This is a genomic window from Psychrobacter aquimaris (genome assembly GCF_016107525.1).
Classification (GTDB): Bacteria; Pseudomonadota; Gammaproteobacteria; order Pseudomonadales; family Moraxellaceae; genus Psychrobacter; species Psychrobacter aquimaris.
In genome coordinates, this window is record NZ_JABASR010000009.1 from 115,343 (window position 1) to 173,013 (window position 57,671).

Consider the following 57,671-nt stretch of genomic DNA (forward strand, 5'->3'; position numbering starts at 1 on the left):
CAAGACGGAGGATACATTGGGCCAGATGGTACCTGTGCCTGCCATGGCTATAAAGCGACTGGCGGTTGGCGCTTTGGTAACATCATCGATGGCACACAAGCCGAATACGTGTTGGTACCCGATGCTCAGGCCAACCTAGCACCTGTACCCGATGGCTTGAGCGATGAGCAAGTGCTGATGTGCCCAGACATTATGTCAACAGGCTTTAAAGGTGCTGAAAATGCCAATATCAAAATTGGTGATATCGTTGCGATATTCGCGCAAGGTCCAATTGGCTTGTGTGCGACCGCTGGCGCAAAACTCAGAGGTGCATCAACGATTATCGCTATCGATGGTAATAATGAGCGCTTAGCCATGGCTAAAAAACTGGGGGCAGATATTACCCTCAACTTTAACGAAGTCGATGTCATTGATGAGATTATGAAAATCACTGGTGGTCGCGGTGTTGATAGTAGTATTGAGGCGCTAGGCTTACAATCTACGTTTGAGCAATGTCTCAAAGTATTAAAACCAGGTGGCACACTCTCAAGCCTTGGCGTATATTCCGAAGATTTGAAAATCCCGATGGCACACTTTGCGGCTGGTCTTGGTGATCACACGATCCGCACCGCCTTGTGCCCAGGTGGTAAAGAGCGTATGCGTCGTCTATTGAATGTGGTTGAGTCAGGTCGTGTCGATCTATCAGACATGGTCACGCATACTTACGCGCTAGACGACATCGTAGACGCCTATGACTTATTTATGCATCAACGTGATGGTGTCCTAAAAATTGCCATTAAACCCTAGTTTTGCTCATTGTTAATACAAAAAAGCCTGTATCATTTGATACAGGCTTTTTTGTATATTATGTGAGAAGACAAAATCATAAGTCAGATGTAGAGGTTAGGACTGGATTAAATGATTGTCTTGTTCAGGAAGAATAAGCTCTTGCTTTAGCGGCAATTCACGCACCAGCTCTTGCAATGCACGGCGGTATACCCCACGTTTAAAGTGAATCACTTGTCCGAGTGGATACCAGTAACTGACCCATTGCCAATGATCAAATTCTGGTTTGCCCTCATCAAAGCGGATATGTTGAGTGTTCGTCTCATCTAAGCGTAGCAAAAACCATTTCTGTTTTTGTCCGATACACAAAGGGTGCTGTCCATGTCGCACATAGCGTTTTGGCAGACGATAACGCAACCAATCTTGCGTCACTGCCAATAAGTCTACATGACGCGGATGCAGGCCGACCTCTTCCCAGAGCTCGCGATACATCGCATCCATCGGCGTCTCCCCACGGTCGATACCGCCTTGTGGGAACTGCCAAGCGTTGTGACCAATACGTTTTGCCCACAGAACCTGCCCTTGTGTATTTGCCAAGATGATGCCGACATTGGCACGAAAGCCGTCTGCATCTATCATGATTAAACCTTTTTAATCTATTTAAAATAGCTTATTTCAACCTAAAACCATGTCAATAATCATAATTATTATAGGGTGATTGTTGTCGATATCAGGTTAAAATAAGATTCATTACCGTTATTAAACCAAGAAACAAGCAAAATGTGTAACAGTATTTTGCTATAAAATGTTTCACGAGCTTAACTGTTTAAAATCAACCAGTTATAATTAAACTTTTGTAAGATTTTTGGGGGCTTTATTACAAAGATAGGTTTTAATAATAAGAGGATAGGTAGGAATAATAAAAAGTAGGCGGACGTATGAATGTTAATTCACTTCTAAGAAAATTTTAGTAAAAAGGTCTAATTAGAAATAAGGCTGCAAAAGACAAACAGGTGAGCTATTTATAATAATAATTTATAATAATAATGATTTTGGATGACAAGGGCTCGATAAAATGTGCCATTGGCTTATGCTACACTAGCCAAGTAAAACATATTGTCAGAAAATAAAAATTGGGCAACGAGCTAATTAAAATAAGGAATGGTCAAGATGTCAGAGTCAAAAGCAAGTGTAACGTGGCAAGAAAAAAAAGCATTTATGGGCGTGTCACCATCAGGGCATAATGTACAGATCGATGCCGATAAAGAAAAAGGCGCAAGTCCGATGGAGCTGATTCTATTGGGGCTTGGTGGTTGTGCTAGCTACGATGTGGTAGCAATTTTACAAAAATCGCGCCAAGAGGTGACAGACGTGCGTTGCGAGTTGACCGCTCAGCGTGCTGAAACTGTACCAGCTGTCTATACTGATATACATATGCATTTTGTGGTGACAGGTCAAGATGTCAAAGAAAGCCAAGTAGAGAAGGCAATAAAACTGTCCGCAGAAAAATACTGCTCGGCCAGTAGAATGTTGGTACAAGGTGGGGTGAACGTCACCCATGATTTCGAAGTGATTGCAGGGTAGGGGCAAGTATACTAATGAATGCACTTCTGGAATTAGTCTCTGATACCGCAGCGTCCGCAATTTGGGCGATGGTCGCAGCAAGTTTACTACCGCTTGCCATGGCATTGACAGCGAAAGCTATTGGCGGCTTTAATTTGGCTGACAATGCCCATCCACGTGATTTTTTACAAGGTACGACGGGCGCGGCCGCACGTGCTAACGCTGCCCAGCAAAACAGCTATGAGACGTTGCCAATATTTTTGGCAGCAGTACTGACGGCAATGCTGTTCTTCGTACCACAATCGATTATTAATATACTGGCTTGGTTGTACGTGCTGATTCGTATCGGTTTTTGCGTGGCTTATATTACTAATTTGGCGACGTTTCGCTCCATACTTTGGGTGTTGTCGATTGCTTGTTGTTTGATGTTATTCTATTTAGCGATTAGAGTGAGCATTTAATATTAGTCGTTAGACAGATTGGCTTTAAGATAAAAGCAGCTATTATTGGCGCACACTGGCTTGCAGTGCACTAATGATAGCTGCTTTATTTTTTTCTCGTTTCATACTGTCCCACAATATCTTCGCTTCGCCATAGCCTTTGGTGAGCATCGCTAACCACTGCTTGTAACGACCAACCAATATAACTTCAGTTTTAGCCTGACCTTCCAAAAATTTAATTTGATGCGTGACCATCGCTTTCCACGACAACGTTGCCGCACTTAGCATGGCATCATCTGAACCGCAATCCACACGAGCAATCAAATCGGGACGCGTAACCGCGCCGCGACCTAACATCAAATGCTCTGTACCTGCTTGTAGCATACAATTTTGCGCGTGCTCTGCGTTCCATATTTCGCCATTGGCAATGACTGGAATATCGAGCGCATTAAAACGTTGGATTTTGTCCCAATAGGCTGGCGGCTTATAGCCTTGGGTCTTTGTCCGCGCATGAATAGTCAGCCAATCAGCACCACTATCGTCAATCGCACCACGAATATCATCCATACGACTGGTATCGGTGTAACCTAAACGAATTTTGGCTGAGACTGGAATATGAGCGGGAACAGCTTGCCGCACCGTGCTGATAATCTGATACATGGTTTCGGGTTCATCCAATAATACTGAGCCACCACGGTGACTATTGACCGTCTTGGCAGGGCAACCAAAGTTGATATCAATGGCAGGCGCGCCAAGCTCACAGGCGTATGCGGCATTTTCTGCCATGAGTTGCGCTTCACTACCGAGCAACTGGACATGAATAGGCGTGCCACAGGCAGTTTTAGCATCATGACGCAATTCTGGAACGTATTTATAAAATACATGCGCGGGCAAGACATGCTGAGTCACACGAATAAATTCGCTAACCGACCAATCATAAGGGCGACCCAAGTCTGCCGCAATTTGCGTTAGGATTTGCCGCATTAATGGATCGGTCAAACCTTCCATTGGCGCAAGGAGGCAGACAGGATTGGCGAATAACTGACGGATGGTATTTTGACGTGTTTGAAGTTGCTGACTATTATTCATGCTTATTGTTCACTGCTAAAAGGGTGCTATTAAAGGTTGCCATAAAGAAAGGTAGGTTAGAGGTTTAGAGTGGCAAATACAAAGATTGATTAACTGAAGAAAATTATGTATTACCAAAAATCACTTTTTTGCCCGTCTGCAAGCCTGATATCAAGTCTTTAATATTATGGATGTCCAAATTGCTCTGGGCACGCGTGCAAGCGACGTAGAGCAAACGCAACTCTTCAGGGCTGATCTTGACCGCATTGGTCGTCACATCATAATAAAAATCATCGTCCAACTGTACCTTTCCCCATTCAAGCCCTTTGGCTTTATGAGCAGTTGAGATGACATAGTCGGCATTTTCGATACTGGTGAGACTATTGACCGCTTGGCTCAGGACATTGGTGCCATGATCGTCGACCAACTTGACCAGAGTTTTTAGATCACTACCTTCATTGGTTTCAGAATACTCTTGCACATCACCCCAATTATAAAAATACGCCAGTTCGGGTACGCCGTACGCCGACTTACCGTTTTTTAAATTTTCGGCTGCCTGACAGAATTTAAGCATACGATCGGTATCTGCTTGTAGTGCCACACGGTGACCGAGTTTGAGTCCAGTCAATAATTGCGACATAGCTGCCGCATTGGTTCGGCAAAGGATGGCATCTTTTTTACTATGTACCATGCCTTTATCGGTAGAAGATTGCTTATTCGGATTGCCTTTTAACGGGACATCTTCTTGCAATGCTTTGAGTAAGGTATTGGCAATTTCAGCAATCGGTTCGCCAAAACGAAACGACTGGGTCAATAAGGTTTGTGGTAAGGGTAGTTTTTTCATGGCATTGACTGCGCCGCGCCATTCATAAATCTGCTGATGCGCATCGCCCACATAAATCACTTGCCGTGGCTGCTGCGTCAAGATACCCATCATTAATGGATCGGCATCTTGGGCCTCATCAAACAAAATAAAGTCCGCGGGAATACTTGGTTTAGACAATGCCCACAGTTTGAGGTAAATATCATGCCCAATACCCGCAGGATGACGCGCATCGATCGACTGTAGCCAGCGCTGCTCAACGGCAGGGTAGAGCATTTCACGCAACTGCTCGGCATCTGACTCATCGAGCCAACTTGGGAACAATATATGCCTTGGCGCAGGATAGCTGGCATGCGTACTACAGAAATTGCTGACGGCATCACTGACAAAACGCGATAATCGGGCTGGCGTAAGGGTAATATATTTGTTTATACCATCCATTTGCCGACGTACTTGGACGGGCTGCAAACCCAAATCATCACCCAGACGTTTGGGTGAAAAACGCGGCAACGACAGCTTAGCAGTGATATCACGGGCGACATGCCGATAAGCAAGTGAATGAAAGGTGCGACACTCTACATGCGGTGGAAACTTTGAGCGTGCATCATTGGCAATCGCTTTGTTAAAGGCTAAATATAAGCCGCGTCCACGCAAACGCTCACCAATCAGTTTTAAGGTCGTCGTCTTACCAGCACCCGCATAAGCCACCACTTTAAATGATTTGTGATCCATCGCCATGTTGAGCGCGCTCAGCTGCTCATCAGTGGGATCGCTCATATAAGCTGGCATAGATGCGGACATAAAAAATTACCTAAAAGAGTAAGACGGGTCAAAAATGACGGAGGTAAAAAAAGCCACTGCATAGACAATGGCTGACTCGTCATGTGTGCTTGCAAAATACTTGCAAGCACACATGACAATAATAAAAAAACTGATAGAAAATAAAGATGGAAATAAGCAGGTTATATTAACAGATTAGCGCGTTGGCTGTTTTTGGAATAAGTGTCTGACAAGTGATGCTATTCTTTATTTAACCCTGTATCGCTTGCTAAGGTAGGATTGCGCTCTTCTTTAATTAAAATTTTTGCTAAAAATAATCCTAGCTCAAACAACAACCACATCGGAACGGCGAGCATCAACATCGATACCCCATCAGGGGGTGTAACGACCGCAGCAACGGCAAAACAGCCGACAATAATATAACGGCGTTTATCTTCTAAGCTCTGAATGGAGACGACACCAGTCAATATCAATAGCAAGGTGACGACTGGAATCTCAAAAGTTAAACCAAAGACCATAAATAGTTTGAGTGCAAAACTTAAATAACTGTCGATGTCAGTCATTGGCAAGACGTTCTGCGGCGCGAACATAATAAAGAATTTTAGAACCCCTTTAAGGACAATAAAATAAGAGAAAGCCACACCCGCATAAAATAGAAATATAGAAGACATCAAAACGGGAATCGCGATTTTTTTCTCTTTTTTATATAAACCGGGTGCGACAAACGACCAGATTTGATAAAGAATATAGGGCATTGCAAAGAATGCTGCGACAAAAACAGTCAGACGTATCGGTGCCATAAAGTTGGAAGTGATATCCGTCGCGATCATCGTCGAGTTGGCAGGCAACTGGGCAACCAATGGGTCGGATAAAAAATCATAGAGCTCGCGTGAAAATCCGACCAATGCTAAGAATATGACCAGTACGGCAACGCATATCTTAATCAGATGACGACGCAGCTCAATCAAATGCTCGGTAATCGGCATATCGCCCAGTGAGCTTAGGATATCGCCAGAGTCGTCAGTATTGCTGTCGACATTACTATCAATGGAAGCTGTTGAGGTATCGATATCTGAATCCGCGACTTTTTCTTGACGGCTTTTTTTACGTTTAAATAAGCCCACTAATTACTCTCCTGCTCATTAACAGAAGCCTGTTTAGGTAAAGGACTGTCTAGATGGCTGTTTAGTAAGATATCGGCTTTATAATTTGGTAAGTAGGGCGGTTGCGGCAAACGACGCGCTTTATCATAAGCACCAAGACGAAACCACATATTTTCCCACGGTCTAGTTGTGATGGTTTGAATCACTTGATTGGCGTTATCACTAAAGTCAGTTTTTAGACTGTCGTTATCACCTTGTGCCGGTGACTGCTCAGAGCTTTCTGATTTTTCATCCTGCCTATTACTATCGTAGGCGTAGTCAAAGGCTTTTGGCCTCACTGGTCGATTATCATCATTCTCACTACTGGCTTGGCTACTTTGTCTAGGCTTATGGTCATCGATTGGATCACGTGATGATTTTAGATGTTGGTTTTGCGAGGATTCAAACTCTTGCATACTGCCGCGCATCTCCGCCATCTCGCGCCTCATATCTGCTTCAGTCTGGCGAATTTTGGCAAGCTCTTTTTGCATAAGCTGGCGGGTCTCTGCCAAATCAAGCTCAGCTTCGATTTCAGATTGCAGGGTGGATACCGTGCGGCGAATTTTGGCATACCATTGCCCAGCTGTACGCGCTGCCTGTGGCAGTTTTTCTGGGCCCAAGACGATTAGGGCAATAACGCCAAAGAGGAGTAGTTCAGAAAATCCGATATCAAACATAATGTTCCGATGTCACTGTCTAGATGCTATACATTATGCTTGTCATCAACCTTAGTGGTTGTTGGGCGCTCTTCAGTGTGTGCGTTGCCATCATGATCGAGCACCACCTGCTTTTTAGCATGCTCAGTATTTTCGTCTTTGACCGCTTCTTTGAAGCCTTTGACTGCACCGCCCAAATCTTTGCCAGCATTTCTGAGTTTTGAAGTGCCAAACACGACAACGACAACGACCAATAGTATCAGCCAATGTGTAATAGAAAAACTACCCATAAAGGTATCCTTGTGTCTTGGTTTTCAGTCTTTGTACGCCTACTTTGGGTTTATCGAATATCGTTATACCCAATAAAAAGCCTCGACATACAATGCGAAGTGAAACAGAGCTATATTATAACCTGCACTTGTGACAAAAAGGTGAAAGCAACAATAATCAAACAGGGCAATGGCTAGGCTTATAAAAACTATCTAGCAGCTTTTTCATCGATACCTGATAACCCAAAACGTCTTCCTAGCTCATTTAACACCGCATCCGACTCTATATCGAACCACGCCAGTCCAACCAATGTATGAAACCAGACATCGGCCACCTCATAGATGAGCTCATGACGAGCATCATCGTATTGCGCTTTGTTTTTATTTTCGTCGCAATTGGCAAAATCTTTGGCGGCGATGATGCTTTCAGTACTTTCTTCGCCCACTTTCTCTAAGATTTTATTCAAACCCTTTGCGTATAAGCTGGCTACATAAGAGCTGTCGGCATCAGCGAGTTTACGTTCTGCCAATACACCGTCAAGCTGTTGCAAAATAGAGCGATTAGTAGTGTCATTGGTATTGACATCTGAATGGATTACATCGTGAGCCTGCGTCTCATTAGTTTTAGGAGTGGCTTTTTCTGCATCGCTTGAATGATAAATATCAGCAGGGTCTTTTAATACCTTATCGACGGTTTGCCATTCAGGCGTTTGACCAGATAAATCTAAACGCTGATAAAAGCAAGACTCGCGACCAGTATGGCAGGCGATACCGCCAGCCTGAGTGACACTAAGTACAATCACGTCTGCATCGCAGTCCAAGCGAATATCATGTACGGTCTGAGTATGACCTGATGACTCGCCTTTATGCCATAATTTAGCACGTGAGCGCGAAAAATAAACCGCTGTCTGCGTTTGCGCGGTCAATTGTAGTGCTTCGGCGTTCATCCAAGCCATCATCAAAATACGCCCAGACTCATGATCTTGAGCAATTGCAGGAATCAAACCATCATCATTAAATTTTATGGCAGCCAGCCAAGCAGGTAACGTCATAATATATCTGTCTTCTTATTTATATAGAAATCAAAGGGTAATAAAGGAATCGTAACTGATTCTATCTATGGTCTGAGTAAAAAAGCGATTGGCGTTAGGGCTTGTCCTCCATTCAATCGATTATCCTCTAAATGGGCTAAAAATGGCTAAATTTTGCCAAACATCCTCAAATAGCTTATCAATATCTCGATATTATTTGCGCTACTTTCCTTGTTTGACGGCAATTTATCTCATTTTTATCACCATTTTTAAAATGAAGACCCGCCCTAATCATCAATATTAAATCCTGTATAGATGTGGGTATAGAGCTTCTTTCATCGTTTTATCAAGTGCAATCGACTTATTGAGGCGAAAGTCATAGTTGACAAAATGCTGCCGCGCTTTGGCTACGGTTTCACCAGTATACATCCGTGTAACTTTTATCACTATATTGCCGCCATTATCATATATTGGCTCAACGCCTACTTCAAATAATAGCTCTTCGCGCGCCCGTATGCGACTGACAATAATCAGCTGTAACTCATCGATAATTAAACCGTGATAATCTGCATCGATCTCTTTAATGCCTTTAGAGTAAAAAAATCTCTGTCGCGCCTCACATAACAATGCCGTCAATGATTCGAGTGTCAGGTATTGAGCCATATCAAGCTCAATATGACGCACGCGCATCACTGTTTCAAAGACAAATATGTTGTTATCAAAGTCTAATTCTTTTTTTGACACGTTATCTCCTAGATTGATTGCAGTCTATGAGTTCTGCTAATCATGGTGTAGGTTGGTAGCGTCATAATCGTTGTAACCGTATGATATACGCTCGATAAGTGTGATCAATAGCCTTGTCTTATGAGCACGAAGCTTATACTAAGGTTCAGTCTCTACTTAAGCACAGCTTAAGCTGACATTCAATCTATTTGGTGGTAAATCCGTAGTTTTATGAGTGTTTTGACTAAAATATTTATAAATCGGCTCATACTCGTTATCCACTGTCATGCCTATCAGGCTAGGAGTAAAAGTTTCCTTGGCAAAACAGCGCATTATCTGCTAAAATACCGCCTCCCACCTCGAGGCAAATAGAGGTTTAGTGCCTGTTTTTACAGCCACTAATCATTATTGACTATTTGACGACCAGGTTCTAAAACAGAAAAAGAGGCAAATCATCATGAAAAATAAGATGAAAACCAGAAGCGGTGCAGCTAAACGCTTCAAAAAAACAGCGAACGGCTTTAAGCGTAAGCAAGCATTCAAAAGCCATATTTTGACCAAGAAATCACCTAAGCGTATTCGCCAGTTGCGTGGTCTTAAGTTGGTGCACAAGTCTGACGAAGCAGCAGTTCGTCGCATGTGCCCATACATCTAGTAGGCTATCGTCATTTATCTTTAATTAAGCGCTGTTTAATTAATAGCTATTGAATTAAAAATATATGACTTTGCAATTTGATAACGATGTCTATTATCCGATGACATCGTGATTCGTTTAATAATGATTAAAAATATCTTGGAGTAATTTATGGCCCGTGTAAAACGTGGTGTACAGGCGAATCGTCGTCACAAAAAAATCCTAAAACGCGCAAAAGGCTACTACGGTGCCCGTTCACGTGTTTACCGCGTAGCGGTACAGGCAGTGACCAAAGCTGGTCAATATGCTTATCGTGACCGTCGCAACAAAAAACGTACTTTCCGTCGTCTTTGGATTGCACGTATCAATGCTGGTGCACGCTTAAACGGCTTAAGCTATAGCCGCTTTATCAATGGCATGAAAAAAGCTAACATTGCAATCGATCGTCGCGTACTTGCTGACATCGCTATGCATGATGCAGCGACTTTCACAGCATTGGTCGAAAAAGCTAAAGCGGAACTAGCATAAATATTAACCTTCCTAATTAGTTACGCTGCTTTTTAAGTCGTTATTGATAAGTAGTTATCTACATGGATAGGAATAATATTGATTAATAGTACGATATTAATAAAAGCTACCGCTGGTCGGTGGCTTTTTTTATATCACATTATCTTAATACCTAATGTCACAGCATTTTTTTAGCACCAGAGCTAAATATACTTTGTTGCGATAGCTTTTATCATCGTCTAAATATTCAAGCCATTCATATCACTAGCCTGTATTTGAAAATGATTGGGTAAATGGTTTGCAATATTTGGACAAACCCCTACAATTACCAATCACTATTATTAATAGTCCGTTTAAATCAGGAAGAATGCATCTTATGACTACCCCTGCTGCTACCACCGATTTGTCGGCGCTACCGACCTTGTCCACAGAGCTAAGCGAGCTTAGTGAAGCTCAGCTAAATGAGTTGGCCAGTGCCGCTGAAGCCTTGATTTTACAAGTAACCGATTTGCGTGCGTTGCAAGATTTGCGTGTGCAATTGACCGGTAAAAAGAGCCCATTAACTGGCTGGTCAAAGCAGATGGGTAAACTCAGTAGCGACGATAAAAAAACCTACGGCGGCTGGTTACATCAAGTCCGTAGCCGTATTCAAGAGGCATTGACGGCGCAGCAGCAGCAGCTAGAAGTCGCCGAGTTAAATGCCAAGCTTGCAAGTGAGAGTATTGATATCACTTTGCCTGCTCGCGGTGGTCAAAAAGGTCACTTACATCCCGTGACGATGATTACCCAGCGTATGCAGCAGTATTTTATACAAGCTGGTTTCAACGTTGCTACTGGTCCTGAAGTTGAGAGCGATTACTATAACTTTGAAGCGCTCAATATTCCGTCGCATCATCCAGCACGTGCGATGCACGACACATTCTATTTTGATGCGCATTATTTACTGCGTACACATACCAGCCCAGTGCAAATTCGTACTATGGAAAAGAATGAGCCGCCGATTCGTATTATTTGCCCAGGCCGTGTCTATCGCAATGACTCGGATCAAACGCATTCGCCGATGTTTCATCAACTAGAAGGGCTTATGGTCACAGAGTCGAGCACTTTTGCAGAGCTAAAAGGCTTGATTAGTGAGTTCTTAGAAGCGTTTTTCGCCAAAGAATTGACCGTGCGTTTCCGCCCGTCATTTTTCCCGTTTACCGAGCCTTCTGCTGAAGTCGATATCCTTGATGATAATGGCAAATGGCTTGAAGTCATGGGCTGCGGTATGGTGCATCCACAAGTGCTAACCAACTGCGGTATTGATGCAGAAAAATATACTGGCTTTGCTTTTGGTATGGGTATTGAGCGCTTTGCGATGCTGTATTACGGTATTGATGATTTGCGCCTATTTTTCCAAAACGACGTACGCTTCTTAAAACAGTTTGGCTAGCGTTTCCTTTGTTAATATGACAGGTTAATACGTCACCCTTTATACTAAAATCTTTATTATAAAATTCTGATCCGAGATATTTATGAAAATTAGCGAACAGTGGCTACGTCAATGGGTAAATCCCAACAATACCAGTGAGCAATTGGCCGAACAGCTGACCATGGCTGGGCTAGAGATTGACGATCGCTTTGCGGTCGCCCGTGCCTTTAGCGGTGTGGTCGTCGGTGAAGTCATCAGCGTCGAGCAACATCCAGATGCTGATAAGCTACGCGTCACACAGGTAAATATCGGTGGAGCTGAGCCGTTACAAATCGTTTGCGGTGCACCCAATGTGACTGTTGGTATGAAAGTACCTGTTGCCACCGTTGGTGCCGTTTTGCCCAGCGATGACTCAAAAGGCTTTAAAATTAAAAACGGCAACCTACGTGGTGTCGCTTCTAATGGCATGCTTTGCGGTGCGTCAGAAATTGATTTAACCGATAGCATTGATGGTCTGCTTGAGCTGCCAGCTGATGCGCCAATCGGCATGGATATCCGTGAATATTTAGGCTTAGACAACCAGATATTGGATATTTCTATCACGCCAAACCGCGGTGATTGCTTTAGTGTACGTGGTATTGCACGCGAGATATCAGTGATTAATGATTTACCAATGCAGCCACCTGAGATTCCTGCCAATGTAGCAGGCGCTGATAACGGTGCTGATACTCCTACGGCAGCTGTAACAGTCAGTGCAGTTGAAGCGTGTCCACGTTATTTACTACAATCAATCAGTAACATTGATCGTAGTGTCGACACCCCAAAGTGGATGCAAGATGCGCTAGTTCAATCAGGACTACGCTCACACAACTTTTTGGTTGATGTGACCAACTATGTATTGATGGAATTGGGTCAACCGCTGCATGCTTTTGATGCCGATACCATTGTTGGTGATATCGTTGTGCGTTTGGCACAGCCTGAAGAAACGATTACTTTATTGAATGAGCAAACCATTGCTTTAACTGGTGATGAATTGGTTATTGCTGATGATAAAGGCGCACTTGCACTTGCCGGAATCATGGGTGGTCAGCGTAGTAGTGTCACTGATAGCACGACCAATATTATTGTAGAGAGTGCTTTCTTTAGCCAGCTTGCTATTGCCGCTCGCGCACGCCGTTTTGGTTTGCATACCGATGCCTCACAACGCTTTGAGCGTGGGGTAGACTTTGAGTTGCCAGAGCTGGCACTGGCACGTGCTGTTGATTTGATTACTAGCGTTACTGGTGGGCAAGCCGGACAAATAGTGAAAGCGGAAAGCAGTGAGTATTTACCAGCCCGTTCACCGATCACCTTGCCAATCACTAAAGTTCGTGATGTCATCGGTATTGAGATTGATCCGTCAGAGATGGTGCGTATCTTAACCCAATTGGGCTTTGAGGTAGAGCAACAAGCGGATAGCCTGATTTGCACGCCGCCATCTTATCGCTTTGACATGAGTATCAAAGAAGATTTGATTGAAGAAATTGCGCGTATCTATGGCTATGACAATATCCCAAGCGTATTGCCGCATTTGCAAGTCAGCATGGATTATGACGATACGGCGGACTTGACGCATGAGATGAAGCTGGCGCTGGTCGATAATGGCTATATGGAAGCGATTAGCTTTAGCTTTAGTGATGCAAAAATAGAAGCCTTGCTTGATGATAAAGCCTTAGGAGAAGTGTTGGCATTGGCCAATCCTATCTCTAGCGACTTAGCCGTGATGCGTCGTACTTTGCTATCAAGCTTATTGCCTTGCGTACAATACAACCTCAATCGACAGCAGCCACGCGTACGTTTCTTTGAGACTGGTCTAAGCTTTGTTGGTCAGAGTATTAGTGACTTAGTACAAACGCCTAGTATTGCGTTGGTAGCAGTCGGTGATGTTTGGAACGAGCAAGCGTATCAAAATCGTGCGTTAGACTTTTATGATCTTAAGCATGATATTGAGCAGTTATTATCTGCGCAAGTGGATAGCGCTCGTATTCGCTATGAGCGTAGTGGCCTTGCCTTCTTGCATCCGGGTCAAAGTGCCAAGCTCTATATTGATGATGAGTATGTCGGTTGGTTGGGTCAGTTGCATCCTAACACAGCTAAGCAGTTAGATTTGCCAGCTACGTGGGTTGCTCAATTATCACTTGCGCCGCTATTGACACTTGCTCGTGAGCAGCATGCTATCACCACGCCAAGCAAATTCCCGCAAGTACGCCGTGATATTGCCATTTTAGTAGACAGTGAGATCAGCTTACAGACATTAGAGTCGACGATACGCGCGGCAGCTGGCGAGCTATTGGCTGATCTCTGGCTGTTTGATGTGTATCAAGGCGACAACGTACCAGCTGGCCAGCGTTCTTTAGCTTTTGCTCTGATATGGCAAGATAATGCACAAACGCTATCTGATGAAGCGATTAAAACCGCGACTGATAAAGTGGTACAAGCGCTAACGGAGCAGCATGCTGCAAAGTTGCGTGACAGCTAACATATAGCTTTTATCATAGACCATGCTCTGTAGCCTCACTCTTAAAGAGACTATGGGGCATTGCTATTTGTAAGAATTATAATTTTATAAAAGTTTTTTTTCATAAAAATAGTTAAGTGGTTATTAATAAAGGATTTTAAAGCAGTCTTTGTTAAAAAGTGGCCAGAAAACCTTTATAATAATTGACATTAACTCTCATACCGCTAAACCATGATATTCGACATCACGACATAGCATAGGAGTCGTACTGTGAGCACCTTAACCAAATCTGACATGATTGAGCATTTGATGAATCATCTTGACCTAACACGTCAAGAAGGCCGCTGTTTGGTAGAGAATTTCTTCGATGAGTTGTCAGAGAGTTTGATTGATGGCAAAGAGGTCAAGCTTTCAGGCTTTGGCAACTTCGAGCTTAAAGACAAAAATAGCCGTCCAGGCCGTAACCCTAAGACGGGAGAGCCTGTTGCGGTATCTGCACGCCGTGTGGTGACCTTCAAAACAGGGCAAAAATTCCGTCAACAAGTTGATGAGCGTTTATTTGACGAGTAGTATTAATTATTGACCGTACAAGACTGACCATATAAAGGTTTCATGACTTCATGATGGTTTTTTAAGTTTTCTATTTGTTGTCAATCTAGGATTGGTTGTCTATGTTTGATAAGAAGCATTTAATATCATAAATGACCATGAACGATGATAAACGACACGCACAAAAAAAGAGAGCTTAGGCTCTCTTTTTTTTACTACAGTACTTTCATCATATAAACGATAAAATTACTGAGCTGGTTCTTCAACAACTACAACTTCGTCAGCTGCATCAACAGCAGGAGTTTCGCTAGCTACGTCTACGCTAGTAGTAGTACCGTCTACAGGAACTTCAGCGTCGATTTCGTCAGTAGCAGTAGCAACTTGAGCATCAGCGATGTCAGCTTCAGCTTCAACTACAGCAGCGTCAGCATCAGCAGTAACTTCGCCTTCAGCAGCAGCTTGATCTAGCTCTTGTGAAGCGTCTTGCACTTCTTCTTGCGCGTCAGATAAATCTTCAGCAGCGTTTTCTTTGTTGCTGTCACAGGCAGTTAGGCCCATAGTTGCAGTCATGATACCAGCTAGAGCAAGTAATTTAAGTTTCATATGGTTTTCTCCGGGAAAATGAAATGATCAGCAGCAGCAAAAAAGGTTGAAAACTGAGATTTCTCAGAATTCAACTAGTCTTAGTTACAGCTACTCAGCTTTCACGCATTCTATAGGTTTTCTATGTAAATAGAAATAGGCTGTACAATTAAGTAACAATAAAATTGTAAATAGTGTTTTACATCGCTTATTTATTATAATTTTTAATACAACGAGCCAAATTAATAGACGTATAATCAATGACATCAACCTATTTTAGTGGTTTTTCGATGTCTTGATTTCTACTATCCTTTTTAAGGATCTATTGTAACTATTTAGGGGTTTAATCGTGATTAAAGGGATTCATTAGCGCGATATTAAGCGTCTAGTAAAGTAGTGGGTTGTCAAAAATACTTTGGGATTACTTACTTGTTAGCAATCAGATTTGGTCCCAAAAATAAAGAATGAAGATAAAAATTACACTAGGGTCTGTTGAACATTCAAATATGGTACTGGCAGAGGCTATTTTTTAGACAATACGCAGTGAAATTTTTGACGCCTAGTCATTCTAGGTTAGACAATTTCGCCATGTATTGGCAAAAAATAGTCCTGCCCTGAAAGGCTGATGCTAAAACCACTCCAAACGTTGTTGCAAACCTAGCTAAGGTCTCGACATTATCGTCGGTTTACGCCTAGTTTGGTGCGATTTTAGCGATCAGCAGCCCTAATATTTGAATGTTCAACAGACCCTATATAAATAATCATCAATACGAATGGCAGTATATATCGTATGTTTGAGGAATGACACTATGAAATGGCAAGGTAGACGCGGCAGTTCCAATGTACGCACTAGCAGTGGTGGCGGTAAAATGATAGGCGGTGGTATCGGTGGTATTATTATTGCTGGTATTTTATGGCTGGTATTTGGAGTAAACCCAATGACGGCTTTACAGACTGGTCAAGTAGTAGCAGGTGGTGGCAATAGCAGTGCCTCTACCGAACCTGCGACAAGTAATGATCGGGATACGCAGTTTGTAAAAGTAGTATTGGCTGATACTGAAGAAGTTTGGCATCAGATATTTAAAGAAGCAGGCAGTACTTATCAGGAGCCATCATTAATTCTTTTTAATGGACAAGTTACCTCAGCATGCGGCAGTGCTAGCTCCGCAACGGGCCCGTTTTATTGCCCGGGCGATCAGACAGTTTATCTAGACAAATCTTTCTTTGTAGAAATGCGCCAAAATCTTGGTATAACTGGTGATAAGCAGGGCTCTGGCGACCGAGATAATCAAGGTAAAGCGGGTGATTTTGCGCAAGCTTATGTAATCGCGCACGAAGTAGGGCACCACGTGCAGACTTTGTTAGGCATCAGTCAGCAAGTTAATGAAGCCAGCCGTCAAGTCACCCGTGCAGAAGCCAATAAACTGTCTGTACTGCAAGAGTTACAGGCAGATTGTTTTGCTGGAGTTTGGGCACAGCGCAACCAAGAGCGTGTACAGTTTTTGGAACCAGGAGATATCGACGAAGCCATCAATGCCGCTGGTCAAATCGGTGATGATCGTTTAGCGCGAGCTAGCGGTGGGGCAGTCGTACCTGATAATTTCACTCATGGTACCAGTCAGCAGCGTGTTCAGTGGTTCACTCGCGGTTTGGAAAGTGGTAATGTACAGTCTTGTGATACTTTTAGTGGGGCACTATAGTCAATATCGCTATAATAATTTTAGTGCTGTAAATATCGTCTAAAAATGCAATCCAACAAAAAGCCTGCAATATCGATTGCAGGCTTTTTATATTTTAGGGCGTTCTAAACAAATTCAATGGGTTTAAAATACACATATTTGAAATGCTTAAACAGGCTCTAATCAGCAACAAATAATCGTTTAATGACTATCTGCTGTTGTTAAGGATATAAGCACCAGCGCCGCCCACTGCAGCACCACCAAGTGCGCCACGAGCGATGTCTTTGCTATCGCCGCCACTTCTAATAAGGGCACCAGCAGCAGCGCCAGCAGCAGCACCTTTAGCAGTGTTACTTAGACCACTATTGTATCCGTTAGTTGCACAGCCACCCATGATAAGGGCAGAGCTAGTAAGGGCAGTCATTGCGATAGTTTTAGCAAATTTCATAGTATCACCTGTTAGGTTATCAAGTTAGTTTATCAAAATAAAAATACGATATTTTTATTGCCGCTCATATTAATAACAATAAATAAATGGTATCAAAGCATTTGGGCAATTATCTTAGAATAATCTATTGTGCTACCGCAAGACATATTAAGGTCTGCATTAGTAAGGATTACATTAAGTAGGTTAAATATCTCAAAACTCCGACTACTATCAATACGTGATAGCAGAGTATATCTATACTGGCTCCTATACTAACCTATCTAACATTTCTAGGCGTAGTAAAAGCGCTAAGCTTTGCAAATAGCCTGTAAAGGATGTTTCTCTACTGTATCGTTGGTAGGGGTTTTGCTTAGGGTTATTGTATTTATATTGATAGTAGGCTAACTGTTTTTAATAAACGTATTTTTGGTGTTTAATAGTTAGTGCTTATCCTCATTTTTATGAGCATTTTTAAATTGAGGACATGCCTGAGCATATACAAAAACGAATACAAAAATACCGCACGAGTGCGGTATTTTCTATTTAGGTCGAATAGCTATTGAGCATGTTAAAGCGGCACGGAATTAGAACTAGTTCTGTGATTTACGTTTCATTTGCTCAAAGAATTCATCATTGGTTTTCGCTTCTTTTAAGCGATCCAGTAAGAACTCAGTGGCTTGTACGCCATCCATCGGTTGCAGCAACTTACGCAAAATCCAGACTTTACGCAGCTTGTCTTCGTCCAATAAACGCTCTTCACGGCGTGTACCAGATTTTTTGATATTGATCGCAGGGAAGACACGTTTTTCAGCCAAGTCGCGTTCAAGCGTAATTTCTTGGTTACCCGTACCTTTGAACTCTTCAAAGATAACACTGTCCATTTTACTACCCGTATCGATAAGGGCACTGGCGATAATGGTCAAACTGCCGCCTTCTTCGACATTACGTGCCGCACCAAAGAAGCGTTTTGGGCGCTCTAAGGCATTGGCATCTAGACCACCGGTTAACACTTTACCCGACGATGGAATAACCGTGTTATAAGCACGTGCTAAACGAGTAATCGAATCCAGTAAAATTACCACGTCTTGCTTATGCTCGACCAAACGTTTGGCTTTTTCGATGACCATTTCAGCGACTTGTACATGACGCTGTGGCGGCTCATCAAAGGTTGATGCAACTACTTCACCGCGTACCGTACGCACCATCTCGGTGACTTCTTCTGGACGCTCGTCAATCAATAGGACGATTAAGTAGCATTCAGGATTATTACGAGTTATCGACTGAGCGATGGTCTGTAGCAGCATCGTTTTACCCGCTTTTGGCGGTGCGACGATGATAGAACGCTGACCTTTACCAATCGGAGCGATTAGGTCGATGATACGACCAGTCAGATCCTCAGTAGTTCCGTTACCAAGCTCAAGTTTTAAATGCTCAGTTGGGAATAGTGGCGTTAGGTTTTCAAAGATCAGCTTATGACGTGAACGATCTGGGGTGTCAAAGTTGATTTCACCAACTTTTAATAACGCAAAATAACGCTCAGAATCTTTTGGTGGGCGAATCGTACCAGCGATACTATCACCCGTCTTGAGGCTAAAGCGGCGAATTTGGCTAGGGCTGACATAAATGTCATCAGGACCGGCTAAATATGAGCCTTCTGATGAGCGCAAAAAGCCAAAACCATCCGGAAGAACCTCAAGTACGCCGTCACCATAAATGGCTTCACCGTTACGCGCATGGGTTTTTAGGATGGCAAAGATGATGTCTTGTTTACGGCTACGCGCCATATTATCAAGACCCATTTCTTTGGCGATGGCCAATAGCTCAGCGATTGATTTTTTCTTTAATTCAGTAAGATTCATAGATAGGTCATTAGCAATTGATCAGATGAGAGATGCCATTAGCAGCACAAGTCACGACAGTGATTAAAACAACGATAGTGTGGCGATAGAGGGTGCGTGCACAGAGCTGGATTTATGTAGTTTGGATGTTACGTGTCAGCTTATATACGAATTGCATTCGTTTATGCAAGGTAATAAGAAATAAGGATAAAGAAGGCTACATAAGAGTCTGCGTCAAAAACTCAATATCAGTAATTGTGTTCAGTCATTTCGTTCAGCAATGGTGTTTATAACGACGATTGTGTTTTTGTTGATAAACACGAGGAGAATAGCGATAAGACACTTAAGAAAACCGTTAGTTTTCTGTTGTCAGCAGACTATACGGTTTTCATAATAGTATTGTCAATAAATTTTGCCAAAAAAGTTGTCTAATTGAGTTTTTTGCATAAAAAACAAGCAAAAAAGCCATTATCTACGTGAGATAATGGCTTCTTCGACAGTGTTACCGTCTTTTTATAATGCTCATGTAAAGCGAGCAAGTCAGAACTTATAGATGCTTATCTAGTACTTTTGCCAATTCAGCTTTTGGCTGTAGACCCATTACTGAGTCAACTTTTTCGCCATCTTTGAATACAAATAGCGTTGGGATGTTACGGATACCAAAACGACTGGCTGCTTGTGGGTTATTGTCTACATCAACTTTAACAATTTTCACTTTGCCTTGGTACTCAGTGGCTAGATCTTCTAAAATAGGGGCGATTGCTTTACAAGGACCACACCACGTTGCCCAAAAATCTACCAATACTGGTACATCTGATTGCAATACATCTTGGTCAAAGTTTGCATCGGTAGTATTAACAATAAGGTCTGACATAATTTTATCTCTCTTGTTTTATTATTTCTATCGCCATCCATCAACTTATATATTTGTTGCATAATAGAATGATGAGTGACTAAAGAAGCGTTTAGAAGTGGTTAAAATGTGCCATTATATTAACATGTTTGCTCAGGGTTAACAGATGCAGGCTGGTTAAATTGTTTAACAATTACGATTAGCACAATAAATCGACACATAACGACACAGGCATGGTTTTATCCGTCACTTGATACTACTGTCTGTATTTTTTGCTCAAGATGGCAGATGTTCTGAACTGTTGATTCATAATGCATGGTGAGTTTTTACCCAAAATTAAGCGATCTATAACACAATATCTACAATCTAATATCTACAGCTTAATAGAGCTTTCATATAAAAGCTCATTAACCATTCAAGCCCATTCATATAAGTGCCCATTTTTATGCCTTTTACTGCTGAAGAAGTCAACGCCCTCAATGCTCAAGAAAACGCCTATCCGCTTGAGTTTTTTCAAGCATTTGCGCAAAAGATTACCGTCTATGAAGATGATGATATTTGGGTGGTTGATAAGCCTGTAGGTCTGTTGAGTGTCGATGGCAAAACGCTCAAGGTTAGTTTGCTGGCAAGACTTGAGCGTGCCAATCCAGCGGTCAAGCTGATACATCGCCTGGATATGGATACCTCAGGGCTGCTCATTTTTGCCAAGAATGCCGAAGCACAAACCCATATTAGTAAGCAATTTATTGAACGTTTGCCACAAAAAAAATATCAGGCACGTGTCTTTGGACAGTGGGAAAGCGTTGGCGCAACGGGTGAGATATCAGTACCAGTACGCTACGAGCCAGAGACGAAACCGCGCCATATCGTCGACCCTAGCTGGTCAAAGCATGCGCTGACGTTATATGAAGTATTGGCGCATGAAATGTGTAATGGGCAGATGGTTACCCGAGTGATGTTAAAACCAGTCACGGGACGCAGTCATCAGCTGCGCGTCCATATGGTGCATGTTGGTCATGTAATGATTGGCGATCCTATTTATGCAGAAGGCGAGGCCTTAACGATTGCCCCAAGGCTTAATCTGCATGCCCAGCAATTGCGCCTCAAACATCCTACGCTTGGTGCTTGGATGGATTGGGAAAGCCCAAGCCCTTTTTAAATGGATTTATGTCAAAAAATCTTGTAAAACCCATCATGCAAAAACAAGGAACGTATTATGCTTGATATGACGGCGGCCAAACAGGCGGTTAAGAAACGCTTCAAACCTAAGGCAGCACGATCAGACACACCAGTGGATTATGAGGTACTGATTATCGGCGCAGGGATTGCCGGTATCGGCATGGCGTGCCAATTGCAGCAGCAGAAATACAAAGGACTGTTTGGTCATAAAAATCCAAGTAAGCAAAAACGCAAATCAGCAAATCAACAGCAGAAAAGTGCACAGCGATTTTTGCTAATAGAAAAACGAGCAGATTTGGGTGGCACATGGGATTTATTTACCTATCCTGGCATCCGCTCTGACTCTGATGCTTTGACGTTTGGCTACAGCTTCAAGCCATGGCTGAACCACAGGATTTTGGCAAAAGGCAGTGACATTAAAAGCTACATCGCTGATACAGCACTTGAGTTTGGCATCAGCGAACATATTCGCTATCAACACGAGGTAAAGCAGCTATCGTGGTCAAGTAGTAATCAACAATGGACGGCGATGGTAAAAAATAATGCTAGCGGTGAAGTGTTTACGGTAACGGCAAAGTTCGTCGTTGGTGCCACTGGCTACTACGATTATGAGCAAGGCTATCGACCTCATTTTGATAAAGAAGCAGATTTTCAAGGTGAGATCATTCATCCGCAGCATTGGCAGAATATTGATTATGACGATAAAAGAATGGTCATTATCGGTAGCGGTGCCACAGCGATGACGTTGCTGCCAGCTTTGGTGGATGAAAAGGGTGAGCAATGCGCGCGGCACGTCACTATGCTACAGCGCTCTCCCACGTATGTGGCAAGTGTGCCGGGCGATGATTATGCGCTTGATTGGCTAGCAGGCAAATTTTCACCGTTGTCTAAAGAGCAGGCTTATACGCTACTGCGTACCCGCAATGTATTGATTCAACAAGGTACTTACCGAGCGGCTATATTGGCACCCAAGCTTATGAAAGCGTTATTAAAACGCGGCGTCAAAAAAGAGCTGAAAGGTAGCGGTGTCGATGTGGCGCATTTCGTACCGGACTATAATCCTTGGGAGCAACGGATATGTGCGGTGCCAGACGGTGATTTATTCAAAGCGTTGCGTGGCAAGCGCGCCGCAGTAGTGACCGATCAAATCAGCCATTTTACCAAGACGGGTATCATGCTCGAATCGGGTAAACCGCTCGATGCTGATATCATCGTCACCGCGACTGGCCTCAAAATACAAATGCTCGGCGGCGCTAAAGTATATATCGATGGGCAGGCGATAGATGTTGGGACACGCATGACTTACAAGGCGGTCATGATGGAAGGCGTACCCAATTTAGCAGCACTGTTTGGTTATACCAATGCATCGTGGACGCTAAAAATTGATTTGGCGTGTCAGTATGTGATGCGGCTGCTGGGCTATATGCATCAGCATCGCTATCAAGTGGTATTGCCACAAGCACAGACTAAAGATGCCAAAGCTCTGATGCAGACAGATACGGTGATGGGCGCGCTATCATCGGGTTATGTCAAGCGCGCTCAGCACGAGCTACCGAAACAAGGAGATGTCTATCCTTGGCGGGTCACAAACAACTATCTAAGCGACCGCATCATGCTCAAACACCGTAAAATAAAAGACGATTGGTTACGCTTTAGCCGTTAGCATTTTCGCTACTATCAATAAAGTCAGCGACTTGTTTACTTAAGATATGCCACAAGGTTTCTTGCGCACTTTTACTGCCCCACGCATTGTGCGGGCTAAATATAACGCGCGGATGCTTGGCAATGGTCAATAAAGGATCGTCAGCGGTGATGGGTTCTTGCTCAAACACATCGCTAGCATAGCCGATGATTTGCTCATTATTAATGGCATCAGTCAGTGCTTGGCTATCAACAATACCGCCACGAGCGACGTTGACAAGTAGAGGTTTTTTAGTCATTTTGGCCAAGGTGTCTGTATTAATCAGGTGCTGAGTTTTCTCGTTTAACGGGCAATGCAAGCTCAGCACATCAGACTGTGCCAGTACGTCGTCAAACGCTGTGTAGTCGTCATTGCGCGGTGTGCGTCCTTGCTGCTCGGCCCATAGTACCGTCATACCAAAAGCGCGAGCAATGTCGGTCACACGTTTGCCGATAGTACCGACCCCAATAATACCTAAAGTTTTATCTTCCAAGTCTATCAATGGAATATCAAGTAGGCAAAAATTACCATTTGCCTGCCATGTGCCATCAGCGGCTTTTTGATGATAATAAACACCCGCACGCATGGCATTGAGCATGAGCATAAAGGTATGTTCGGGCACACTTTTGACAGCGTAACCTGCGACATTATAAAGCGCAACATTGTGCTCAACACAAGCGTCTTGATCGACGTTATTCATACCAGTGGCAGTCAATTGTATCAGCTTGAGCTTGGGCAATTTGCTTATTACTTCAGCGCTAATCTGCACTTTATTGGTAATAATAATATCGGCGTCTTTGCAGCGCTCTAAAATAACAGCAGCATCTTTTGGGGTCTCATCATAAGTGAGGTAGTCACTGATGCCGTTTGGGGCTGGTAAGTCGATGCCATCAGAAAAAGTGCCTTTATCTAAAAAAACTGCGCGCATGGCTATTCCTTATTAAATAGTTATTTTAAAATGATTTTAATAATTATCGACTTAATGTAGCACGTTGGTGATTTTAGTCAAAAAGCACAAAGTAAAAAACCTCTACTTCAATATTGAAATAGAGGTTTTATGTTATGTAAAGATAATTTTTTGGTATTGATACGCTTAAAAATTAGGCGCTATACAACCACTTATTATAAAGAGAAACGCTTACGCAATTTACCAATAAGGCTACGTACGCGACTGCTTAAATCAATACGAACATCGTTTTCAGGGTCATGCTCGACTTCATAACGTTTCACCAAGTCAGGGCTGGCTTTGAGTTTCGAGTGGTGCTGAAACGCACGGTTGACACTAATCTCCAGCAGACTGGCGCGCATTGGTTTCGGTAAGCAGCGATAGACTTGACCTTTATTAATCAAGTCAATCAGCAAGCCAGCATCTTGAAATTCAGTCTGTACCAAAACCACCAAATGCGGCGCATCTTGCTTTAAGGTAAAGATAATCGGCGCGATATTCTCGCCGCTGACATTGATGTCGGTGATACATACACCGATATCTTCGTTTGCCAAATAATCGTATGCTTCTTCTAAACTCTCAGCGTGCAGTACTTTATAACTGTGAGAAAATTGCTTACGTATTTGCTCAATCAACTCATTGGTTTCATCGATTACTAGCAGCGTTTGCTTATTACCTGAACTGTCGAATTGGTCGGCATCTTCGTCTGGATTATAGGTCAAGGCGATTTCGGTAGCGCGTCCGACCACGGTGATCAGCTCTTCAGATTTACAAGGTTTGGTCAAATAACGATAAATCTCACCATCGTTAATAGAGCCAATAATGGCGTTTAAATCGGCATAGCCCGTCAATAAAATACGCATAGTGGACGGTGAAATGTCTTTTACTTCGCGTAAGATATCCACACCGACTCGCTCAGGCATACGTTGGTCACTGACCGCTACGTGTACATGGTTGTTCTTGATATAGTCAATATACTCAGTCGGGTCGGTGGTGATAAAAACGTCATGGGTCTTACGAAACAGCAGTTTCATAGACCGTAAAATACGTTGTTCATCGTCGATAAATGCCAACTTCGGCTTTGACTCAGCGCTGGTTTCAACTGTGGTTAAGTCATTTTCAAATTCATGCATAGTGATATCCTTATAATGCACAATAATAATTGTTAGATGTCCAAATATGTTCTACGTAACAGGGCCCTGACCCAGCGCTTACGCGGCTAGGTTTTGTTCTGTTAAGTCATTATTAATCGGTAGTATTAAGGTGAATGTGGTACCAACGCCTTCGGTCGATACGACTTTGATATCGCCATTATGTTGCTCCATAATTTGCTGACTGATAGCCATCCCCAGTCCTGTGCCTTCGCCTGCGCCTTTAGTGGTAAAGAACGGCTCAAAGATTTGATTGAGAACTTCTGAATTCATGCCTTTGCCGTTATCGATGACATCAATATAAACATTGTGATCATCGGCACGCGTCCGTACTTCGATTTTGCCATCCTGTTTTTCTCCCATGGCTTGTGAGGCATTATTCAATAGGTTGACCAAGACTTGGTTGATTTGCGACGGCGAGCATTTCACTTCAGGCGTGGGTGCAAAGTCAGTCACAATCTCTTGATGTCTAATAGAGTTACCAGCGATTTTAAGCGAGGCTTCGATACATTCGCGCACATCGATGGTTTTCACTTTTGACTCATCAAGACGAGCAAAATTGCGTAGGTTTAACACCATCTCAGTGATTTGCTCGACGCCAAATAACGAATCTTTAATCAGCTCTTTTAATTCAGCTGACAGGTCGTCTTCTTGGATGTCATCAGAAGCATGGATAATATCTGACAATAGCTTGTCAATTTTGCCATCAGTCGCCGCGTCAGTTTTAACGCTTTTTAACCCTTGTACCAATTCAATCAGCTCTTCGTATTGCTCCGTCAACTGACCGATAATTTCTAGGTTATTTTGCACATAAGACAAGGGTGTATTTACTTCGTGAGCAACGCCTGCCACCATTTGTCCTAACGTTGCCATTTTTTCTGAACGAATCAATTGTAGCTGAGAGTTTTTCAGCTCTTTTAGTGTCTCTTGCAGCTCAGCAGTACGTTCTTCGACTTTAATCTCTAGCTGTTGGTTAATGTTGGCAAGCTTACCTTCGTTAGACTGGATTCGGTCTAGTAGGTCATTAATAGAGCCGTTGACCATTCCAATTTCGTTGCGACCTTCTGCGAATTTAACCTCGCTCAGCTTATTGTATTGCTTATTATTAATTAAGTTTTCTGCTTCAGAGATTTTATCAGTGGTTTCTTTCAAGGGTTTGAATGCTAAGAAAGTCAGCATGAAGTAAATGACGCCAGCCGTAATCAATAGCGCCAATGCAATCCAGTTAATCAAGTTTTCGCTGAGATTATCCGCAATGGCGTTAATTTCAGCATCAGGCTGGACAACGATCAGCTTCCAATAAGTCTCAGGAATCTCAAAGACATAGGCTTGACTGCCGTTGTAGTAGCTGTCTTTTGCCAACTCAAAGCTCTGTAATAAGCGGCTGTCCATGGCGTTTTGCTTGTTTTCATCGTTATTCAAGTAAGCGGCGTAGTTAACCAAATAATAGCCTTTTGCCGTACCAGTTTCGGCCTTATCAAGCGTGGTCAGTACCTGCTGGATTTGCGGTGACACGTTAGCAGCGACTTGTTCGATAATCTCATTACGTTGGACATCTAAGAAATCAAGCACGGGTTGCCAAGCAGGGTCTGAGTTGATGACTTGTTTGATATCAAGCGGCGTACCAGTTTTCTCATCAATATAGCTTAAGCGTTCAGGGTTAGAAGAGGCGATCACCTTGTCACTATTATCCAGCAATAGAATGTAACCTGAGCCTGAACTTTCGCTTAACTTGACGATGTTCTCTTGTAGCTGGTTCAGCGTAAAGTTAACTGTACTGGCACCCCAGAACTGATTGTCACGCTCGATTGCCACGCCACAGCTCATCGCAAGCTCGCCTTTGGTTTGGCTGGCGCGGACATGGTTCCAAATACAGCTGTCAGGTTTGAGCAGTTTTAAGACGCTAAACCAATCTTCTTGATAATAAGGATTGCTAGGATTTGGATCGCTCAACAGCGCTTGATAGTCGCCGTTTTGACGAACCATCAAAAATGGATGGGTCGCGGTATTTGCCCCAAGTGCGCCTTTTGCAGGCCAAATGCCGCCACTACCCAAAAGATTATAATCACGCTTATCAAAGGCATTGGCAGTACTGGTTTGTAAAATCGCTTCTTCCGTGGGCAAGGTTTGCGCGCTTTGCTGTAGCAGCAAGGCACTACGCATCACCCGATTGATATCAGCAGAGATACTATTGACTGCCGTATTACCACGTTCAGCCACCAGTTTTGCAGATTCAAGGCGGATTTTCTCATAGCCCTCTTTATCAACAACATAAACGACGACGGCCAGTACGACCGCAAAAGCAATAAATAGAATGGTGGTTACTTGGGTACTGACTTGATTAAAAAAGCCAACTTTGTTGGAGGCACTCATGATGGTGATATTCCTTGGATAATAGTGACCACGAAGAAGAGTGCCAATGCTATATATGGGTGGCAATCAAGCAGGTGGTAATGCGTAATCTTAGTTGAAATGATCTGTACATAATGGCAAAAAATTAAAAGTATTAACTTTACTCTTATAACTTAACCGACTTTATTATCTGTGTTTTTATAACTTAAAGGACTATAAAAGGCTGCACTGTGCCCATAAATCCTGAAAGATAATTAATCATGAATACTAGGCGGCAAAAGGGTATGGGTAGACGTGGGCTTGAATAATTCCGGTAAGAAAAAATAAACGTTCTATTGCATTTATTAACAATACAGAAGCAATTTTATAATGACAATATTTTTTCTGTACTTGCGAGTCGTTATCTTATTGTTTTATATGACCAACTTATGCTTGGCGTTGACATAATCTTGCAAGAATCTGCTCTTGAAAAGTCAACTTAGCGCACTCATCTAGCTGCTAACGTTATATAATGGTCGGCTTTATCTTGCGACCTAGCTAATGAGCTGACGCTGCCGGTATGGCCGGTGACCTCTCAGACTGTTAAGTAATGACATCGCGCTAGTGATTCACGCTAGCAAACCTCATTATGAGCTATCTATTTTTTTCCTATTATCTGAGTACAAAAGACATCGCCCTATGACTACCTCTATCGCTTCATTGCACAATACTGAATTTGCCGTTGGTCAACGTTATTTATCTGATACGGAGTCCGAGCTGGGCTTGGGTGTGGTCATCGATGTAGACGACCGATGTGTGCACATTCTATTTCCACAAAGTGAAGAGACTCGCGTCTACGCCAAAAACTCCGCGCCATTATCACGTGTGGTGTTCAAAGTTGGCGATAGTATTTCTGATCAAGCGGGTAAGAGCTACACAGTAACCGCGGTCGAAGAAGTGATGGGTGTACTCAAATACAGTGTCGATGAGCATGAACGCGGCATTATGGAAACCCGTTTGGCTGCCAATATCACCTTGGCTAAGCCGCTCGAGCGTCTGCTGGCTGGTCGGATTGAGCGCGGCGATTGGTATGAGCTGCGTCAAGATATCTTGCGTATGCAGTCGGCGCTGGCTGGTCATCCTCTTAAAGGTTTGATGGGTGCGCGTGTCGATATCATTGAGCATCAGCTCTATATCGCTCATGAAGTTGGCAAACGTATCGCACCGCGTGTGTTGCTCGCTGACGAAGTTGGTTTGGGTAAAACCATAGAAGCAGGTTTGATTATCCATCAACAGCTGCTAACGGGCAAAGCTGAGCGTGTGCTCATTCTTGTACCAGACAGTCTACAATATCAGTGGATGATTGAGCTGCGTCGTCGTTTTAATCTAAATTTTGCCTTATTTGATTTGGTACGTGCAGCAGCCATTAAAGAACACGATCCTGAGCAAAATGTCTTTGCCACTGAGCAATGTATCATTGCGGGTATGGATTTATTACTCGATCACCCTGATTTGTACGACCAAGCGATGGATGCAGGGTTTGATTTATTGGTGGTCGATGAAGCGCATCATCTGCATTGGGATGAGGCACAAGGCGGCAATGATAAGTATGACTTGATTGCTGATTTTGCCGAAGAAACGCCAGGGGTCATGCTATTGACAGCAACGCCTGAACAGCTTGGGGCACAAAGTCACTTTGCTCGTTTGCGTTTGCTCGATCCAGATCGTTTTGATGATTTGGATGAGTTTATTGATGGTCAAGAAGCCTTTGCTGAAACGGCTGCCGTAGCTGGTGTATTGATCGAAGATAAGCCATTAAGCGACAGTCAAATTGCTGCTTTAAGCAGCTTGTTAGACATCAGTCTTGATGAATTGGCAACGATTAATGATGACGAAAAATTGCGCACCTATGCGCTTAATGAATTACTTGACCGTCATGGTACAGGTCGTATTCTATTCCGTAATACCCGTGAGAGCGTTAAAGGGTTTTATGGTCGTAGCAGTCAGCCGTATCCACTGGCATTGCCTGCAGCATGGAAAGACAGCTATCAAACTAATGGTAAATTGCGTGAGCAGCTATGGGGCGAAGAAAATCAACCTGATGGTGGCTGGCTAGAAGATGACCCACGTGTGCCTTGGTTGATTGATATTTTGCGCGGCGAGCTTAAGCATAAAAAAGTGCTGTTGATTGCCCGTAGTGGCGCGACGGTTGAGAGCTTGGAGGCGGTATTACGCTTACATGCTGGTATCAAAACCGCTATCTTTACCGAGCAAATGACTTTACTTGAGCGTGACCAAGCCGCAGCGTTCTTTGCCGATAGCGAAGGCGCACAGATATTGTTGTGCTCGGAGATTGGCTCAGAAGGTCGTAACTTCCAGTTTGCAAGCCAGCTGATATTGTGGGATTTGCCAGCCAATCCTGATACCTTAGAGCAGCGAATCGGTCGCCTAGATCGTATCGGACAAACGCAGCAAATTATGCTCCATGTACCTTATGTACAGGGCACCGCACAAGAGCGACTGTATCATTGGTATCACGATGCGCTGAATATGTTTAATCAAATTTCACCGACGGCGCAGAGCGTGCAAGAGCAGTATATCCAAGAGCTAAAACCCATGCTTGAGGGTGCGGATACTGACGAGAACCGTGCGATACTACAAGATATTATCGAAGAAGCGAAACAGACGCGATTGGGGCTAGAAGCACAGCTGCAAGCGGGTCGTGATCGCCTATTAGAATACAACTCGTGTCGCCCACGTGTTGCTAAACGTATCGCTGACGCCATGCGCGATTTTGATGGTCATAATCTATTGCCGCAGTTTATTGAGCGCTTTTTTGCCTCAGCCAATATCGATCACAATATCCAGCGCGATGGCTCGTGGGTAATCGCTCCGATTGATAGTACTGAAATTAGTGATTATATCGATGGTCTGCCACTCGGTGACGAAGACGGTATGACGTTGACATTCGAGCGTGAGCAAGCACTGCAGCGTGAAGATATCGAATTTATCACTCACGAACATCCATTGATGCGCGCAATTTATGAGTTGGCGAGTACCAGCACCTTTGGTAATACCACGGTGGCGATGCTAAAAAGTTCTGCTGTACCACAAGGTATGGTGCTGCTCGAAGTGAATTTCCGCGTTGAAGCCATTGCGCCAAGATTGTTGAATTTACCAGCGACGCTGACCACGCAAAATATCCGTGTGTTTATCAGTGAGCAAGGCAGTGATTTGTCCTCGCGTATCAGCGCGGAGATGATTATGCCGCACATTGAGCGTCTGGATAAAAACCGCGCTCGCCAAGTCATTAAAGTACGCGGTGATGTGATTGAGCAGCGTTATTATGAAGCGGAAGAGATTGCCCGTCAGCAGTTAGCTGAGATTGGTGAACAAGCTAGTGCCCGTTTTAGCCAGCAGTGGTCACGTGAAATCAAACGCCTAAAGCATCTACAAACGATTAATCCTAACGTACGTCCTGCTGAGATTGAGCGCTTGGAGCAGCTAAAAGCCCAAGGTGAGCAAGCACTAGGTAGTCTATCCTTAGTCCCAGACTCTATTCGTGTGTTAGTGGCAGTGAAGCCATAAATTCAAATGATTAAAAGAACGAGATGCCATCAAACATCTCGTTTTTTTTATGGCTAATATCATTTATATTAGGGCGTGTCCTAAGGTGTGTTAAGCAAAATTATCAACATGATATCGCCAAGTGAGCGTCGCTCTCTAGTCAAAGCCATCGATATTGGGTAAGATGTTTATCTTTTCTATTTATAGCCCATTCGCTATAAAAGGGTGACCGCGTCTCGTGTGAAGTATCACATATACGTTTGCACTCGATTGCTTTGTACTTCTTTTAAGCTGGAACAACTATATAATAAATGCTGGTGATAGCGCTGCTATGACTGTATTTTTTGTTCTAAAATTTTCGTGTTAAATCTCTCTTGTGCATTTTCAGCAAGTGATTTCATATTATTTTACATTCAAATGCAAAGTGTCTTTTGTCTTTCGCTATATCATATTGATATCGTTAGGTGCGTATTTTCAGATGCTTAGCGTTTTTAATAAAAATAAGGAAACATATCGTCATGTCCGATTATTCGCAACTGATTGATGAGCTGCTAGCTACTGTAGCACTTATTGAAGTGACCCCCGATGTCTTTGAGGGTAAGAGCCATGACTATGTTGGCAGTCGTATTTTTGGTGGACAAGTGCTCGCCCAAGCCATCATGGCGGCAGCGCATACGCTGGATAAAGACAAACCCTGTCATTCATTGCACGGGTATTTTTTACGCGGTGGTGATATCACGCAGCCAGTGATTTATCAGGTACGCCGCTTGCGTGACGGTCGTAGTCTGTCTGCGCGTGAAGTGACGGCGATTCAGTATAAAGAGGTGCGCGGTAAAGCACCTATTGAGCAAGTAATATTTTCAATGATAGCCTCGTTTTCGCCGATGGAAGAGGGTTTAGAGTATCAAGAAGACATGCCTGTCTATCCGCCACCGGAGGATTTACTGGCTGAGCAAGATTTAAAAGAAGAGTATGTCGGAAAAGTTCCAGACGCGCTCAAAGCCCGCTTTATGCGCCGTCGCCATGTCGAAATTAAACCGGTTAAACCGCGTGATCCGATTCATCCAGAGCCAATGAAACCAAAGCAGGCGAACTGGTTGCGTATCCGCGAATTGGGTAATCAACCTGTTGCGATTCAACAAGCGCTATTGGCATTTTCGTCCGATTTTTATCTGGTTGGTACAGGGCTGATGTCGCACGGTGTTAGCTTTATGACCAGTGGCTTACAGGCGGCCAGTATCGATCACTCGATGCATTTTCATCGTAATTTTGATTTAAACGGTTGGATGCTATACGACATGTGGAGTGATACCACGTCTAATGCTAAAGGCTTGAACCATGGGCAGTTTTGGCAAGATGGTAAGCTGGTTGCTACGGTACAGCAAGAAGGTCTGATGCGTTTGCGAGTGCCGAAGTCTTAGTTTTCTACATATTTACCATCACCATAAAAAAGCGACTCACTATCAATAGTGAGTCGCTTTTTTATGTCATATAAATCGCTTTTCTAAGCAGTTAATTTTGAGGTCATTGGGGTGGAAGTACGGATTATGTGATTACTCTAAAATCTTTACCATTGCTCGTGGCAATCCAAGCGTTGCCTGAGCGTCAACAGCATTTAGCCAATTAATATTAATTTGTGCTGTCTGTAAGGCTTCAGTTATTTCAGCCGTTTGTTTAGCCGTTAAAGTCAGCGATTGCGGAGTCAAATACCAATGAAAATGGGTCAGTGAATGCTTAATAGAGGCATCGTCTAATAAAGTGTTACTGACTGCTTTTGCTGCCAATGTATGCTTATCTAACCACTCGTTGATAATTTGTTCGGCAGTGGTAAATTCTGCCTCATAGACTTTTTCATTACTAGCAACTTCTAATAGTCTATCATCGCTAGCGTCTGGTTTTTTAGCAGTCGTCTTCTTAATAACTTTGCCTGCAATTTTTTCAACAAACTGTAAAGGCAAACTCCACAGTCCGCCCCAAATGCCATTGTCAGGGCGTTGTAGCCACAGTATTTTGCCATCAATATCTTCAATCAATAACGCATTGCTAAACTTGCTGGGTTTGGGCTGCTTTTTTGCTTTGACTGGGTAATCCGTTTCGCGCCCCTCAGCATGTGCTAGACAGTCATCTTGAAGTGGACATAGTAGGCAGGCAGGTTTGCTACGCGTGCATAACGTCGCGCCCATATCCATCATCGCTTGCGCGAATAACCCTGAATTCTCTATTGGGGTCAAACGCTCTGCCAATGCCCATAGTTCTTTGGTGGTGGCAGACTTAGTAATATCACCATCAATCGCTGCCCAACGCGTCAAGACACGTTTAACGTTACCATCGCAGATGACGCCATAACGATGTAAGCCCATCGCCATAATTGCGCCAGCGGTCGATGGCCCCACGCCAGATATGGCTTCCCAACCAGCTAAGGTCTGCGGAAAACTGCCAGTCTCATCAATGACTTCGACCAGTTGTTTTGCGCCTTTATGCAAATTACGCGCGCGCGCATAATAACCAAGCCCCGCCCAATGCTCCGCCACGCTATCCCATTCTGCGGCCGCTAAATTTTGTACCGTCGGAAACGATGCCATAAAACGGGCAAAGTAGGGCAGCACGGTCGTTACTTGTGTCTGCTGTAGCATGACTTCGGATAGCCAAACGATATAAGGATTGGGCGCGTCAGTTTGGTGTTGTTGCCATGGTAAATCGTGGCGACCATTCTCACTGAACCAATTAAGTAGGCGCGGGGCGAATGAATCGAGAGAAGTACCGAGTTGAGTAAAATCATTTTCTATCGTTGCAAGGTTTGCAGTGGGGGTAAGCTGAGTCATAGCATCAATTTTTGGCATATTAGTGCATGAATTATAACCGATTTTTGAGAGAGGTGAGTTGATATTGCTGTTGTGCGCTGCTTGAGATCACCATGACGTAAGCGTCTTTCAAGGATGGGTGCTAAAAAACAGAGTATGTAACAGAAACCTTAATTTAGAGTTGCAAATTTATAAAGTAAATCTTACAAAATTCAGTGAATTTTGTAGAAAAATTAACTTATTATTATTGTGCTTTTTGCAAGATTATGATTCTCATTCTCGCTAGGGTTGCAAGAGCATTTTTGAGTTAACGATAACTCATTGTCTGGTTTCATCAACTAAGTTTATTAAAGCTTACTAAGCATCATTTCAAACAAACGCTCACATGGATGAGTAATATTTAGGACTCTTTATGAAGTTAATTTCGAACTATTTATCTAAAGCATTATTGGCGCTAGCAGTCGTCGGCTGTTCAGCCAACGTTTTGGCAGCTAAGCCAAACCTAGTACTACAACAGCCCAATGTTTCTTTAGAGTTGGCCAATGAATTAATCGATGCCACCATGGCAGCCTGTCACGCAGAGGGCAAATCTGCCGTTGTCGCGGTTGTTGATCGTGGTGGTAATCTTATTGCACTACAGCGCGATGATAACGTTGGCCCGCATAATACTGATGCTGCTGTTCGTAAGGCATTTACGGCATTATCTACCAAAACACCATCACGCACCTTGGCGAATAATGCTCGCGCTAACCCAGACTCAAATAACTTGAATACGGTAAATGATTTACTGTTGATCGGCGGTGGTGTGCCATTAAAATTTGGTAATGATGTGATCGGTGCTATTGCAGCGGGCGGCGCAGGCGGTGCAGTACAAGACGAAGCTTGTGCGTTGAAAGCTATCGAAAAAGTCATGCCTAAACAGAAGTAGTTGATGACTTAGATATCGCTAACAGTAGATATAAAAAAAAGCCCTTAGGGGCTTTTTTTGCATGAGCTCTAGAATGATTTTATGCAGCTAACATGATTAGCAAAAATGACTGTCGATTTATTATTTGCGATTCTTCCGCGTTTTCAAACGACGTAAGCGCTTTTCCTCTTCTTTAGCGATTCTTTTTTCTTCTGCTGCTAAGCGTTGCTCGGCGACGACGATTTCTTCAGCTTCGGTCATTGCTGGGTTCTCTAACGTGATGCGTCCTAGCTTACCGCTACGTAACTCATTAATCAAAATCTCAGACATGCGGTAGGTATCGACTTGATTGCCCGCCCGCACGCAGCCACGATTACGTCCAGCCACTTCAAAAAATTCCCAGTCAGTCTTTGGTAGTTCTTCAATTTTATAGCGGGTTTTTAGCAGATCAGGATAGGCTTGCATCAAGTATTCAGCGGTATAGCTGGCAACATCAGCGAAGTCAAAAGCCGTATCACGAATACCGCCCGTTGCTGCCAGACGATAGCCAGAGTTTTCGTTTTCGACTTTTGGCCATAGCATACCGGGTGTGTCATAGAGCATGATGTCATCGTCCAGCTTAATCAATTGCTGCGACTTAGTGACCGCTGGCTCATCGCCAGTTCTTGCCACAGCGCGCCCTGCTAGGGTATTAATCAACGTCGACTTACCAACGTTTGGAATACCCATAATCATGGCTTTGATTTGACGGCCAGTACCCACTTTATTAGGCACAAGTTGTTTACAAATCGCGATGATACGTTTTACATCATTGGCTTTATCAGTATCGCAAGCAATGGCTTTCACACCGCTTTGCTGCTCAAGATAGTCCATCCACGCTTGGGTCAATTCAGGATCAGCAAGGTCGGCTTTGTTCAGGACTTTGATGACGGGTTTTTCGCCGCGCAATGCCGCGACCATTGGATTTTCACTACTATATGGGATACGCGCATCGATCACCTCGATGACCAAATCCATCTGCGGCATGATTTCTTTGATTTCGTTACGGGCTTTGTTCATGTGCCCAGGGAACCACTGAATACTTGCTCTCTTATCCATCTGCTTTCATAACCTTTTATAAAAAATGCTCAAAGTAAGACGATCGTCATTTACTTTTCATGGTGTCCAGTTTACTACAGAACCACAGTGCTCACGCCATAATTTCGCCCAACCAGATGTGCGGCTACTCTTGAGCCTGAGTTTCTATTTCTTCGCGGGCTGGAGGTAACGGTGCGAGATAGCCAATTAGTAGGATTAAGCTGCCTGCACCAAGGAAAGATATCACCCGCCAAATCGCTTCAGTCTGTGACAAATCAACTATTACCAGTTTAATTACGACGACGCCTAATAGCCCGATACCCATAAACCAAAGTGCTCGTTGCCAGTAACGGCTAGCAATGATGGTAGCGATTAAGGCTAAGAGTGTCCATAAAATGGTCAATCCTGTCTGCACTTGCTCACTATCCCATGCGCCGACCTGAGCACTGTCCCAAAGCGGTGTGCCGATAAAGGCGTGTAATGTTCTAACCAACATACTGGAAATCAGCCAAAAGCTGATAAGCCCTAACATAATCAGTAAATTATCAGTAGTGAATATGCGCTTAGATTTGGCAGCTGCACTCGATTCGATAAGACTCTCATCGCGGCGGCGTTTGCTTATGTAGTACAGACTAAAACCAACCAATAGCGTCAGCCATGAGGTGATGTCATATAAATTCAATAGCGGAAAATATGACAACCCCCAAATCACACCATCATAAGACCAGTTAGTAATGACGACCCAAAATAAGGCGATAGGGGTAAAGATAGCCGTGCAGCTTAATAGCGCTTGTTGCCAATCAAACCAGTGCAGTGGACTTTGTTTTAATGCTTTGTTTGTGCGCGTATTTTGCTTAGGATCGCGAGTATAACGATAACAGCAGCATAACGCAGCCAGTATTAAAATGGCTGGAATCAAGACAGCCATCACGCCAGCGGAATCTGCGAGTCCATAATGGGCTGCGGCAGCAATGATTAAAATACTAGCTCCTAGCCAGCTTGCGCCATCGTAGCGTGACAACTCGGAATGATCGTACCATGTCTTTAACCATAACTGTCCAATAACCAACCAACCAATGATTAGACCAGTCAATAGTAGCCAATCTGCTGTCTGCCATGCTAAATGAAACTCGAATTTTTGCGGCAACTGTAGGACGAGCATAAGATAAAAGACGATCGATAAGCCGTGGCTAAGCTTTCTGATTTCTATCCACGAGCGATAACGATTGATTGTCCAATAAATGGTAAGGCTGATCAGTGCCGCGAGCGCAATCATGGTCGTCGTTGCCAGTGTCCAACTGGCAAACCACTGGTTAAAATTAAGCAGCAGCACTTGCAGTAGCCACGCTATAGCCGTAAAAGTCAAAAACCTTATGAGTACAGGACTGCGCCAAACAAGATTAAACACGGTGCTTTGGCTGTTGATTGAGGTTAGCCATTGCTCGGCGGCATGAGTGCTAATACCTAATGCATTGGCATAGGTTGCTATTGAATCTGGCGTGGCGTTTTGCTCTTGAGAGAATGCTAAGTTGCTATTTAAGTCGCTACCCAAGCTGTCGTTCAATATAGTTGGCGATCTGCTGGCGCGTAATATAAACATCGTTGCTAGATAGCTGATAGCTGAAATGGTTAATGCCAATGTCGGGTAATCTTGAATGGCGAAGAGTACTTCTAACATCAGCATGGCGATGCTAAGCAGTTGTAATAAAAGACCGAATAGTACTGACCAGGCTCGCAATGAACGGCGTCCAAACCAGACCAACGCCAGTCCTTGTACTGACCAGCCAAAAGCAATCCATTCCGCATCTAATGCTAGCGGGATTACTAGCGCCAAAAAGCCAAACCCTAAAGCCAGCATGCCTTCGGTGATTAAGGCATAACGCTGACTACGCTGCACAAACAACCAGCCGAGTCCTAAATAAACGGTGGCTAAAATAGCACTAGCGATGGTTAAGGCGTTAGGAATGTTATCTAATAATGCCGCAAATAAGCCAAAGGCCAATATCGGCACTGAAAATAATAAGCCAGTATCAATAGGAAATACATAGCTATTATTTCCTGCAGGAACGTTGTCTGCGCTACCTGTCTGGATGACGTCTTTTTCATTAAGGATATTGTAGGCGATAATTTGTTGGGCGTAGCGAATGACGACAAACAGATATAGCAGTAAGTGTAAGGTGACTAGTAAGACTAAAGACCAGCGCTGCGCCTCAATGACCGCGCTCAAATTCTCGCTGATGTCCCAGTAGTAAGCCAACCCAAAGGTCACGGTGACACCGAATAGGTTTAGTATTTTCCACGGGCGGTAATGCGCGATAATCGCAATCGTCACGTTCAATAGTAAATAGTAACTAAACAATACTACCAAACTGCCAGTGTCTTCACTGGTCAAAATAGGCGCAAAAAAACCACCAGATAACGCTAATAAAGCCAGAGGAAAGGCGTTTTGACGTACGGCGAGCGCAATGGTAATCGCAGATAATAACCCAAGCCCGATAAAGCTCGGTATACTCGGAATGATTTGATAGACGCTATAAGCAAAAAAGGTGCTCAAATACGCAATCGCTAAGCCTGCGCCTTGTAAGGTAATCCCATAAGAGAATCGTTTTGCCGTTAGCTTTAACCCGAGTGCTGCCAACGCCAATCCTGCGATGCCAATTGCCATGAGCTTTGCGGCAATCGAAATCTCGATATATTCGCTAAGCAACCGCAGCAGTAGCACCACGCCTACTAGCAGTACCAATACGCCAACCCGCACGACGAGATTACCACCGAAAAACCAGCTTTTGATTGAGTGAACCAATGAAGTGACTATAGGCAATGAGCGTTCATCCGGCTCAATCGGTGCAGTTGTGATTTTATCTTTTACAGTTGTTGAGGCGGAATTGTCTACGGATTTATTATCAAAGACGGTTGGTGCTACATTTGAGGTCGAGTTTGCAGCAGTTGGAAGTGGTGGAGGCGACGAGGCAGCTGACGATGTTGATAGTGCTGAAAGGCCATCTATGGACAGAGTTTGTGAGTCAAAAATTGTATCCTTATCAGTGCTGTCTTCACTAGAAGTCTTGTGCAAATAAACTCTTTCATCCGCTATATAATCGGATGAAGAGTTAATACTGCGGTCTTTTTGCTGTTCAAGCTCAGCTTGTAGTTTTATCACATCGCGGCGCAGATACGCCATTTGCCGCTTTATCTTGGTGTATAACGCGACTACCACGATCAATAAAATTGTAAAGGCCAGCCAACCCAACTGGGTCACCAATAGATATAACATCTTCGTCGCTCAATCCAGCTGATAATAAAGTGATAATGACGTGATTTGGTAAGAAGTACAAGACTGCTCTGATAACTCATCTAAGAGGCAGTTGATAAAATGATACCCAAAATAAAAGGGGCCGCTTAATATTTAAGCGGCTCCTTTTATTAATGAATGTTATTAATGACTGTTTTTTTACTTGTTGTATAAACCCATCTTACACACACACAGAGTTTTAAAATGCTCTTCTGAAGATTTTTATACCAAATCGTTTTTTATGCCAAATTGGCTTTCATAAACTCAAGCATGTTTTCCCAGCTTTGCTTAGCGGCGGCTTCGTTGTAGCCAAGATCCACATCGTTTGTAGCAGCGCGCTCATCGGCATGTGGATTGGTAAAGCCATGCTTAGCGTTGTCATAGACATCGATAGTGTAGTCAACATCAGCTGCATCTAGCTCTGATTTTAGACCTTCGATGGCATCCATTGATACCATTGAGTCATCGCGGCCATGAGCGACTAATACTTTTGCAGTGAAGTTTTTGTCTGCTGGTTGTTTCGCTGATGGGTTGCCATGGAAGGTGGCGACCGCTTTTAGTGGCATACCTTCGCGAGCCATATCAAGGACGACCTTACCGCCGAAGCAGTAACCGATGGCACCTAAATTATTACCATCGACGGCCAATTGATCGCTAAAGTCATTGAGAATTAAACGGCAGCGCGCCATCAGCATATCTTGATCTTCTAATACTTGCTCCATCCACATGTTCGCTTGTGCGGCATCGGTGGTCAGTTTGCCTTCACCATAAACGTCCATTGCGACGGCAGCATAACCTGCTTCTGCCAAGCGCTCCACCACTGATTTTGGATGATCAACGATACCCCACCATTCTGGCGCTACTAAGATCCCTGCAACAGGATGGTCGTCAGATGCATTTTCTGGCAGTGCCACATAGCTGATAAGCTGGACACCGTCTTCGGTCGTACTGATTAATTCAAAGGTCTTAATTGACATATTATTATCCTTTTTTATGTGATGAGTTTTACGTTATAGAAGTTAGTTGTCTGTGTTTTTGCGATATCGTTTTCCTTACTTTTACTACCTTAACGCTCAACCTAAGCAAAAACAGCTATAATACTGTAACGCTCTTTATCAAAATGCTACGGCACCTTTATGACACTAAACTTGTTAAACAACTGTGCAGCCCATCTAGACTCTGACGCAACCTCGCAGCTGAAAGTCACGGCAAAATCAGCTGCGAGCTTATTTCCTGACAGTGGTAAGGAAAGCAACAGTAATAGTGACCATGACAGTAAGCTAAATGAAACATTGCGTCCGAAGTTTTGGTCACACTTTGCACTATCAGAATTAAATCATAGCGAATGGGAAGCCTTGTGTGATGGCTGTGGTAGCTGCTGCTTGATTAAGTACATTGACGAAGATGAGAATGGCGATGTGGATGAAGAGTTGGTCGAGTATACTGATGTGACTTGCCAGCTAATGGACTGTGCGACGGGTTATTGTCAGCATTACGCCACGCGCCAAGAGCATGTGCCAGATTGTATTCAGCTGACCATGGACAATCTACCAAATATGATGTGGTTGCCTTCGCACTGTGCCTATAAGCGTTTGTATAAAGGACAGAATTTGCCAAGTTGGCATTTGTTATTGACCCAAGATGCAGTCGTAACGCAGCAGCAAATGCGCGCTGCCAATGTTGGGGTAGCAGGACGTTGTGTTTCTGAGACTGGTATGTCTGATGAAGAGATGGAAACACGCGTGGTGAATTGGGTGCAGGTGTAAACAGATGCTAAGGATGCGATACCAATGCTGCTGATTGCGCCTTTGATTCAGCAGCGGCTTGAGAGTCTGCAAGCGGCGGTATGGGAATGCCTTGGCGAATCTGCATTGAAAAGTTGCGTGCATTATTGGTCAGATCTGAGGTTTGATTGTCAAATCCGCGCACCTTTGGGTTGATATGCGTGCGCTCATACCACTCATCCATTGACCACGGATTGCCGTCTTTTTTAGGATTAGCATCCAACATGCCGACATCATATAGATAATTTGGCAGCCAGCCAGAGACCCAAATCCGATAATCCCATGGCAGGCGATCGCCACTGACGATACGCGCCATATAAAAAATGATATTGGTGCAATTACTGAGTAACGTGTTGTACCAAGCGGGCTTGGCATTCAATTCATCGGCAGCGGTTAAGTAAGACTCAAATAATGATTTGACCTCGTGCTGCTGCAAGTTACTAACGGGAAATAGATAAACTTGCTCGCCGCGCGCATTCGTCCGTGTATAGATAATATCGCGCTCTTCTGCGGCAATCAGGCTCAGCTCATACCGTCTAAAGAACCCTGCCAATGCCGAAAATGATTCGCCTTCTTCTTTACGAATCTCAAACGAGAAAGCAAGCGGTCTATCATCTTCAAAACGAAAGCTGACCAAAGTATGAGCAATTAGTGGTCCCATCCAGTAAGAGTTGGTGACATCGACGCCAGAGAGTTTGGACATATCAATGGTACGTGTGTCCCAGCGTTCGGTCGCCTCCGTGTCGGTATGCCAATCAAAGTTGCGTACATTGGTTAGAGTCACTAAATCAGGATTGGTTTCGTCACGCTCATAAGTGACCCTTTCACTTACCTCGGGCATCCAGTCGCGCTCTTGCTGGGGTTCGATAGAGAAGAACCAGCCAACGCCTACCAACCAAATAGCGCAATATAAAGTGGTTAGCCATTTATTTGCTGACTTGCTGCTTATGGTTGTTTTGTTGCCCCATTGTTTGTTGCTGCATTGTTTATTGTCAAAGCGCTTAGCCATTGTTGGCCAATAGCGAATACTCAGTAAGGCTGTTAGTACGCCAACAATGAGAATAGCCGTTAACCAAGTGATGGCTGAGCCTGCCCCAAATTGATACCAAATCGCCATTAATAACCAAACGGCTGACAGTAGCAATGTCGTAATTATTAAAAACTGTACAAGATAATATCGCCATGTAGGTGTTGGTTGGCGATCATTCGCAGCGCTCTTTTTTAAGCCATGCCTATCTGAACCATGATTATTTAGCTCAAGCCTGTCCAAGCCGTTATCTGAGCGATGGCTATGTGAGCGCGGCGTGAGCAGGCGAGACAAGAGAGAACGTAGCGACATAGGATGTGTTTTGGTGAATAAAGGCTTTGACCATAGCAAAGTTTATAACGTAGTGACAATACAATTTGCGTGAATTTGTCGTTGAATGTCGGTGAGCCTTGCGCTAAAGTGAAGCTAATTTGATTTGGTCTATTTATTATTTAATGATCAAAGATCTGTTTTATTTGCTGTTTTCATCCCCATCTACGTTTGTTCTTACGTGTTATTTTAATTGTTATTAACTAAAGAGGTTAACTCACACCATCATGTCTGAAGATGCTCCAAGCCCGAGTAGTTGGTCGATGCGCGGCTTAAAACGCTGGCTATCGACCGCCCCCGAAACCCGTGACGAATTGATTCGTCTGGTACAAGACTCGCGCCAGTTCTTAGAGCCTGATACCGTCGATATGTTAGAAGGCGTGCTGGATCTGCCTGCGACACAAGTGCGCGAAATCATGACCCCGCGTCCGCAAGTGATTGGTCTGCACGAAAGCACAAGCCTTGCTGAGGTGATGGATATTATCCTTGAGACCACCCACTCGCGCTATCCTGTCTTTGACAGTCAAGATGATGATGCCGTTATTGGTATTTTATTGGCCAAAGATTTGATTCCTATTCTTGTGCATATGGTGCGCGATCAAGAAGATAAAATCGACAGTAAACGTTTAAGAGATCTGGTACGTCAGCCGCTATATATCAGTGAGACGGCACGTTCTGATACCTTGCTACGCTCATTGCAGCGTACCCAAGTACATATGGCGATTGTCGTCGATGAATTTGGAAACTTTGGTGGTGTCGTTACTATGGAAGACTTGCTTGAAGAAATTGTCGGCGATATCGTCGATGAGCATGATGACTTCGATGAAGACAGTGATATCAATAACATTGTCGCTGATCCTGAAAAACCAAATACGTGGCGCGTGCAAGCGTCTACCGTGATTGAAGACTGTAATGATGAGCTTGGTAGTCATTTTGATGATACGGATGTCGATACCATGGGTGGTCTAGTCATGCAGGCGCTTGGTCATGTGGGTGATTTGGAAGGTGAAAGCGTGGTGATCGATGATTGGCGAATTACTATCACTGATGTTGAAGGGCGTTTTATTCAAAATCTTGAGCTCACCAAAATCAATCCTGATCAGAAAATATTGATAGGCAGTCATTGATGGGTCGATAGTGACCTAAAAATTGTTTGATACACTCAAAAAAAACACGATTGCGGTCGTGTTTTTTTTATGTTTGCGATAGGATGTTTGCTACGCAATGTTACCTATTAATGGGTTGAGACTGGTATCATGGGCGGGTTTAACTTCTAGATATTGTACAAAACACAATACAGTCAGCTTCAGCTTGGTTTGCATCTGAATATTGACGCTTAAAATTTTGAAAAATATGGTTTTGGATAACTGCTATGCGCCTGTCTACTGTTGATTTACAAAAACGCCTGAACCCTGATAAGCCCAAGGGTTTGCCTATAGCGCTGACGGTATTGATTGCTTTGCTGGCAGGAGCGGTGTTTATATTTGCACTCGCGCCTTATGGCATTTGGCCGCTTGCTCTGGTGTCGCCGGCTATTTTATATGCCTTACTGATGCCTGATATGAGTGGCAAGCGAGCTTTTCTTATCGGTCAGGCTTATGGTACGGGACTTTGGTGTGTTGGCGCATTTTGGTTGTACACCTCTATTCATGTTTATGGCGATACGCCAGCATGGCTTGCGCTGATTATGATTGCCTTGATGGGGCTAGGTATGGGGTTATTCCATGGCTTTTTAGCACTGGTTTTCAATCGCATGGTCGGCCGTCAGCCGTTGTCTTTTGCTGCTCTGTGGATACTCCAAGAGTGGATGAAAACGTGGCTATTCACTGGATTTCCGTGGTTATTCGTCGGTTATGCGTTTACGGAGCAGTATTGGTTATCGTCATTAGCGCCAGTCGCTGGTGTCTTTGCCGTCTCCTTCGTTGCTGTATTATTGGCAGCCAGTGTGGTGGAGCTTTTGCGCCGCCGCGGTGGTTATATGATTCCTTCGATAGCGTTATTAGTGATTAGCAGCGCGTTATGGTTGATTAATCCGCAATGGACGAAACCAAAAGGCACGCCTGATTTGTCCGTGTCTCTAATCCAAGGTAATATTCCACAAGATTTAAAATGGCTCACTGAGTATCAAATAGAAACGTTGAAAATTTATGCCACGCTAACACGTACCGAATGGGGACGTGATATCGTTGTATGGCCTGAATCCTCGATTCCTATGTTCCAAGATGAGGCGATTGGCTTTATCAATGAAATGGTTAAAATGGCCAAAGAAACCGATACCACCTGGGTAACAGGTATTCCTTATAGAGATTTAGAAAACTTTGATCCAGAAACGGATAAATATCCTCCATTTTATAATAGCGTGGTTGCGCTAGGTAGTGATGCTGAGGGGATGTATAAAAAGCAGCGTCTGGTACCATTTGGTGAATATATTCCCTTCGAAGGCATGTTAGATATCCTGCCAAACCTTGCTGGTAGCCAAGAAATCATGAGCTATAGCCGTGGTAGTGACAACCAATCACCGCTGCGTGTACGTGGTCATAATTTGGGTTCAGCAGTATGTTATGAAGTTGCTTATCCTGATACCACGCGTAAAAACGCGATTGGCACGGATTTTTTATTAACCATCTCAAACGATGCTTGGTTTGGTACGTCGGCAGGCCCATTGCAACATCTGCAAATGGTACAGATGCGTGCGTTAGAGAATGGTCGCTGGTTTATGCGTGCGACCAATACGGGTGTCACGGCTATTATCGATCATAAAGGTCGTATCGTCGAGCGTGCACCACAGTTTGAGCGCACGGTATTGCGTGGTGATATTCAGGCGCGGGTCGGCAACACCCCATTTATGAGTTTTGGTCATTATCCTATTCTGTTTATCATGACGCTGTTACTCGTATTGAGCTACTTTGGCAAGCGTGGGACGCCACAACCGCGTTTGGGCAAGTCGCTAAAATAAGCAGCTAAAGCCATTGTCTATGTTTAGAAGCGAGCAGAAATAGCTCGAATGAGTAATGCTCATTGAGCGTCAAAGTGAATGGCAAAGTTTGTCGATAATAAATCCTTTAAATACTTAAGGGTTTTAACAAATCGGTACGAATTGCGATATAATAGGTCAATATTTTAAATATTTTGTGCAAGGTGGATAAGGTATGTCAGAACATATTGTCGAAAACAACCCTAAGAAAGAGCTGTTATTTGCTTTAGGCGGTGTTGCCTTATTTTTAGGTATCGTCTTACTTATTGGTGTTTCTGCGTTTTTGCGTCCAGCAGGCGAGCACATTACTGCTGAGACGACCGAAGCGTCAGCGGCGGCTGATGAAGCAGAAGCGATTGCCACTGAAGATGCTGCGCCAGCTGAAACAGATGCCGCACCTGTAGAGGCGGATACAACAGCGACTGATACTGCTGCAGATGCAAGCGTCACGCCAGCGACCGATAGCGCTGTGGTTACGGCAGAATCTGGTACTGCAACTGCTTCTGGCACAGTCAGTCAAACTGCGGTTGCAGATGCTGATTTAACTGCGGAGCAAGCAGACGGTGATCTACAAGCGGGTGATGCAACTGATGAAGCGGTAGCAGCACAGTAATATAAGCCGGTAGATGCTTAGCTTTTAAAGCGTGGTTCGATAAACCTGTTTCGCTTAAATCTCAAGTAGGACGGCACTATTATTGTAATGTGATAAGTACGATAGCATCGTCATCACTGACATTAATGCTAAAAAGAAAAGCCCGCTTTCAGCCCATGAGAGTGGGCTTTTTTGTGGGTATTTGTGTAATTTTTAGCCAACTTTTTCTTTACTTGATTATAACCAAGTGAAACAATGTTCCGCCTATATGACCGTTCGTCTGAATCATCAGGGCTTTGGTCATGACAAATATGATCTTTAAAGGAATAAAGTTATGGGCACAGAAACACAATCGCAGGCTAGTGCTGCTGAATTAGAAGCGCTAGATAATGGTTTTATGGGGCATCCTAAACCGTTACGTCCGTTGTTTTTTACAGAAATGTGGGAGCGATTTTCTTATTATAGTATTCGTCCGCTATTAGTATTGTTTATGGTAGCGACGGTCAGTAGTGGCGGTTTTGGCTTCGATGAGGTCACAGCTTCTGCTATCTATGGTATTTTTGCAGGCTCATTGTATTTAGCGGCCGTACCAGGCGGTTGGCTGGCAGATAATTGGCTGGGGCAAGAGCGAGCACTGTGGTGGGGCAGTATTATTATCGCCCTAGGTCACTTGTGTATCGCGCTATCCGCTATGTTTGGTATGACGCTATTTTTTGTTGGCCTGATGTGTATCGTTCTCGGTTCAGGTTTATTTAAAACTTGTATTTCAGTAATGGTCGGAGCTTTGTATCCCAAGGGTGATGCACGCCGAGATAGCGGCTTTACTTTATTCTATATGGGTATCAATATCGGTGCGCTATTGGCCGCCCTTATCGTTGGCGTATTTAAAGAAAAAGGTATGTGGCATGTAGGCTTTGGTGTCGGTGGTCTAGGCATGCTGGCTTCATTATTGATTTATCGTTTTTCAGCTAAAAAAACGTTAAATCGCTATGCTCGTGCCAAAAATATCACTCCTGAATGGGAGCAAACGACTGGGCTTTTCAAAAATGTAGGTCGCTGGGTGGCAGGGTTTCTGGCGTTACTTGTCGTCATTACTTTGTTGGTGGCGACTGGTATTATGCCATTTAATCCTGAGATGGTTGCCCAATATATGACGTACATCATTGCAGCAGTAGTGATACTGTACTTTGCTGTCATGTTTATTTCACCGCGATTGGACAAAACCGATAAGCTGCGTTTGTTGATTTGTTTTATCTTAATCATTGGCTCGACGCTATTTTGGTCGAGTTTTGAGCAGCAGCCAACGTCGTTTAACTTATTCGCCGATCGCTATACAGATCTTAACGTTTTAGGCTTTGAAGTGCCTAGTATTTGGTTTCAGTCGCTCAATCCTTTGTTTATTCTCATATTAGCGCCGATTATCAGCATTGTCTGGGTCAAGCTTGCAAATCGAGGCCTTGAGCCGAATAGTATGGTAAAGTTTGCGCTTGGTATGTTGCTCGCTGCCGCAGGCTTTGCATTGATGATTTTTGCCTCAAAAAGTATTTTGACTAGCGATGGCGGTTTGGCTTCACCCTTATGGTTAGTCGGTAGTTTGTTATTGCTGACGCTTGGTGAGTTAGCGCTCAGTCCTGTTGGTCTGTCTGCAATGACTAAGCTTGCGCCAAAAGGCATGCAAGGTCAGATGATGGGGCTTTTCTTTGCATCTATCGCCATGGGTAACCTGGTCGCGGCTTTCTTTGGTGGTCATGTCTCTGCTGATAAAATCGAAGGGTTACCGGGATTATTTACGATGATGACAACCTTTTTGGTGGTCACAGCCGTTATCTTATTGGCCTTAGCCAAACCGATCAATAATATGCTACAAAAAAGCGAGCATGCAGATACGCTGAGCTAATTGAAACACAGGGTTAAAATGATTTGGTATCAATACTAATACCAGCAAAAATGTTAGATGGCGAGACGTGTTACCCTCATCGGTAGCACGTTTTATGGTTGCACTTAGTAAGTTATTGCCCCCACGCTATTGAAAGTCCGCTTTCCGCCCAAACATCTAATGATGTTCTGCTGTAATCCTATAAGGCTATTAAAAATAGCTAGCCTCATTTATCTGCTCATTGAAAACGTTTTAATTTTCAAATCATTGAATCGCTTACTTAGTTGTAGATGTTAAGCATTCAATGAATGGTAAATAACAAACGCTTAAAACAGTTTTACTTGCTCAAATAAGACGACTATCCATAGTCGCCTCACAAGATGATTTTTCTAAATCTCATTTTTTTAAAATCAATAAGGACACTTTTTATGAATAAACAAAGCATCCACGATCGTATCGACAGTTTACGTCAGACATTAGTAGCACAAGACCTGACCGCGATTATCGTACCGTCTGCTGATCCTCATCTATCTGAGTATCTGCCAGAATATTGGCAAGCGCGTTTATGGTTATCAGGATTCACAGGCTCAGTCGGTACGCTCGTTGTTACCGCTGATTTTGCTGGATTATGGACGGACAGCCGCTATTGGGTACACGCCGCTGACCAATTAGAAGGTACAGGTATTAGCTTAGAGAAGCTTGCACCGGGTCAGCCGAATCATATTGATTGGCTCGCCGAGCATTTGGCGGAGGGTGACAGCGTGGCAGTCGATGGCAATGTATTGTCTATCTCTGAACAAGATAGATTGTTAAATGCCTTTGATGCCAATGACATTACGTTAATCACTGAGCGTGACGTATTGACAGAAATATGGAGCGATCGTCCAGCGCTACCAACTGCCAGTTTATATCAACACGATGCGCAGTTTGTCGCGCAGTCTGCTACCTCAAAACTTGCCGCTGTACGCGCAGGTATGGTTGAGGCAGGCGCAACCCATCACTTGCTTTCAAGCTTAGATGATATTGCTTGGCTGACCAATTTACGCGGCGCTGATGTTGACTATAATCCTGTATTTTTGGCACATATGCTGATTGATGCTGAAACAGCGACTTTGTTTGTTGATAATAATAAAGTTAGCGCAGATATTGTACAAAGCTTAAAAGACAGCGGTATCACCCTTGCTGATTATGACGCTGTGCAAGATTCATTGGGGACATTGACTGCTGATGACTTATTGCTATTAGATCCAAGTAAAGTGGCAGTGGGTACGCTATCTAAAATGGCAGACGGCGTAGGTTTTATTGAGCAAATGGCGCCAAGCACTTTGTTAAAATCGGTTAAATCTGAGGCTGATATTGATCATGTACGTGAAGCCATGCGTCAAGATGGTGCTGCATTAAGTGAGTTTTTTGCCGCATTTGAGCAGCGTTTAGCAGACGGTGAACGCTTAAGTGAGCTGGACGTCGATAGTATGCTCATCGACGTGCGCAGTCAGCAGCCACATTATGTCTCGCCAAGTTTTCCAACGATTGCAGGCTTTAATGAAAATGGTGCATTACCGCATTATCGCGCAACGCCAGAGAAGTTTAGCTACTTAGATGTCAACGAAGGTGAAGGTGGTTTACTACTCATTGACTCAGGCGCTCAGTATCAAAACGGCACGACCGACATCACGCGCGTGGTCGGTATTGGACAGGTAAGCAGCGAGCACAAGCGTGACTTCACCACCGTACTCAAAGCCCATATTGCGTTGGCCAAAGCGCATTTCCCTGATGGTATCGCCTCACCGTTAATCGATGCGATATGCCGTGTACCATTGTGGCAAGCTCAGATGGATTATGGTCATGGTACTGGTCATGGCGTTGGTTATTTCTTGAACGTCCATGAAGGTCCACAAGTTATTGCTTATAGTGCCAGCACGCCGAAAGAGCGCGCGATGAAAGTAGGTATGATATCCAGTAATGAGCCAGGTTTATACCGCGAAGGCAAATGGGGTATTCGTATCGAGAATTTGGTGGTTAACACACCAGTTGCCAATCCTACTGAGACGGAATTCGGTCAATTCTTAAACTTTGAAACCATCACTTATTGCCCAATTGATACCCGTTTAATTGAGCCTGCATTATTAACTCAAGTCGAGATTGATTGGCTTAATGACTATCATAGCCAAGTCTATGCGGAGCTAAAAGACCGTGTTGAAGGCACGGCACTTGACTGGTTGACTGAGCGTACTAAGGCTATCTAAAGTAAACGCTTATATCTGCGAATCTAAAATAAAAAATCCCCGTAAAGTTTACGGGGATTTTTTATGACTGGTAATTTATCACTAAGAATTTATTCCTAAGGATTGATGGGTAGGAAGCAGGAAGCAGCGTTTAGCTTTTTTGCGACTCTTTGTTAGTTCCTGCTTTATCCTCGCTTAGATTCTGGGTCACTTCAGCACGTAACCAAGATTTTAAATTCTCAGACATCAGCATCATTTGCTCACTGAGATAATCATCAATTTGCATTTCCAGCTCACGGATCAGCTCTTGATGCGTGGTACTCAGTTTTGCGTCTTTCAGGGCCAGTTTGATGGCGGCGCTGGCTTTGTCGTTGACTGCTTTTACGCTGTGCTCATCATTGCTATTTTTGTCATTAGCGACATGAGCATGCTCACTGATGGTTTTGTTCTCAGAGCTGGTGACAAAGTTGTTATCAGCATTAGGTTGTGTAGCAGCTGATTTTTCAACGCTTTGATTTTTTTCAACACTGTTATCAATACCGAGTGATGCTGAAGCGTTCGCATCATTGGCATTCATAGCGGTCACTTTATCGGCAAGATTATTCTTCTCAGTGGCTATTTGCTCATTTTTCTGTTGTTCTTTTTGCGCGGTATCTGACGCTTCACGAAGTTTGGCTTCTTCTTTTAATTTAGCACTTTCCTTTAATCTGGCATCCTCTGCCGCTTTTACTCTTTGCTGTTCTTCTCGCTGTTGTTTTTCGACGGTCGCTTGCTCTTCGGCTTTTTTGTCAGTAATGGCTTTAGCGATGGCTTGCTCCGCTTCATGATTTTCATAGAGCTCATCGATATGGGCATCCAAATCATGAGTATTAAACACAAAGCTTTCAAATGATGTATCGTTCTGCAGTAAGGTGGTGATGTCTTTTAGCTCTTGGGTAATTGCTGCGCGAATAGGTTCAGGCGCACACGTCCAGCGCTGATAAAACTGATGAGAAAATGAGTAGCTTGACATGGTATCGTCCATAAATGTTCCAAAAATTACCCCTTATCATACGCAAATACGATAAGGGGCTGCAAGTGGACAAACGTAGCAAATCTGACACCAAGGTTACAACGACCGATATGCTGAGTTGTGGGCCTTAATGATTCACTGGCCACCGCGCGAATATTAACGAGCCGTTGGTACCACCAAAGCCAAAGCTATTGGATGCCGCATACTGTAGATTCTCAACTTTGCGCGATTGGTTGGCGACATAGTCTAGGTTACAGTTGTCTTCCACATTATCTAAGTTAATGGTGGGTGGCACATGCTGATGCTGTAGGGCAAGGACGGTGAATATGGCTTCAACACCACCCGCGGCACCAAGCAAATGGCCAGTCATGGATTTGGTTGAGCTGACCAAAATGCGGTCTTTGACTGGCGCAAAAACGGTCTCAATAGCAATCGATTCAGCGACATCACCCGCAGGGGTGCTGGTGCCATGAGCATTGACATAACCAACACTCGATGGCTCAATGCCTGCATCATTTAGTGCATTACGCATCGCTCGTGCCGCCCCGCTGCCATCTTCAGGCGGTGCCGTGATGTGGCTGGCATCATCACTCATGCCAAAGCCAACCAGTTCAGCGAGTATGGTTGCACCGCGTGCTTTGGCATGAGCGAGGCTTTCTAGTACCACCATCCCAGCGCCATCACCGAGTACAAAACCATCACGGTCTTTGTCAAATGGACGCGAGGCTTTGGTTGGCTCGTCATTACGAGTTGAGAGTGCGTGCATGGCACCAAAACCTGACATGCCAAGTGGGCTTGAACCTTTTTCACTACCCCCAGCCAGCATGACATCGGCGTCACCATAAGCAATCAAACGTGCGGCGAGACCCATAGCATGTGTAGACGTGGTACAGGCAGTCGATGTTGCGAGGTTTGGACCTTTTAAGGTATGTTTAATCGCCACCAGTCCTGCCGCCATATTTACAATAGAACCTGGAATAATAAAAGGAGAAACTTTTGTAGCGCCTTTTTCACGCAGCATATCGCGACTGTTTTCAATGGTCTGAATACCGCCAATACCTGAACCCAAAATAATACCAAAGCGCTCTTGGTCAACACCTTGCACAGGCGCGTCAGCAGCATTTACCTCATCGATAAAGCCGGCGTCCTTTAATGCCATGGCAGAGGCAGCAATACCATAATGAATGAATTCATCATAGCGGCGTGCGTCTTTGGCACTCATATATTGTTTGGCATCGAAATTTTTGACAACACCTGCAATTTGAGCACGATAGTCCGAAGCATCAAAATGATTGATAGTTGCGATACCGCTCTCACCATTAAGTAGGCTTGTCCATGAGCTATCAACGTCTAAACCAAGTGGTGTAATAGCACCCATACCTGTAACTACGACGCGCATATCATCAGTACGCTCATAGTGCGGTGGTTTCTGACGCGGTTGATGCTTTGGTATTGCGCTAGCATCATTGGTAGCTTGATCAGTAAGTGAACTGCTGTGTTGGCTCATGCGATAGATCCTATACTTACGAGTCCTAAGAGGAGGGTATTTCAGAATTCATTATAAAACACATAAGTGCACGTGTGTAAACTAAAATTTGACCAGTCAGGCAAAACAAACCTGACCCAAGACTACGCCTTTATTAGCGCCAGTTACAGCTGGCAAATTACCCGTTTCACCTATTAGTGTTTGTCTTGCTAGCCATGCAAAGGCGACGGCTTCGACCCACGCTGGATTCAGTCCTAAACTGGCGGTGGTTTCTACCGTGCAATGGGGCAGATGGGCTTGCAAGCGTGTCATTAAATAATCGTTTAATGCACCACCACCACAGACGTAAACCGAGCTATTTTCATGAGGATTAATAAACATATTAATTTGCATACTGGCACTCATCGCTGTCAGTTCAGTGAGCGTTGCCTGCACATCCGCTGACGAATAGCGGATATGGGCAGATGCCTGATCGAACTTTTGCAGCTCATCCTGTAGCCATGCTAAATTAAAATCTTCACGCCCTGTGCTTTTTGGATACGTTCGCGCAAAAAACGGATGTTCTATCAGCTGATTCAGTAGCGGCTCAACCACTTGTCCAGACTGCGCCCAAGTGCCACCAGCGTCATAATCTTTATCAGTATGTAATGCCGTCCACGCATCTAACAATAAATTGGCAGGACCGGTATCATAACCAATCACAGGACTATCATTGGCTGGCAAGACAGTGATATTAGCAATACCGCCCAAGTTTAATAATATGCGTGTGCTATCAGGCGTGGCAAATAATGCTTGATGAAAAGCAGGAACCAAAGGCGCTCCTTGACCACCAACGGCCATATCGCGGCGGCGAAAATCGCTGACGACGCTAATGCCAGTACGCTCAGCAATGATATTGGCATCGACTAATTGCAAGCTAAAACCCATTTGCGGACGATGGCGTACCGTTTGACCGTGACAGCCAATCGCCAACACCGATTCTACATCAGTATGTGATTGCTGTAATAAATTATTGACCACGTCGCTGGCAAATTCAGCATACTCTTTACTTGCCCAACCGAACCAGTCTAGCTCACTACTTGGTTCATCCTCTGCTGGTACTAATTCTTGAATACCATTAGGCTGACATAAGGCTAATAACACTTCACGTAGTCGTGGCGGGAACTCTTGGCTATGAGTTGCTAACAGTCGCATCGGTTGTTGGTTATCTTCTTCACCACCAAATTGACAAAGAACCGCATCCATCCCGTCTAAGCTGGTGCCAGACATCATGCCGATATATAAACCATCATCGAAGTTTTCAAACACGGTTTGCTCGAGTGCATCGGTCAAGGTGGCATAGTTTAAATCGTCAATATTATCTAGACGGCTATCTAAGCTCATATCTAAACTTAAATCTGAGTCAGGATTATTCTGAATATCGTCAATCGATACGGGCTTGGTCATGGCAATTTACCTTAAAAAACGCTAGTATATCTCTCAAATTCTAACATCTTTTACTGGCTACGAAACTTTAATCCTGTTCCTAAAAATCAGAGTAGCAAGGAAAACGAGTGCAAGTACTATATATAGAGCAAGTGCTATATCTAGTAGACTAAACGAGTTTGACGCCGCTAATTGTATTTTGGGGCTTGGGATAAATAGTCCAAACGCATTACCCTTTTAATAAAGACAATAAAGAGATCATCATGACCACGCAAACCTACACCCTAGAAGAACAGCTTGCCCTGATCCAACGCGGTACGCAAGAAATCCTATCTGAAGAAGATTTGGTTAAGAAGTTAAAACTGAATCGCCCGCTGCGTATCAAGGCAGGCTTTGATCCCACTGCGCCTGACCTGCATTTGGGTCATACCGTGCTGATTAATAAACTCAAGCATTTTCAAGATTTGGGTCATGAGATTTATTTTCTAATCGGCGACTATACCGCCAAGATTGGTGACCCTTCTGGCAAAAACAGCACGCGTCCGCCATTGACCGATGAGCAAATCAAAGTCAACGCTCAAACGTATGCTGAGCAAGTATTTAAAATTTTGGATAAAGAAAAAACCCGTATCGTCTTTAACTCTGAATGGTTTAAAGATATGTCAGCGGGCGATATGATTCAGCTTTCTAGCCAATTGACTGTCTCACGTATGCTTGAGCGCGATGATTTCTCTAAACGCTACGCGGCGCAAACGCCAATTGCTATCCATGAGTTTCTCTACCCATTGGTGCAAGGCTATGACTCAATCGCGCTAAAAGCCGACATCGAGCTTGGCGGTACGGATCAAACTTTTAACTTATTGATGGGTCGCACCCTACAAGGTCGCTACGGTCAAGAGCCACAAGTTTGTATCACTGTGCCGATTTTGGAAGGTTTAGATGGCGTTAATAAAATGTCTAAATCGCTGAATAACTATGTTGGTATTTATGATGCACCGGGCACTATGTACCAAAAATTATTGTCGATGCCTGACACCTTAATCCGTCGCTACTTTGAGTTTCTAAGCTTTAAGCCGATGGAAGAAGTCGAAGCGCTAATGGCCGAGATGGAAAACGGTCGCAATCCACAAGAAATCAAACGTATCCTTGCTGAAGAATTGATTGAGCGTTTTCACGATGCTGATGCTGCCGCCAATGCGCACAAATCAGCAGGCAACGTATTAGCTGATGGCGAATTACCAGTCGATTTACCAGAAGTGACGCTAGAGTTAGAAGGCGCTGATGCGTTATTTATCGCGCAAGTTTTAAACCAAGCCGGACTTGCCAAAAACAGCTCATCGGCGAAAGACATGATTAAACGTGGCGCGGTCAAAGTAGATGGCGATGTGGTTGATGGTGGCTTTAGCTTAAGTTCTGGTCAGACTGTCGTTATCCAAGCAGGTAAGAAGGCTTATGCAAAAGTGACGGTGGCTTAATGTGCATAAAGTAGAAATCCTTAAAGATTTTAAGCAAGAGTTTCAAGACTTAACTTATGAGAACCGTGAAAATCAAGAAAAACTATCTATCAGGTTCACAACTTTAATCAGTAAATTCTTAGATAGTAATTCAGCTTATATTGAGAAGTTTAATAAAGTTAGCTTCACTCCTCTAGTAGTATTTTTCGACGGTAGTGACGAGTCTACTAAGTTTAAAGAGGCATGGTTTATCGGTCATAAATATGCTTTAAAGATTATAGATGACGTAATAGAAGATGTAGAGTTATTTGACACGGTCGAGAGTAAAACCAAAAAAGAGCCCTTAATTATGAAAGATAGTTTGAAAGTCTTTATCGTTCATGGTCACGATGACGGCGCTAAAGAAACAGTAGCTAGATTTGTAGATAAGCTCGGCTTTAAGGCTGTTATTCTCCATGAGCAAGTAGACTCTGGCGCTACAATCATAGAGAAATTAGAAAAACATACGGATGTGGGTTTTGCTATTGTTCTCTATACTGAATGCGACATTGGAGGTGTTAAATCCAAGCCAGAAGATCTAAAACCAAGGGCAAGACAAAATGTAATTTTTGAACACGGGCTCTTGATTGGTAAGATTGGTCGAGCAAACGTTGTTGCGCTTGTAAAAGGTGATGTCGAAATTCCAAATGATATATCAGGCGTGGTCTACAAGCCTATGGATACAGGCGGTGCTTGGAAATATAGCATTGCTAAAGAAATGAAAAGCTCTGGTTATGATGTGGATATGAATAAAATTGACTAATTGGAAGCAATAATGACAAACCAAGCTACTGTTACCCAAGGTATTTACCGCCATTATAAAGGCAACCTATACCAAGTTTTGCATACCGCGCAGCACTCCGAAACGGAAGAAATGCTAGTCGTTTACCGTTGTCTATACGGTGAGTATGGCGTATGGGTACGACCGTTATCTATGTTTTCTGAAACGGTTGAAGTTGAGGGTAAGCAAGTGCCGCGATTTGAGCTGACCAAAGCATTAGCTGATTAATGCTTAAAATGCTTAAAATTTTTTGCTCAAATAAAAAGCGACCTCAACGGGTCGCTTTTTTTATATAAATGAACAACTAATCCTGTAAAAACCCTTTTAATACTTTATAAAACCCAATTGGCTCATCCATTGGTACCGCATGACCTGAACGCGGCAACACAACTTCGCGAGCATTGGGTAGCATTTGGGTGACTTGTTGCTGCCACTTAGCATCGTAGAGTTTGGAGCGCCCGCCAATCAGATTGACCACTGGAATAGTGACACGCTCTATCGCACCGCGAAAGTCATAGGGTAATGTCAAATAGGCTTGTAAGCAGCGCATTTTATGATGCCAAATACTGTGCTTATAAAGCGCAAGTTTGGGGTCATTTTTATAAGTCACCACTTGTATAAACACTTTCGAGCGCGTGCGATTGACGGATAAGAGAGAAAACAGTCGTTCAACATCCGTTGCATGACGTTTAATATAAAAGGGCAGGTGGGCAAAGCTTTTTGTTTCAGCGTAAGGCAAAGTCCTATTAATTACGTCGTGAAAGATATCGAATACTTCTTGCTGCCGCGCACCAAACAATCCACCTTGCCAATTAGCCTGATTATGGATAGCAGGACTTTGGTCAATATTCAAATAACGGCTGACTTTCGTGCAGCCATAACGCTCAAAATACGCCCACATCACTTGCGCCCCCATCGAAATAGCAGCAACTGGCAACGATGATATATTACGCGCCAAGCAAATTTGCTCAATAACGACGCTGATATCATCGGCATACTGGCGCACAAAATCAAACTGGGTAAGGTCGATATCTTTTGCGGCGCCAAATCCTCGTAAGTGCGGCAGGTAAAATGCATATTTGCCAACCAAGTGTAAAATAAATGGCAAAAACTCACGCGCATCCATGCCATAAGCATGCAGTAATATTACAGGTTTGCCGCTGCCTATGACTGACACTGGTAGCAGCGTACCGTCAGTTAAAGCAATATCAATCGTTTTCAACTGGTAGTTAGCAAGCAAAGCAAGTAAGTTTGACTGCATAAAGTGATATCCCTTGTTTTTATTAAGCGGTTTTATAAAGTCGATTTAGCCAAAACGCATCGTAGCAAAAGTTTATATTTCAATAATAAAAGCCTACTATATTAAAGTAGGTAATTGAACATAGCATAGAATTTGCTTAGCGGTGAAAGTAGCGTAGCAGTAAGACTATCTACTATGATGCGCTGTAACCATTAGATTTACTGGCAAGTAGATAAAATATAAGGATATCAGTCTAT

Annotated in this window: 48 protein-coding genes (2 of these 48 running past the window's edge); 24 read left to right on the plus strand and 24 right to left on the minus strand. The window is 43.7% G+C overall.

Annotation, left to right across the window (positions count from 1 at the left end; genetic code table 11):
* A protein-coding gene (locus JFC10_RS09590) for an NAD(P)-dependent alcohol dehydrogenase (RefSeq protein WP_265091184.1) crosses the window boundary here: on the plus strand, positions 1-786 show its 3' portion. It extends 303 nt beyond the left edge of the window; only the last 786 of its 1,089 coding nucleotides appear in the window; the start codon falls outside the window, past its left edge; the stop codon is at positions 784-786.
* 96 nt (positions 787-882) lie between these two features.
* On the opposite strand, the gene JFC10_RS09595 is transcribed toward JFC10_RS09590, so the two are convergent.
* Positions 883-1,404: an RNA pyrophosphohydrolase gene (locus tag JFC10_RS09595; protein ID WP_193012079.1), complete on the minus strand. Its 522-nt coding sequence runs from the start codon at positions 1,402-1,404 to the stop codon at positions 883-885.
* Between the two features lie 531 nt (positions 1,405-1,935).
* On the opposite strand from JFC10_RS09595, the gene JFC10_RS09600 reads away from it, so the two are divergent.
* Both JFC10_RS09600 and JFC10_RS09605 read left to right on the plus strand, forming a co-directional pair.
* A complete protein-coding gene (locus JFC10_RS09600) occupies positions 1,936-2,349 on the plus strand; it encodes an OsmC family protein (protein ID WP_198332640.1) in 414 nt (137 codons plus the stop codon).
* Positions 2,350-2,363: 14 nt separating this feature from the next.
* A complete protein-coding gene (locus tag JFC10_RS09605; protein WP_198332641.1) occupies positions 2,364-2,789 on the plus strand; it encodes an MAPEG family protein in 426 nt (141 codons plus the stop codon).
* Between the two features lie 42 nt (positions 2,790-2,831).
* On the opposite strand, the gene JFC10_RS09610 is transcribed toward JFC10_RS09605, so the two are convergent.
* The 7 genes from JFC10_RS09610 to JFC10_RS09640 all read right to left on the minus strand — a co-directional run bounded on the left by JFC10_RS09610 (position 2,832) and on the right by JFC10_RS09640 (position 9,281).
* A complete protein-coding gene (locus JFC10_RS09610; protein ID WP_198332642.1) occupies positions 2,832-3,857 on the minus strand; it encodes a tRNA dihydrouridine synthase in 1,026 nt (341 codons plus the stop codon).
* Between the two features lie 103 nt (positions 3,858-3,960).
* Positions 3,961-5,460: a UvrD-helicase domain-containing protein gene (locus tag JFC10_RS09615; RefSeq protein ID WP_198332643.1), complete on the minus strand. Its 1,500-nt coding sequence runs from the start codon at positions 5,458-5,460 to the stop codon at positions 3,961-3,963.
* A 218-nt stretch (positions 5,461-5,678) separates the two neighbouring features.
* Positions 5,679-6,563 (minus strand): twin-arginine translocase subunit TatC, encoded by an 885-nt coding sequence (gene tatC, locus JFC10_RS09620; RefSeq protein ID WP_198332644.1) that lies wholly within the window; start codon positions 6,561-6,563, stop codon positions 5,679-5,681.
* The gene (gene tatB / locus JFC10_RS09625; RefSeq protein WP_198332645.1) at positions 6,563-7,258 is read right to left on the minus strand and encodes a Sec-independent protein translocase protein TatB; all 696 of its coding nucleotides are present in this window, start codon (positions 7,256-7,258) and stop codon (positions 6,563-6,565) included. Before tatB ends, tatC begins: the two co-directional genes overlap by 1 nt.
* 26 nt (positions 7,259-7,284) lie before the next feature.
* The gene (gene tatA / locus JFC10_RS09630) at positions 7,285-7,527 is read right to left on the minus strand and encodes a Sec-independent protein translocase subunit TatA (RefSeq protein WP_198332646.1); all 243 of its coding nucleotides are present in this window, start codon (positions 7,525-7,527) and stop codon (positions 7,285-7,287) included.
* Positions 7,528-7,715: 188 nt separating this feature from the next.
* Entirely contained in the window at positions 7,716-8,558 is an 843-nt protein-coding gene (gene hisIE, locus JFC10_RS09635) for a bifunctional phosphoribosyl-AMP cyclohydrolase/phosphoribosyl-ATP diphosphatase HisIE (RefSeq protein WP_198332647.1), read from the minus strand.
* 279 nt (positions 8,559-8,837) lie between these two features.
* Positions 8,838-9,281: an acyl-CoA thioesterase family protein gene (locus tag JFC10_RS09640; protein ID WP_198332648.1), complete on the minus strand. Its 444-nt coding sequence runs from the start codon at positions 9,279-9,281 to the stop codon at positions 8,838-8,840.
* A gap of 436 nt (positions 9,282-9,717) precedes the next feature.
* On the opposite strand from JFC10_RS09640, the gene rpmI reads away from it, so the two are divergent.
* From rpmI to JFC10_RS09665, 5 genes are all read left to right on the plus strand, one after another.
* Positions 9,718-9,915: a 50S ribosomal protein L35 gene (gene rpmI / locus JFC10_RS09645; protein ID WP_011514608.1), complete on the plus strand. Its 198-nt coding sequence runs from the start codon at positions 9,718-9,720 to the stop codon at positions 9,913-9,915.
* 150 nt (positions 9,916-10,065) lie between these two features.
* Entirely contained in the window at positions 10,066-10,422 is a 357-nt protein-coding gene (rplT, locus tag JFC10_RS09650; protein WP_011281252.1) for a 50S ribosomal protein L20, read from the plus strand.
* Positions 10,423-10,777: 355 nt separating this feature from the next.
* Positions 10,778-11,833, plus strand: coding sequence for a phenylalanine--tRNA ligase subunit alpha (gene pheS / locus JFC10_RS09655; protein ID WP_198332649.1), 1,056 nt, complete (start codon positions 10,778-10,780; stop codon positions 11,831-11,833).
* A gap of 82 nt (positions 11,834-11,915) precedes the next feature.
* The gene (gene pheT / locus JFC10_RS09660; protein ID WP_198332650.1) at positions 11,916-14,330 is read left to right on the plus strand and encodes a phenylalanine--tRNA ligase subunit beta; all 2,415 of its coding nucleotides are present in this window, start codon (positions 11,916-11,918) and stop codon (positions 14,328-14,330) included.
* 249 nt (positions 14,331-14,579) lie between these two features.
* Entirely contained in the window at positions 14,580-14,879 is a 300-nt protein-coding gene (locus tag JFC10_RS09665; RefSeq protein WP_193012104.1) for an integration host factor subunit alpha, read from the plus strand.
* A 225-nt stretch (positions 14,880-15,104) separates the two neighbouring features.
* Here JFC10_RS09665 and JFC10_RS09670 read toward each other — a convergent pair whose 3' ends face one another.
* Positions 15,105-15,461 (minus strand): hypothetical protein, encoded by a 357-nt coding sequence (locus JFC10_RS09670; protein WP_198332651.1) that lies wholly within the window; start codon positions 15,459-15,461, stop codon positions 15,105-15,107.
* 788 nt (positions 15,462-16,249) lie between these two features.
* Between JFC10_RS09670 and ypfJ the strand changes: the two genes are divergently transcribed.
* Positions 16,250-17,140 carry a KPN_02809 family neutral zinc metallopeptidase gene (ypfJ, locus tag JFC10_RS09675; RefSeq protein WP_198332652.1) on the plus strand — a complete coding sequence of 297 codons (891 nt, stop codon included), beginning with the start codon at positions 16,250-16,252 and terminating at the stop codon, positions 17,138-17,140.
* Positions 17,141-17,327: 187 nt separating this feature from the next.
* Here ypfJ and JFC10_RS09680 read toward each other — a convergent pair whose 3' ends face one another.
* The 3 genes from JFC10_RS09680 to trxA form a co-directional block, all read right to left on the minus strand.
* Positions 17,328-17,567, minus strand: coding sequence for a hypothetical protein (locus JFC10_RS09680; RefSeq protein WP_055125335.1), 240 nt, complete (start codon positions 17,565-17,567; stop codon positions 17,328-17,330).
* A gap of 569 nt (positions 17,568-18,136) precedes the next feature.
* Complete coding sequence (gene rho / locus JFC10_RS09685) at positions 18,137-19,405, minus strand: transcription termination factor Rho (protein ID WP_055125334.1); 1,269 nt, start codon at positions 19,403-19,405, stop codon at positions 18,137-18,139.
* 526 nt (positions 19,406-19,931) lie between these two features.
* Positions 19,932-20,258 carry a thioredoxin gene (trxA, locus tag JFC10_RS09690; protein WP_021812773.1) on the minus strand — a complete coding sequence of 109 codons (327 nt, stop codon included), beginning with the start codon at positions 20,256-20,258 and terminating at the stop codon, positions 19,932-19,934.
* A 424-nt stretch (positions 20,259-20,682) separates the two neighbouring features.
* Here trxA and JFC10_RS09695 point away from each other — a divergent pair, with 424 nt between their 5' ends.
* Together JFC10_RS09695 and JFC10_RS09700 are read left to right on the plus strand one after the other, a co-directional pair.
* Positions 20,683-21,396, plus strand: a complete 714-nt coding sequence (locus JFC10_RS09695) for an RluA family pseudouridine synthase (RefSeq protein WP_198332653.1) — start codon at positions 20,683-20,685, stop codon at positions 21,394-21,396.
* Between the two features lie 57 nt (positions 21,397-21,453).
* A complete protein-coding gene (locus JFC10_RS09700) occupies positions 21,454-23,079 on the plus strand; it encodes a flavin-containing monooxygenase (protein ID WP_198332654.1) in 1,626 nt (541 codons plus the stop codon).
* Here the strand turns inward: JFC10_RS09700 and JFC10_RS09705 are convergent.
* The 3 genes from JFC10_RS09705 to JFC10_RS09715 form a co-directional block, all read right to left on the minus strand.
* Entirely contained in the window at positions 23,069-24,025 is a 957-nt protein-coding gene (locus JFC10_RS09705; protein ID WP_198332655.1) for a D-2-hydroxyacid dehydrogenase, read from the minus strand. The genes JFC10_RS09700 and JFC10_RS09705 overlap by 11 nt on opposite strands.
* 194 nt (positions 24,026-24,219) lie before the next feature.
* Positions 24,220-25,176, minus strand: a complete 957-nt coding sequence (locus JFC10_RS09710) for a response regulator (protein ID WP_198332656.1) — start codon at positions 25,174-25,176, stop codon at positions 24,220-24,222.
* A 78-nt stretch (positions 25,177-25,254) separates the two neighbouring features.
* On the minus strand, positions 25,255-27,567 hold the full coding sequence (locus JFC10_RS09715) for a sensor histidine kinase (protein ID WP_198332657.1): 2,313 nt from the start codon (positions 27,565-27,567) through the stop codon (positions 25,255-25,257).
* A gap of 657 nt (positions 27,568-28,224) precedes the next feature.
* Between JFC10_RS09715 and rapA the strand changes: the two genes are divergently transcribed.
* A complete protein-coding gene (gene rapA / locus JFC10_RS09720; protein WP_198332658.1) occupies positions 28,225-31,113 on the plus strand; it encodes an RNA polymerase-associated protein RapA in 2,889 nt (962 codons plus the stop codon).
* Positions 31,114-31,610: 497 nt separating this feature from the next.
* Positions 31,611-32,513 carry an acyl-CoA thioesterase gene (locus JFC10_RS09725; RefSeq protein ID WP_045452453.1) on the plus strand — a complete coding sequence of 301 codons (903 nt, stop codon included), beginning with the start codon at positions 31,611-31,613 and terminating at the stop codon, positions 32,511-32,513.
* Positions 32,514-32,645: 132 nt separating this feature from the next.
* Here JFC10_RS09725 and mutY read toward each other — a convergent pair whose 3' ends face one another.
* The gene (gene mutY, locus JFC10_RS09730; RefSeq protein WP_198332659.1) at positions 32,646-33,914 is read right to left on the minus strand and encodes an A/G-specific adenine glycosylase; all 1,269 of its coding nucleotides are present in this window, start codon (positions 33,912-33,914) and stop codon (positions 32,646-32,648) included.
* A 391-nt stretch (positions 33,915-34,305) separates the two neighbouring features.
* On the opposite strand from mutY, the gene JFC10_RS09735 reads away from it, so the two are divergent.
* Positions 34,306-34,821: a GlcG/HbpS family heme-binding protein gene (locus JFC10_RS09735; RefSeq protein WP_198332660.1), complete on the plus strand. Its 516-nt coding sequence runs from the start codon at positions 34,306-34,308 to the stop codon at positions 34,819-34,821.
* 120 nt (positions 34,822-34,941) lie between these two features.
* Here the strand turns inward: JFC10_RS09735 and ylqF are convergent, their stop codons facing one another.
* The 3 genes from ylqF to JFC10_RS09750 all read right to left on the minus strand — a co-directional run bounded on the left by ylqF (position 34,942) and on the right by JFC10_RS09750 (position 40,146).
* Positions 34,942-35,898 carry a ribosome biogenesis GTPase YlqF gene (ylqF, locus tag JFC10_RS09740; RefSeq protein ID WP_198332661.1) on the minus strand — a complete coding sequence of 319 codons (957 nt, stop codon included), beginning with the start codon at positions 35,896-35,898 and terminating at the stop codon, positions 34,942-34,944.
* A gap of 124 nt (positions 35,899-36,022) precedes the next feature.
* Positions 36,023-39,151 carry a DUF2339 domain-containing protein gene (locus JFC10_RS09745; protein WP_198332662.1) on the minus strand — a complete coding sequence of 1,043 codons (3,129 nt, stop codon included), beginning with the start codon at positions 39,149-39,151 and terminating at the stop codon, positions 36,023-36,025.
* Between the two features lie 257 nt (positions 39,152-39,408).
* Entirely contained in the window at positions 39,409-40,146 is a 738-nt protein-coding gene (locus JFC10_RS09750) for a dienelactone hydrolase family protein (protein WP_198332663.1), read from the minus strand.
* Positions 40,147-40,461: 315 nt separating this feature from the next.
* Here JFC10_RS09750 and JFC10_RS09755 point away from each other — a divergent pair, with 315 nt between their 5' ends.
* Positions 40,462-40,935, plus strand: a complete 474-nt coding sequence (locus JFC10_RS09755) for a YcgN family cysteine cluster protein (RefSeq protein ID WP_227685971.1) — start codon at positions 40,462-40,464, stop codon at positions 40,933-40,935.
* A gap of 7 nt (positions 40,936-40,942) precedes the next feature.
* On the opposite strand, the gene JFC10_RS09760 is transcribed toward JFC10_RS09755, so the two are convergent.
* Positions 40,943-42,292 carry an Lnb N-terminal periplasmic domain-containing protein gene (locus JFC10_RS09760; RefSeq protein ID WP_198332665.1) on the minus strand — a complete coding sequence of 450 codons (1,350 nt, stop codon included), beginning with the start codon at positions 42,290-42,292 and terminating at the stop codon, positions 40,943-40,945.
* Positions 42,293-42,537: 245 nt separating this feature from the next.
* On the opposite strand from JFC10_RS09760, the gene JFC10_RS09765 reads away from it, so the two are divergent.
* The 5 genes from JFC10_RS09765 (at position 42,538) to JFC10_RS09785 (ending at position 49,998) form a co-directional block, all read left to right on the plus strand.
* Positions 42,538-43,437, plus strand: a complete 900-nt coding sequence (locus tag JFC10_RS09765) for a transporter associated domain-containing protein (protein WP_198332666.1) — start codon at positions 42,538-42,540, stop codon at positions 43,435-43,437.
* A 245-nt stretch (positions 43,438-43,682) separates the two neighbouring features.
* The gene (gene lnt / locus JFC10_RS09770) at positions 43,683-45,266 is read left to right on the plus strand and encodes an apolipoprotein N-acyltransferase (RefSeq protein WP_198332667.1); all 1,584 of its coding nucleotides are present in this window, start codon (positions 43,683-43,685) and stop codon (positions 45,264-45,266) included.
* A gap of 193 nt (positions 45,267-45,459) precedes the next feature.
* The gene (locus JFC10_RS09775; protein ID WP_198332668.1) at positions 45,460-45,897 is read left to right on the plus strand and encodes a hypothetical protein; all 438 of its coding nucleotides are present in this window, start codon (positions 45,460-45,462) and stop codon (positions 45,895-45,897) included.
* Positions 45,898-46,210: 313 nt separating this feature from the next.
* Entirely contained in the window at positions 46,211-47,773 is a 1,563-nt protein-coding gene (locus tag JFC10_RS09780; protein ID WP_198332669.1) for a peptide MFS transporter, read from the plus strand.
* 407 nt (positions 47,774-48,180) lie between these two features.
* Positions 48,181-49,998 (plus strand): aminopeptidase P family protein, encoded by a 1,818-nt coding sequence (locus tag JFC10_RS09785; protein ID WP_198332670.1) that lies wholly within the window; start codon positions 48,181-48,183, stop codon positions 49,996-49,998.
* A gap of 130 nt (positions 49,999-50,128) precedes the next feature.
* On the opposite strand, the gene JFC10_RS09790 is transcribed toward JFC10_RS09785, so the two are convergent.
* From JFC10_RS09790 to JFC10_RS09800, 3 genes are all read right to left on the minus strand, one after another.
* Positions 50,129-51,001, minus strand: coding sequence for a hypothetical protein (locus tag JFC10_RS09790; RefSeq protein ID WP_198332671.1), 873 nt, complete (start codon positions 50,999-51,001; stop codon positions 50,129-50,131).
* A 115-nt stretch (positions 51,002-51,116) separates the two neighbouring features.
* Positions 51,117-52,496 carry a beta-ketoacyl-ACP synthase II gene (gene fabF / locus JFC10_RS09795; RefSeq protein ID WP_319021048.1) on the minus strand — a complete coding sequence of 460 codons (1,380 nt, stop codon included), beginning with the start codon at positions 52,494-52,496 and terminating at the stop codon, positions 51,117-51,119.
* Positions 52,497-52,592: 96 nt separating this feature from the next.
* A complete protein-coding gene (locus tag JFC10_RS09800; protein ID WP_198332672.1) occupies positions 52,593-53,921 on the minus strand; it encodes an anhydro-N-acetylmuramic acid kinase in 1,329 nt (442 codons plus the stop codon).
* A gap of 242 nt (positions 53,922-54,163) precedes the next feature.
* On the opposite strand from JFC10_RS09800, the gene tyrS reads away from it, so the two are divergent.
* The 3 genes from tyrS to JFC10_RS09815 are packed head-to-tail and all read left to right on the plus strand — an operon-like array spanning position 54,164 to position 56,402.
* Positions 54,164-55,375 carry a tyrosine--tRNA ligase gene (gene tyrS / locus JFC10_RS09805; protein ID WP_198332673.1) on the plus strand — a complete coding sequence of 404 codons (1,212 nt, stop codon included), beginning with the start codon at positions 54,164-54,166 and terminating at the stop codon, positions 55,373-55,375.
* 1 nt (position 55,376) lies between these two features.
* On the plus strand, positions 55,377-56,156 hold the full coding sequence (locus JFC10_RS15085; protein WP_227685957.1) for a TIR domain-containing protein: 780 nt from the start codon (positions 55,377-55,379) through the stop codon (positions 56,154-56,156).
* A gap of 12 nt (positions 56,157-56,168) precedes the next feature.
* Positions 56,169-56,402 carry a DUF1653 domain-containing protein gene (locus JFC10_RS09815; RefSeq protein ID WP_198332674.1) on the plus strand — a complete coding sequence of 78 codons (234 nt, stop codon included), beginning with the start codon at positions 56,169-56,171 and terminating at the stop codon, positions 56,400-56,402.
* A 76-nt stretch (positions 56,403-56,478) separates the two neighbouring features.
* On the opposite strand, the gene JFC10_RS09820 is transcribed toward JFC10_RS09815, so the two are convergent.
* A complete protein-coding gene (locus tag JFC10_RS09820; RefSeq protein WP_198332675.1) occupies positions 56,479-57,435 on the minus strand; it encodes an alpha/beta fold hydrolase in 957 nt (318 codons plus the stop codon).
* Positions 57,436-57,669: 234 nt separating this feature from the next.
* On the opposite strand from JFC10_RS09820, the gene JFC10_RS09825 reads away from it, so the two are divergent.
* Positions 57,670-57,671 carry a 2-nt sliver of a hypothetical protein gene (locus tag JFC10_RS09825; RefSeq protein WP_198332676.1) on the plus strand. The gene runs 655 nt beyond the window's last position, so only 2 of the gene's 657 nt are visible here; the start codon is cut by the window's right edge — 2 of its three bases fall inside, at positions 57,670-57,671; its stop codon lies beyond the right edge, outside the window.

Bases quoted from the DNA above. Each gene is read 5' to 3' on its own strand.
- JFC10_RS09715 (WP_198332657.1), bottom strand. From the start codon at position 27,567: ATGAGTGCCTCCAACAAAGTTGGCTTTTTTAATCAAGTCAGTACCCAA.
- JFC10_RS09785 (WP_198332670.1), top strand. From the start codon at position 48,181: ATGAATAAACAAAGCATCCACGATCGTATCGACAGTTTACGTCAGACA.
- JFC10_RS09725 (WP_045452453.1), top strand. From the start codon at position 31,611: ATGTCCGATTATTCGCAACTGATTGATGAGCTGCTAGCTACTGTAGCA.
- tatB (WP_198332645.1), bottom strand. From the start codon at position 7,258: ATGTTTGATATCGGATTTTCTGAACTACTCCTCTTTGGCGTTATTGCC.
- rplT (WP_011281252.1), top strand. From the start codon at position 10,066: ATGGCCCGTGTAAAACGTGGTGTACAGGCGAATCGTCGTCACAAAAAA.
- trxA (WP_021812773.1), bottom strand. From the start codon at position 20,258: ATGTCAGACCTTATTGTTAATACTACCGATGCAAACTTTGACCAAGAT.
- JFC10_RS09695 (WP_198332653.1), top strand. From the start codon at position 20,683: ATGCCTTTTACTGCTGAAGAAGTCAACGCCCTCAATGCTCAAGAAAAC.
- mutY (WP_198332659.1), bottom strand. From the start codon at position 33,914: ATGACTCAGCTTACCCCCACTGCAAACCTTGCAACGATAGAAAATGAT.
- pheS (WP_198332649.1), top strand. From the start codon at position 10,778: ATGACTACCCCTGCTGCTACCACCGATTTGTCGGCGCTACCGACCTTG.
- lnt (WP_198332667.1), top strand. From the start codon at position 43,683: ATGCGCCTGTCTACTGTTGATTTACAAAAACGCCTGAACCCTGATAAG.
- JFC10_RS09710 (WP_198332656.1), bottom strand. From the start codon at position 25,176: ATGCATGAATTTGAAAATGACTTAACCACAGTTGAAACCAGCGCTGAG.
- JFC10_RS09765 (WP_198332666.1), top strand. From the start codon at position 42,538: ATGTCTGAAGATGCTCCAAGCCCGAGTAGTTGGTCGATGCGCGGCTTA.
- JFC10_RS09745 (WP_198332662.1), bottom strand. From the start codon at position 39,151: ATGTTATATCTATTGGTGACCCAGTTGGGTTGGCTGGCCTTTACAATT.
- JFC10_RS09680 (WP_055125335.1), bottom strand. From the start codon at position 17,567: ATGAAATTTGCTAAAACTATCGCAATGACTGCCCTTACTAGCTCTGCC.
- JFC10_RS09790 (WP_198332671.1), bottom strand. From the start codon at position 51,001: ATGGACGATACCATGTCAAGCTACTCATTTTCTCATCAGTTTTATCAG.
- rapA (WP_198332658.1), top strand. From the start codon at position 28,225: ATGACTACCTCTATCGCTTCATTGCACAATACTGAATTTGCCGTTGGT.
- JFC10_RS09760 (WP_198332665.1), bottom strand. From the start codon at position 42,292: ATGTCGCTACGTTCTCTCTTGTCTCGCCTGCTCACGCCGCGCTCACAT.
- JFC10_RS09700 (WP_198332654.1), top strand. From the start codon at position 21,454: ATGCTTGATATGACGGCGGCCAAACAGGCGGTTAAGAAACGCTTCAAA.
- JFC10_RS09670 (WP_198332651.1), bottom strand. From the start codon at position 15,461: ATGAAACTTAAATTACTTGCTCTAGCTGGTATCATGACTGCAACTATG.
- JFC10_RS09615 (WP_198332643.1), bottom strand. From the start codon at position 5,460: ATGTCCGCATCTATGCCAGCTTATATGAGCGATCCCACTGATGAGCAG.
- fabF (WP_319021048.1), bottom strand. From the start codon at position 52,496: ATGAGCCAACACAGCAGTTCACTTACTGATCAAGCTACCAATGATGCT.
- tyrS (WP_198332673.1), top strand. From the start codon at position 54,164: ATGACCACGCAAACCTACACCCTAGAAGAACAGCTTGCCCTGATCCAA.
- JFC10_RS09800 (WP_198332672.1), bottom strand. From the start codon at position 53,921: ATGACCAAGCCCGTATCGATTGACGATATTCAGAATAATCCTGACTCA.
- JFC10_RS09600 (WP_198332640.1), top strand. From the start codon at position 1,936: ATGTCAGAGTCAAAAGCAAGTGTAACGTGGCAAGAAAAAAAAGCATTT.
- JFC10_RS09735 (WP_198332660.1), top strand. From the start codon at position 34,306: ATGAAGTTAATTTCGAACTATTTATCTAAAGCATTATTGGCGCTAGCA.
- rho (WP_055125334.1), bottom strand. From the start codon at position 19,405: ATGAATCTTACTGAATTAAAGAAAAAATCAATCGCTGAGCTATTGGCC.
- ylqF (WP_198332661.1), bottom strand. From the start codon at position 35,898: ATGGATAAGAGAGCAAGTATTCAGTGGTTCCCTGGGCACATGAACAAA.
- pheT (WP_198332650.1), top strand. From the start codon at position 11,916: ATGAAAATTAGCGAACAGTGGCTACGTCAATGGGTAAATCCCAACAAT.
- JFC10_RS09775 (WP_198332668.1), top strand. From the start codon at position 45,460: ATGTCAGAACATATTGTCGAAAACAACCCTAAGAAAGAGCTGTTATTT.
- JFC10_RS09605 (WP_198332641.1), top strand. From the start codon at position 2,364: ATGAATGCACTTCTGGAATTAGTCTCTGATACCGCAGCGTCCGCAATT.
- ypfJ (WP_198332652.1), top strand. From the start codon at position 16,250: ATGAAATGGCAAGGTAGACGCGGCAGTTCCAATGTACGCACTAGCAGT.
- JFC10_RS09780 (WP_198332669.1), top strand. From the start codon at position 46,211: ATGGGCACAGAAACACAATCGCAGGCTAGTGCTGCTGAATTAGAAGCG.
- hisIE (WP_198332647.1), bottom strand. From the start codon at position 8,558: ATGACGTTACCTGCTTGGCTGGCTGCCATAAAATTTAATGATGATGGT.
- JFC10_RS09820 (WP_198332675.1), bottom strand. From the start codon at position 57,435: ATGCAGTCAAACTTACTTGCTTTGCTTGCTAACTACCAGTTGAAAACG.
- JFC10_RS09815 (WP_198332674.1), top strand. From the start codon at position 56,169: ATGACAAACCAAGCTACTGTTACCCAAGGTATTTACCGCCATTATAAA.
- rpmI (WP_011514608.1), top strand. From the start codon at position 9,718: ATGAAAAATAAGATGAAAACCAGAAGCGGTGCAGCTAAACGCTTCAAA.
- JFC10_RS09610 (WP_198332642.1), bottom strand. From the start codon at position 3,857: ATGAATAATAGTCAGCAACTTCAAACACGTCAAAATACCATCCGTCAG.
- JFC10_RS09705 (WP_198332655.1), bottom strand. From the start codon at position 24,025: ATGCGCGCAGTTTTTTTAGATAAAGGCACTTTTTCTGATGGCATCGAC.
- tatA (WP_198332646.1), bottom strand. From the start codon at position 7,527: ATGGGTAGTTTTTCTATTACACATTGGCTGATACTATTGGTCGTTGTC.
- JFC10_RS09595 (WP_193012079.1), bottom strand. From the start codon at position 1,404: ATGATAGATGCAGACGGCTTTCGTGCCAATGTCGGCATCATCTTGGCA.
- JFC10_RS09750 (WP_198332663.1), bottom strand. From the start codon at position 40,146: ATGTCAATTAAGACCTTTGAATTAATCAGTACGACCGAAGACGGTGTC.